The 57,341-nt window shown below is 65.4% G+C and carries 40 protein-coding genes and 1 pseudogene; 21 read left to right on the forward strand and 20 right to left on the reverse strand.

The annotated features are described in order from the left end of the window. Window positions 1-386 precede the first annotated feature (386 nt). The 3 genes from ABF821_RS03695 to ABF821_RS03705 form a co-directional block, all read right to left on the reverse strand. Window positions 387-2,993 carry a TonB-dependent siderophore receptor gene (locus ABF821_RS03695; protein ID WP_415529066.1) on the reverse strand — a complete coding sequence of 869 codons (2,607 nt, stop codon included), beginning with the start codon at window positions 2,991-2,993 and terminating at the stop codon, window positions 387-389. A gap of 227 nt (window positions 2,994-3,220) precedes the next feature. Then, a complete protein-coding gene (locus ABF821_RS03700; protein WP_415529067.1) occupies window positions 3,221-4,255 on the reverse strand; it encodes a FecR family protein in 1,035 nt (344 codons plus the stop codon). 99 nt (window positions 4,256-4,354) lie between these two features. Next, entirely contained in the window at window positions 4,355-4,873 is a 519-nt protein-coding gene (locus ABF821_RS03705; RefSeq protein WP_182974182.1) for a sigma-70 family RNA polymerase sigma factor, read from the reverse strand. A 394-nt stretch (window positions 4,874-5,267) separates the two neighbouring features. Between ABF821_RS03705 and ABF821_RS03710 the strand changes: the two genes are divergently transcribed. The 5 genes from ABF821_RS03710 (at window position 5,268) to wrbA (ending at window position 11,732) form a co-directional block, all read left to right on the forward strand. Beyond that, window positions 5,268-5,777 (forward strand): sigma-70 family RNA polymerase sigma factor, encoded by a 510-nt coding sequence (locus tag ABF821_RS03710; protein WP_415529096.1) that lies wholly within the window; start codon window positions 5,268-5,270, stop codon window positions 5,775-5,777. Between the two features lie 100 nt (window positions 5,778-5,877). Next, window positions 5,878-6,873 carry a FecR family protein gene (locus ABF821_RS03715; RefSeq protein WP_415529068.1) on the forward strand — a complete coding sequence of 332 codons (996 nt, stop codon included), beginning with the start codon at window positions 5,878-5,880 and terminating at the stop codon, window positions 6,871-6,873. 213 nt (window positions 6,874-7,086) lie between these two features. Beyond that, window positions 7,087-9,555, forward strand: coding sequence for a TonB-dependent siderophore receptor (locus ABF821_RS03720; RefSeq protein ID WP_415529069.1), 2,469 nt, complete (start codon window positions 7,087-7,089; stop codon window positions 9,553-9,555). A gap of 74 nt (window positions 9,556-9,629) precedes the next feature. Continuing rightward, a complete protein-coding gene (locus tag ABF821_RS03725) occupies window positions 9,630-10,985 on the forward strand; it encodes an NRAMP family divalent metal transporter (RefSeq protein ID WP_415529070.1) in 1,356 nt (451 codons plus the stop codon). A 150-nt stretch (window positions 10,986-11,135) separates the two neighbouring features. Further along, window positions 11,136-11,732: an NAD(P)H:quinone oxidoreductase gene (gene wrbA, locus ABF821_RS03730; RefSeq protein WP_415529071.1), complete on the forward strand. Its 597-nt coding sequence runs from the start codon at window positions 11,136-11,138 to the stop codon at window positions 11,730-11,732. Between the two features lie 116 nt (window positions 11,733-11,848). Here wrbA and ABF821_RS03735 read toward each other — a convergent pair whose 3' ends face one another. Next, window positions 11,849-14,344, reverse strand: a complete 2,496-nt coding sequence (locus tag ABF821_RS03735; RefSeq protein ID WP_415529072.1) for a phosphocholine-specific phospholipase C — start codon at window positions 14,342-14,344, stop codon at window positions 11,849-11,851. A gap of 255 nt (window positions 14,345-14,599) precedes the next feature. On the opposite strand from ABF821_RS03735, the gene ABF821_RS03740 reads away from it, so the two are divergent. Together ABF821_RS03740 and ABF821_RS03745 are read left to right on the forward strand one after the other, a co-directional pair. After that, the gene (locus ABF821_RS03740) at window positions 14,600-15,640 is read left to right on the forward strand and encodes a hypothetical protein (RefSeq protein WP_415529073.1); all 1,041 of its coding nucleotides are present in this window, start codon (window positions 14,600-14,602) and stop codon (window positions 15,638-15,640) included. Further along, complete coding sequence (locus ABF821_RS03745) at window positions 15,625-15,816, forward strand: hypothetical protein (RefSeq protein WP_415529074.1); 192 nt, start codon at window positions 15,625-15,627, stop codon at window positions 15,814-15,816. The genes ABF821_RS03740 and ABF821_RS03745 overlap by 16 nt, the downstream gene beginning before the upstream one ends. Before the next feature lie 176 nt (window positions 15,817-15,992). Here the strand turns inward: ABF821_RS03745 and ABF821_RS03750 are convergent, their stop codons facing one another. The 7 genes from ABF821_RS03750 to ABF821_RS03780 form a co-directional block, all read right to left on the reverse strand. Continuing rightward, complete coding sequence (locus tag ABF821_RS03750; RefSeq protein ID WP_182974189.1) at window positions 15,993-16,184, reverse strand: hypothetical protein; 192 nt, start codon at window positions 16,182-16,184, stop codon at window positions 15,993-15,995. Window positions 16,185-16,194: 10 nt separating this feature from the next. Then, window positions 16,195-17,331: a cytochrome d ubiquinol oxidase subunit II gene (gene cydB, locus ABF821_RS03755; RefSeq protein WP_415529075.1), complete on the reverse strand. Its 1,137-nt coding sequence runs from the start codon at window positions 17,329-17,331 to the stop codon at window positions 16,195-16,197. Window positions 17,332-17,345: 14 nt separating this feature from the next. After that, complete coding sequence (locus ABF821_RS03760; protein ID WP_415529076.1) at window positions 17,346-18,971, reverse strand: cytochrome ubiquinol oxidase subunit I; 1,626 nt, start codon at window positions 18,969-18,971, stop codon at window positions 17,346-17,348. A 113-nt stretch (window positions 18,972-19,084) separates the two neighbouring features. Beyond that, entirely contained in the window at window positions 19,085-20,782 is a 1,698-nt protein-coding gene (gene cydC / locus ABF821_RS03765) for a thiol reductant ABC exporter subunit CydC (RefSeq protein ID WP_415529077.1), read from the reverse strand. Continuing rightward, a complete protein-coding gene (cydD, locus tag ABF821_RS03770) occupies window positions 20,779-22,464 on the reverse strand; it encodes a thiol reductant ABC exporter subunit CydD (RefSeq protein WP_415529078.1) in 1,686 nt (561 codons plus the stop codon). The genes cydC and cydD overlap by 4 nt, the downstream gene beginning before the upstream one ends. A gap of 214 nt (window positions 22,465-22,678) precedes the next feature. Then, the gene (locus ABF821_RS03775) at window positions 22,679-23,080 is read right to left on the reverse strand and encodes an ArsR/SmtB family transcription factor (protein ID WP_415529079.1); all 402 of its coding nucleotides are present in this window, start codon (window positions 23,078-23,080) and stop codon (window positions 22,679-22,681) included. After that, window positions 23,077-23,733 carry a peroxiredoxin gene (locus ABF821_RS03780; RefSeq protein ID WP_415529080.1) on the reverse strand — a complete coding sequence of 219 codons (657 nt, stop codon included), beginning with the start codon at window positions 23,731-23,733 and terminating at the stop codon, window positions 23,077-23,079. Before ABF821_RS03780 ends, ABF821_RS03775 begins: the two co-directional genes overlap by 4 nt. Before the next feature lie 106 nt (window positions 23,734-23,839). Between ABF821_RS03780 and ABF821_RS03785 the strand changes: the two genes are divergently transcribed. The 7 genes from ABF821_RS03785 (at window position 23,840) to ABF821_RS03815 (ending at window position 35,971) form a co-directional block, all read left to right on the forward strand. Further along, entirely contained in the window at window positions 23,840-24,766 is a 927-nt protein-coding gene (locus tag ABF821_RS03785) for an MBL fold metallo-hydrolase (RefSeq protein ID WP_182974196.1), read from the forward strand. A 58-nt stretch (window positions 24,767-24,824) separates the two neighbouring features. Beyond that, on the forward strand, window positions 24,825-26,519 hold the full coding sequence (locus tag ABF821_RS03790) for a TIGR01244 family sulfur transferase (RefSeq protein ID WP_415529081.1): 1,695 nt from the start codon (window positions 24,825-24,827) through the stop codon (window positions 26,517-26,519). Window position 26,520: 1 nt separating this feature from the next. Further along, the gene (locus ABF821_RS03795) at window positions 26,521-27,294 is read left to right on the forward strand and encodes a sulfite exporter TauE/SafE family protein (protein WP_182974198.1); all 774 of its coding nucleotides are present in this window, start codon (window positions 26,521-26,523) and stop codon (window positions 27,292-27,294) included. 158 nt (window positions 27,295-27,452) lie between these two features. After that, complete coding sequence (locus tag ABF821_RS03800; protein WP_182974199.1) at window positions 27,453-28,331, forward strand: ABC transporter ATP-binding protein; 879 nt, start codon at window positions 27,453-27,455, stop codon at window positions 28,329-28,331. A 3-nt stretch (window positions 28,332-28,334) separates the two neighbouring features. Next, entirely contained in the window at window positions 28,335-31,943 is a 3,609-nt protein-coding gene (locus tag ABF821_RS03805) for an ABC transporter permease/M1 family aminopeptidase (protein ID WP_415529082.1), read from the forward strand. Window positions 31,944-32,563: 620 nt separating this feature from the next. Beyond that, a complete protein-coding gene (locus tag ABF821_RS03810) occupies window positions 32,564-34,267 on the forward strand; it encodes a putative bifunctional diguanylate cyclase/phosphodiesterase (protein WP_415529083.1) in 1,704 nt (567 codons plus the stop codon). 135 nt (window positions 34,268-34,402) lie between these two features. Next, window positions 34,403-35,971: a protoglobin domain-containing protein gene (locus tag ABF821_RS03815; RefSeq protein WP_415529084.1), complete on the forward strand. Its 1,569-nt coding sequence runs from the start codon at window positions 34,403-34,405 to the stop codon at window positions 35,969-35,971. Here ABF821_RS03815 and ABF821_RS03820 read toward each other — a convergent pair. Together ABF821_RS03820 and ABF821_RS03825 are read right to left on the reverse strand one after the other, a co-directional pair. Then, window positions 35,953-36,615, reverse strand: a complete 663-nt coding sequence (locus ABF821_RS03820; protein ID WP_415529085.1) for a response regulator transcription factor — start codon at window positions 36,613-36,615, stop codon at window positions 35,953-35,955. The genes ABF821_RS03815 and ABF821_RS03820 overlap by 19 nt on opposite strands. Next, the gene (locus ABF821_RS03825; RefSeq protein WP_415529086.1) at window positions 36,612-37,652 is read right to left on the reverse strand and encodes a sensor histidine kinase; all 1,041 of its coding nucleotides are present in this window, start codon (window positions 37,650-37,652) and stop codon (window positions 36,612-36,614) included. Before ABF821_RS03825 ends, ABF821_RS03820 begins: the two co-directional genes overlap by 4 nt. Window positions 37,653-37,905: 253 nt before the next feature. Here ABF821_RS03825 and ABF821_RS03830 point away from each other — a divergent pair, with 253 nt between their 5' ends. Then, window positions 37,906-40,368 (forward strand): TonB-dependent receptor, encoded by a 2,463-nt coding sequence (locus ABF821_RS03830; RefSeq protein WP_415529087.1) that lies wholly within the window; start codon window positions 37,906-37,908, stop codon window positions 40,366-40,368. 7 nt (window positions 40,369-40,375) lie between these two features. On the opposite strand, the gene ABF821_RS03835 is transcribed toward ABF821_RS03830, so the two are convergent. Genes ABF821_RS03835 through ABF821_RS03845 form a run of 3 tightly spaced genes read right to left on the reverse strand, consistent with a single transcriptional unit; the run spans window position 40,376 to window position 43,974 of the window. Continuing rightward, window positions 40,376-41,665, reverse strand: coding sequence for an aspartate aminotransferase family protein (locus tag ABF821_RS03835; protein ID WP_415529088.1), 1,290 nt, complete (start codon window positions 41,663-41,665; stop codon window positions 40,376-40,378). Continuing rightward, window positions 41,665-42,387 (reverse strand): isochorismatase family protein, encoded by a 723-nt coding sequence (locus ABF821_RS03840; protein ID WP_415529089.1) that lies wholly within the window; start codon window positions 42,385-42,387, stop codon window positions 41,665-41,667. Before ABF821_RS03840 ends, ABF821_RS03835 begins: the two co-directional genes overlap by 1 nt. Window positions 42,388-42,423: 36 nt before the next feature. Continuing rightward, a complete protein-coding gene (locus ABF821_RS03845) occupies window positions 42,424-43,974 on the reverse strand; it encodes an aldehyde dehydrogenase (RefSeq protein ID WP_183008515.1) in 1,551 nt (516 codons plus the stop codon). 144 nt (window positions 43,975-44,118) lie between these two features. On the opposite strand from ABF821_RS03845, the gene ABF821_RS03850 reads away from it, so the two are divergent. The 4 genes from ABF821_RS03850 to ABF821_RS03865 all read left to right on the forward strand — a co-directional run bounded on the left by ABF821_RS03850 (window position 44,119) and on the right by ABF821_RS03865 (window position 48,371). After that, on the forward strand, window positions 44,119-45,288 hold the full coding sequence (locus ABF821_RS03850) for an FAD-dependent oxidoreductase (RefSeq protein ID WP_415529090.1): 1,170 nt from the start codon (window positions 44,119-44,121) through the stop codon (window positions 45,286-45,288). Further along, window positions 45,278-46,033, forward strand: coding sequence for a hypothetical protein (locus tag ABF821_RS03855; RefSeq protein ID WP_415529091.1), 756 nt, complete (start codon window positions 45,278-45,280; stop codon window positions 46,031-46,033). The genes ABF821_RS03850 and ABF821_RS03855 overlap by 11 nt, the downstream gene beginning before the upstream one ends. Before the next feature lie 113 nt (window positions 46,034-46,146). Further along, window positions 46,147-46,989 carry a GntR family transcriptional regulator gene (locus ABF821_RS03860; RefSeq protein WP_182974212.1) on the forward strand — a complete coding sequence of 281 codons (843 nt, stop codon included), beginning with the start codon at window positions 46,147-46,149 and terminating at the stop codon, window positions 46,987-46,989. Beyond that, complete coding sequence (locus ABF821_RS03865; protein ID WP_415529092.1) at window positions 46,986-48,371, forward strand: APC family permease; 1,386 nt, start codon at window positions 46,986-46,988, stop codon at window positions 48,369-48,371. The genes ABF821_RS03860 and ABF821_RS03865 overlap by 4 nt, the downstream gene beginning before the upstream one ends. On the opposite strand, the gene ABF821_RS03870 is transcribed toward ABF821_RS03865, so the two are convergent. From ABF821_RS03870 to ABF821_RS03880, 3 genes are read right to left on the reverse strand one after another with little or no spacing between them, the layout of a single operon-like run. Continuing rightward, window positions 48,271-49,008, reverse strand: coding sequence for a GntR family transcriptional regulator (locus ABF821_RS03870; RefSeq protein WP_182974214.1), 738 nt, complete (start codon window positions 49,006-49,008; stop codon window positions 48,271-48,273). The genes ABF821_RS03865 and ABF821_RS03870 overlap by 101 nt on opposite strands. Before the next feature lie 22 nt (window positions 49,009-49,030). Further along, window positions 49,031-50,404, reverse strand: a complete 1,374-nt coding sequence (locus ABF821_RS03875; protein WP_415529093.1) for a dihydroorotase — start codon at window positions 50,402-50,404, stop codon at window positions 49,031-49,033. Then, window positions 50,394-53,051: an aconitate hydratase gene (locus tag ABF821_RS03880; protein WP_415529094.1), complete on the reverse strand. Its 2,658-nt coding sequence runs from the start codon at window positions 53,049-53,051 to the stop codon at window positions 50,394-50,396. Before ABF821_RS03880 ends, ABF821_RS03875 begins: the two co-directional genes overlap by 11 nt. 118 nt (window positions 53,052-53,169) lie before the next feature. Between ABF821_RS03880 and ABF821_RS03885 the strand changes: the two genes are divergently transcribed. After that, a complete protein-coding gene (locus ABF821_RS03885) occupies window positions 53,170-54,117 on the forward strand; it encodes an isocitrate lyase/PEP mutase family protein (RefSeq protein WP_114728077.1) in 948 nt (315 codons plus the stop codon). A gap of 213 nt (window positions 54,118-54,330) precedes the next feature. Further along, window positions 54,331-56,685: a TonB-dependent receptor gene (locus ABF821_RS03890; protein ID WP_415529095.1), complete on the forward strand. Its 2,355-nt coding sequence runs from the start codon at window positions 54,331-54,333 to the stop codon at window positions 56,683-56,685. 55 nt (window positions 56,686-56,740) lie between these two features. On the opposite strand, the pseudogene ABF821_RS03895 reads toward ABF821_RS03890, so the two are convergent. Further along, a pseudogene (locus ABF821_RS03895) lies at window positions 56,741-57,341 on the reverse strand (hypothetical protein); the annotation flags it as partial.

Genomic DNA, 57,341 nt, shown 5'->3' on the forward strand with positions numbered 1-57,341 from the left:
GGGGCGGGCTCGCCGGCGCACCCGGGGGGGGGGGGGCCGGTTCCGGCCGCGACCGTCTGCCGGGCTTCCTCGGGCGAGACGACCGCGCGGTAGCCGGCTGCCACCAGCAGCGCGGTGACGGCGGTGGTCGCGACGAGAAGTCTGATCTGGGAACGGGTCATGAGGGCGGCCTTGCATTCTGTGGCTCCGTGAACGGTAAGCGGAGCCGGTCGGAATGAAAAGCGCGGATCGCCAGGTGGTTGCGGAGGGATGGTCTGGATGGCGCCTGATGGCGTGCATCTTGCCTGTTCATCCCCCGGTTCGATATGTCTGGAATGGCCGCGTTTAATGTTGGCTGGGCATGAGGAGCCGGGGGGAGCCGGGTTTTTATTGAAAATCCGGAAATATCACCAGTTATAAGTCAGGTTTCCGTAAATTTTTCGCCCCTGGCCCAGATAGCAGGAATAGGTGCCGCCGCAGGACGTGATGTAATATTTGTTCGTGAGGTTCGATATTGCAACCTGGGCACGAAGACCTTTCAGCATGGGTATGCCCTGGCCGAAATCGTAATGGGCGCCGATATCAAACAGAACACGATCGGGTATCTTGAAGCTGTTTACGGCATCGGAATAGGTGGAGCCGACATATCTCAAACCGCCATTGATGCCGAAGCCTCTGAACACTTTGCCTGGTAGCGTGTAATCGGCGAAGGCTGAAACCATGTTTCTGGGCACGGATTCTATGTATTTTCCTTTCTGGGAGACCAGGGCGCCATTTGTGCCGTTGGCGAAATTCTGTTCGCTGGATTCGTTTGTGTCGAGATATGTGGCGTTGTCGTATGTATAGGACGCGACAAGCTTCAGGTCGTGGGTGACGTTGGCGTTGGCGGAGAGTTCGAATCCTTCCGATCGCACGCGGCCGGCATCGGCGGAGTAATTCGTGTGGACGGGGTCGGTGACCAGATAATGGTCCTCGTCGATGTGGAAGGCTGCGGCGGTGAGCATGACATTGTGGTCTGGTGTCTGGTATTTCAGCCCGGCTTCAAGCTGTTTGCCGGTCAGGGGATCGAACAGTTTTCCGTCCCATCCTCTGCCCGAACCACCGAGCGACTGGGGGACGAAGGATGTCGAATAGCTGAAATAGGGCGTCAGGCCGAAATCGAAGGTATAGGTCAGGCCCGCGCGCCATGTGAAGGCGTTCTGGGGGCGTGGGACGGCATTGCTTGAACTGGTGACGGTGCTTTGGTGGCTTGCGTTCTCGTTGTTCCAGTATTGTGTCGTGCCGTGATAATTGACCCAGTCCTGCCGGCCGCCCAGTGTGATGCTGAGGCGTTTGTATTTGATCTGGTCCTGGAAATAGACGCCTTCCTGAAAGAGGGTGGTGTTGCTGTGGTATCCGCCGTTGAGGCATTGCGGCGATCGTGGGTTCATGCAGGGGATATAATCGCTGACGGGGTTGTAGACATTGACGATGGTTTCTTCGTCGACGCCCGGATATCCATTGCTGCCAGGGGTATCATCCCAATGGTTCCCGCCGTTGCTTGTGTATTGCCGGAAGTCTGAGCCAACGATCCATGTGTTCTTTACGTTTATGATATCGAATTTTCCACCGATGCGGCTGTCCAGCCCGATCGTCGAATCGACAGATTGTGCGTTATAGGCGCCGCGTGACAGAAGTTCGGAATCGATCATTCCGCCGCCGCTCGACAGATATTTGTCGTTGGTTCGGGATTGTTCCCAACGCAGCGTCTGACTGAACTGGATGGAGCGGTTGAAATCATGCCGGAACTGGTATTCGAACATCGCGTCTTTCGCGCCTGATGTATTCCAGCCTGCATCGCCGAAAAAGCGACTGCGCGGAATGCGCCCGAGTCCCTGCGTGTTCAGCAGCACGGAAGGGGGGAGCTGTATGTTGTTTGTTCCTGTTCCGGGCGTATAGAGGTAGCTGCCGACAAGGGTGAGCGATGTCCTGGGGTCGATATCCCAGGCGATGGATGGCAGGACGCCCACGCGATGATAATCGATATGGTTTGTCTGCGTGCCCTGCGTGACGCCGATTGCGGCGATGCGATAGCGCACGTTGCCCGATCGGGTCACCTTGTCGCTGACATCGAGGGTTGCCTCGTATCGCCCCCAGTTGCCGAAGCCCACCGATACCTGACGCAGGGGGGTATCCGTGGGTTTTTTGAGACTCATGCCGATCATGCCGCCCGGTGTCGTCTGGCCGTACATGACGGATGCCGGGCCGTTGAACACTTCGACACGATCGAGAAAGGCGGTTTCGGCCGCGCTGTCGGAATATGAACGGATGCCGTCGACGAACTGGGATGTTGTGAAGCCGCGTTGGAGAATGCCGCCGTTATTATTGTCCGTTGCCGCGCCGTTGGTATAGCCGCCCAGAACTTCGGTCGAGATGCCCGGTGCGTAGCGCAGGGCTTCCATGACGTTCTGGGGTTGCTGGTCGATCATCTGCTGTTTGGTGATGACGTAGATGGAGTTGGGGATTTCGGTCAGAGGGGTGTCGGTTTTCGTTCCTGCCAGGGTGTTTTCGGCCACGTAGCCGATGCCAGGCCCGGTTGGGTTCTGATGGGTGGTGGCGCCGCCGACGCGGACGGGGCCGAGCGTGATGTTGGAGGACGAGGCGTTCTGGACGACGATCGTGTCGGTGCCTGCGTAGCGGAACGACAGACCTGACGACGAGAGAAGACGTTGCAGGGCGGCTTCGCGGCTCATGGTGCCGGAGAGCGCGGGGGCGGTTTTTCCCGCAATCAGCGCGGGTGCGTAGGTGACCTGGATGCCGGCCTGTCGGCCGAAGGCGGCGAGGGCCTGGCCGAGCGGCAGCGCCGGGATCGCGTAGGCGCGGCCGGTGGCCTTGGACGCAGTCTGGGAAGGGGATGTGCTGGCCGGGAGGGGGAGGCCGTCCGTACCGCGCGGGGTGGCCTGGGCGGTTGTGACGGCGAGGATCATGGCGGAAGAGGCGGCCAGCAAGGCGACGCGGTTTTGCCTCGGGGGCACGGGGTGAGTCGGCGAAGGAAGCGGGCGGACTGGCGGGTGGACTGGCGGGCGGTGGTCCATGGGGCGTCATGTCTCCAATATGCAAATGCATCGCATTTGAATGAAGGACGGGGACGCTGTTCGTTTTTTAAGGGCGACGGTGTGAAGATTTTTCCGGTTTGTGTTTCGGGGTTCTGTCTCCGGGCTTTGTTCCGGGTCCGGTCATCGGGGTTTTCGAGGTACGCGGGTTATCGGTCGGTGGGCGTGCGTGCCGTCGTGGCCAGGAGGATCCGGTGGCCGATTGCGCGCACATGGCCGCCTGCGGGGAGGATCGCGGCGCGGAGGGCGGCGGGGATATTGTGCAGGTCGTACACCCCGCCGACATGCCGGGAGCGGAGCGTGCCGCCCCATGTCACGATGAAGCCGGGGTAATAGCGCCGGAGCGTTTCGATGACGTTATCGGCCGTGTCGTCGGCCACGATCAGGGTGCCTGTGGTCCAGGAACCGATCGTGTCGGGGGCGACCTGGCCCTGCGTCAGAGTGCCGGTGGCGCGGTTCAGCCGGATTTCGTCCCCGCTGCCGAGGCGCGTTTCCGGGCTGTTCGGTGCGGTGGAGACGCCGACCGTGCCACCCTGGACGCCGACGCGGATTTCCGCGCGGTCCATGCGGATATCGAAGCGCGTACCGATGTCGCGCGCGCGCAGGGCGCCGGCATGGACCGTGAAGGGGCGGTGCGCGTCGTGCCGGACCTGGAAGAAAGCCTCGCCGGCCAGCAGGGTCACGTCCTGGCCCTGCGGGCGCTCATGCACCGCGATGGCCGATTTCGCGCCCAGCGTGATGAGGCTGCCGTCGGCGAGGGTGATGGTGCGGTCCTGCCCCGTGGGGGCGGTGTAATCGGCCCGCAGGGCGATTTGCATATCCGGGAGGACGAACAGGCCCGCGACACAGGCGGCCGCGGCCAGGGAAAGGGCTGCGCGACGGCGGCGCCGAATGGCGCGCGGGGATGGGTGCCGGCGCCTGCCGGGCGGCGTGACGGTGGGGGATCTGGTGGCCGGCGGCGCTTCGGCCACGGGAAGCGCGAGCAGGGCCGGGCTGAGGGCGCCGGTGAGTTGCCAGACGCGGAGCGCCCTGGCCCAGGCCTGGGCATGGGCGGGCGCATCGCCATGCCAAGCGGCGAATGCGCGGCGTGTGGCGGGGTCGTCCGGGTCTTCGGTCAGACGGATGACCCACATGTTGGCCTCCGTGGACGGCCCGTCGATCTGGTCGGAAGGGGTGTCTGTCATAGGGACCACGAGCGGTTCGCTATCCGATGGGTTTGCGGCGGGCGGGCTGCCGTCTTGTCAGGGAGACGGGGAGCGCGGGCGTTTTTCAAGGTGTGCGGTTCAGTTTTCGGCTGCGGTGTCATCGAGCGCCTGCTGGCATGCGGCCATCGCATCGTTGATCAACTGCGCGGCCCGGACGATCGAGATATCCAGGGTTTCGGCGATCTCGCGCAGTTTGCAGCCGCCGAGGCGCTTCATCTCGAAGGCCAGCCGGGTGCGGGCGGGAAGCGTGGCGAGGGCGCGCTCGACGATGGCCAGTGCCTCGCGGCTTTCGGCGTGGGATTCGGGGGAAAGGGGATCGGCGAGCAGGCCCTGGATGGCGCTGTTGCAGATATCCTCTTCGTTGCGGACGCGCCCGAAACGCAGGCGGTCGATGGCAAGGCGCCGGATGGCCTGCAACAGGTAGGGCAGGGGGTGCTGGATCGCGATGCCCTGCCTCTGCGCCGTGGTGACCTTGAGGAAGGCGTCCTGCACGATATCCTCGGCGCGGGCGCGGCAGCCGACGATGGCGGCGGCGACCTCGACGAACCGGGCGCGGTGGCTGAGATAGACATCCACGATCTGTTGTGACTCTTCCACCGCTCCATGCTTTCTGGCGTCTTGTGACCCGCTGGGGTTTCCCGATGATTCCGGGGGCCGGGGTGGATTTCGTGTATTGCGAGTTTTTCTTAACTGCAACTGCTATTCGGAGAGGGGTGGTCGGCGGGCCGCGATCGGGGGCCGATTCCGTTCGGGAGTGTGTCTGAACCAGGAAAATTCTTCGGGAGACCTTAAAAATAGGCGATGCTGGCCGTCTTGCATGGAATGGCCCTGTCGATTGGGAGACGGTCGGCGGGCCTGTTTTTTACCGTCCGGGATGATCATGGCGGATAGTGCCGTCATGGGTGTATCGGGACGGGTTTCCTGGTTGATAATTATTCTCATGATAGGGTAAGGGGGCTGAAACGCGCCGTAAGGGAAAACGCGGGCTGTGATGTCTTCCGATCCACTTCTGGAAACCTATCTGGCGAACCGGTCGCGTTTCGTCTCGTTGGCGACGGGCATGGTCGGGTGCCCGGCGCATGCGGAAGATATCGTTCAGGATGCCTTCGTCCATGTGGCGTCGGTGGCGAAACGCGGTGTCGTCGTGTTCAGCCCGATTGCGTATCTGACAACCATGGTGCGTCGGCTGGCGCTGGACCATCTGAAATCGTCGCGGCGGCAGGTTCCGATGGAGATCGACCATGCGCTGCTGGCGGAGGCCGGGGCGGCGTGTCCGACGCCCGATGTGCAGTTCCGGTTCAGCGAGGAACTGGGGGCTGTCGACCAGGCGCTGGCTGCCCTGCCGCCGCGCACCCGGCGCGCGTTCGAGATGTATCGGATCGGCGGTTATACGCTGCGCGAGATCGCGGCCGTGCTGGAGGTTTCGACCACGCGGGCACACAAGATGATCCAGATTGCGCTGGTTGCGTGTGCCACGGCGCTTGCTGACGCGGAATCGTGAAGAGTCCGCGCGTGGCGTTGAAAAAAGGCGGCCTGTTTCGTCCCTGTTTCAGGGTGGTCGTCCGGAACCTTGGTCGCGGGGCAGCGGGGAGCATGGTCATATGACGGCGACGCCGCTTCCGGGACGTGACGAGGCCATGCTGGAGGCTGCGTCATGGAAGATCCGGCTGAACGAGGCGCCGGATGACGAGGCCCTCGCCGCGGCGTGTGCGGCATGGCGCGCGCGCAGCGTTCTGCATGAGGCGGCGTGGCGGCGGGTGGAGAAGGCATGGGGGGTCGCCGGCGGGTTGGCCGGGGAGAGCATGCCGGCCGGGGAGGCTGTGTCTTCCGTGGGGCGGCATCGGCCGGGACGTGGTGGGCGGTGGTTGCGGCGCACCGCGCTGGGGGTGGCGGCCTCGGTGCTGGTGGGGGCTTTCGGGCTGCGGGCGCCTGACCTCGTGCTGCGTCTGCGCGCGGATTATGTGACCGGGGCGGGGGAGACGCGCACGCTCGCGCTGCCGGATGGATCGACGGTGATCCTGGGGCCGCGTTCGGCGATCGCGCTGCATTATGCCGGCCGGGAGCGGGCGGTTGCGCTGCTGGAAGGGGAAGCCTTCTTCACGGTGGTGCATGACGCGGCGCATGGATTTTCGGTGACGGCCGCGCGGGCGGTGGTTCGGGATATTGGCACCGCTTTTGACGTGCGGCTGGCGGGGGCCGGTGTGGCCGTGGCGGTGAAGGAGGGGATGGTCGGCATCTCGTGGCCGGGGCGGGGCGCTCTCGTGCGGCTGGCATCCGGGCAGCAATGGGCGGTCGATGGCGCGAGCGGGCGCGAACAGCGCGGGGAGGTCGATCCGGCAGGGGTCGGCGCGTGGACTTCGGGCCATCTGGTGCTGGATGGCATGACCCTGGCGGATGCCGTGCGGACGCTCGGCCGCTATTATGCGGGGACCGTGCTGACGCATGGGCTGGAGCGCGACAGGGTGCCGATGGGCGGGGTTTACGATCTTCATCGCCCGAAAGAGGCGCTGGAAGCGATCAGTGCGCTGCATGGGGGACGGGTGGTGTCTCTGCCCGCCGGGCTCCTGCTGGTGCTGCCGGGGCCGGGGGCCGGCTGACGGCGCCGTACCGGTTTTTTGGAAAAACTTTTCCGCGTCCCGTTGAAAACGGGCGTGCCCCGGCGGTCATGGGAATAAGCGAATGCATATCGTTCGCATCCATGATCCGTTCGACCGCCTGCGGGGCCAGTTGCCATGTCTGTTTGTTGTTCCTTTCGTCGTCACTCTGCTGCGTGCTTTCGGGGCGGGTTGCTTGCCGGTTCCTCGTTGCTGATGGTGGTTTTGGGTCTGCCCGGCGTGCCGCGTGCCCTGGCGGCCACCGCAACCGGAGCGGCGGCTTTCGCGGATGTGCGGCGGTTCGAGATTCCGCCCCAGCCGCTGACGCGTGCGCTGGCGGCCTATGGGGCGCAGACGGGCATCCAGATCGCGTTCGACAGCGCGACGGTCTCGGGGGCGAAATCGGGTGCCGTTTCCGGGCAGATGACGGACGAGCAGGCGCTTTCGCGGATATTGGCCGGTACGGGCGTGCGCTATCGGAAGACGGGAAGCCGTTCGGTCTCGCTCGTCAGGGGGGCGCCGACCAGTATCACGCTTGGTCCGGTCCGGGTTGGCGGTGTGGTGGCGCATCAGGACCCGACCGGGCCGGGTGTGGGGTATTTTGCGGGGAATACGATGGCGGGTACGAAGACCGACACCGCGCTGATCGATATTCCGAATTCGATTTACGTGGTCACGAAACAGCAGATGGTGGACCAGCAGGCGCAGAGTGTCGCGCAGGCGTTGCGGTATAGCGCGGGTGTCTATGCCGAACCGCAGGGGACGAACCTGACCGGCAGTGCCTATAGTGGGTTTGACGGCATCAAACAGCGTGGATTCGATTCCAGCCAGTATGTCGACGGGATTCTTTCCGACTCATTCGCTGCGGGAGAGACGGCGTTTCTGGACCGGATCGAGGTCGTCAACGGGCCGGCTTCCGTCATGTATGGGCAGACCACGCCTGGCGGCATGGTGGGCATGAGCCTGAAGAAGCCGACCGCGACGCCCCTGCATGAAGCCACGGTGGGGTTTGGCAACTGGGGGCGGTATGAGGCGACGTTCGATTACAGCGACAGGATCACCAGATCGGGAAACCTGCGCTATCGCGTGGCCGCGATCGGCGTTACGCAGGGCACTCAGATGGATTATGTGAATTATCAGCGGGTCGGCGTTCTGCCTTCCCTGACATGGGATATCGATTCGAAAACATCGCTTACCGTTCTGGGAAGTTATATGTACACGCCGCAGACCGGGGCGGCGGGGACGGCTTACCCCCTTGTGGGAACGTTGATTCCCGGTCCGGAAGGAAGGGTACCCCGATCGCGCTTTTTTGGCGATCCGGGTTGGAATACCAACTCTGCGCGGGACGCGATGTTCGAGTATCAGTTTCGTCATGTATTCAACAAATATGTTGAGTTCAGCCAGTCCTTTCGTTGGGAGAAATCGCGGAACAACCTGGAGTATCTTTATTTTAGCGGACGGGTGTCGCCTTCGGAGTTCCGGCGTACGGCATGGCATTCCCAGGGGAAGAACAGAACCGTCGGGTTGGATAGCAGGCTGACGGGCCATGTGGATACCGGTCCGCTGTCGCATACCTGGATCGTGGGGTCGGATTTCAGGCAGATCGGGACGGACACCGATATCATGTTCGGCGAGGGTGACGTGATCGACATCTATCGTCCGGCCTATGACCTGCATACCTGCCTGCGGACGCCGTGGAGTTGTGGAAAGGCCAGTTATCCCAGTTCGAATACATATTTTCAGGAAGGGGTTTATTTCCAGGACCAGATCAGATGGAAAAATCTGTCGGTTCTGCTGGGCGGCAGGCAGGATTGGGTGAGCCGGGAATATATCGGCGGTACAAGGAATTATTATGCCGATGGCAGTGCTGCGACGAAGAGAGGAAAGCCGTCCGATCAGAATCAGGCGGCCTTCACGTGGCGTGCCGGACTGGTTTACAAGTTCGATTTCGGTCTTGCACCGTATTTCAGCTACGCGACATCGTTCGTGCCCCAGACCAGCAGCGACTGGATGGGGCGGCCGTTTGCGCCGCTGGTCGGCAAGCAGCTTGAGGCGGGCCTGAAATACCAGATTCCGAAAACGGATGTTCTGCTGACGGCATCGGCATTTCATATCAATGAAAATCATTACCTGATCGGAGATCCCGACCATACGAATTACAATGCCGATGCCGGCATGGTCACGTCGAAAGGGGTGGAGCTTTCGGCGAGCGCGAATGTTACGAAGGACCTGCATGTGGTGGCATCATACACCTATACAGACATGCGTTATGCAAGGAGTAACCTGACGGCCACGGTGGTCGATGCGGCGACCGGTGACGAGGGCCGTACCGTGTCGGAGCAGGGGCGGTATGTTCAGGGCACGCCACGCAACATGATGTCGCTGTTCTTCGACTACACGCTTCCGTTCGAGAGGGTGAAAGGGTTCGGTTTCAACTGGGGTATCCGTTATGTCGGGTTCACTTATGCGGATGCTGCGAATTCTTTCAAGGTGCCCCCTTATGTATTGTTCGATATGGGCGCGCATTACGATTTCGGTTCGATGTTCAGGCGTCTGAAAGGATTGCGTGCGCAGGTTGCCGTTTCGAACCTTACCGACAGATATTATGTTACCTCGTGCGGTACGAACGACTGCTATATGGGACAGGGGCGCAGGGTGTACGGAAACCTCGCCTATAGCTGGTAGCTGGTGGAGAGAGATGGGCGTGACCGCTGGTTTGGGATAGGGTCGGGATTCCATTCGGCGAAGCGAGCGGTACGATGACAGCGCGGCAGGGTCCCCGGAACCGGGGTGAGGGTGCGAAGGCCGGGGCCGGGCCGCATGGTCATGACGACCCGGAAATGCCCAGCCCCGTCGTGGGGCCGAGCCGGCCGCGTCTGTTCCGGGTGCTGGGGCCGGGGCTGATTACCGGGGCGTCGGATGACGATCCGAGCGGGATCGCGACCTATTCCCAGGCGGGCGCGCAGTTTGCCTATGGGCTGTCATGGACGCTGCTGGTGACCTATCCGCTGATGGTGGCGGTGCAAATGATCAGTGCGCGGATCGGGCGGACGACCGGGCATGGACTGGCGGGGGTGATCCGCCTGCATTGTCCGTCCTGGCTGCTGAGCAGTGTCGTGTTGCTGCTGCTGGGCGCGAACATCATCAATCTGGGTGCCGATCTGGGGGCGATGGCCGATGCGCTGGGGCTGCTGCTGCCGGCGCCGCATGCGCTGTATGTGCTGCTGTTTTCGGCGATTTCGATCTCCATGCAGCTTTTTTTGCAATACACGCGCTATGTGGCGGCGCTGAAATGGCTGACGCTGGCGCTGTTTGCCTATTTCGCGGCGCTGGCCTGTGTGGATGTCGACTGGGGCGCGCTGGCGTTGCATCTGGTCTGGCCGCGTCCGGCGCTGACATCGGATTATCTGACCGCACTGGTGGCGATCCTGGGGACCACGATCAGCCCCTATCTGTTCTTCTGGCAGGCGTCGGAAGAGGCGGAGGATCTGCGGGTGTATCCCCGGCGCGTCGATCTGGTGGATGCGCCGTCGCAGGGGCGGCGGGCGTTGCGGCGTATCGAGATCGATACATTGGTGGGCATGGGATTTTCGAATCTGGTTGCGCTGGCCATTCTGGTGACCTCTGCGGCGACGCTGAATGTGCATGGTATGACGCATATCCAGACCTCGGCGCAGGCGGCCGAGGCGCTGCGGCCGATCGCGGGGGCGTTTGCGTCGCTGGTGTTTACGGTGGGCATCGTGGGCACGGGGTTGCTCGCGGTGCCGGTGCTGGCCGGCTCGGCCGCCTATGCGGTGGGGGAGGCGCGGCAGTGGCCGACCGGGCTGGAGCGCCGGCCCAAGGAGGCGCAGGCATTTTATGCGACGCTGGTGATCGCTACGCTGATCGGGATGATCATCAATTTCGCGCCGGTTGATCCGATCCGGGCCTTGTTCTGGAGTGCCGTGCTGAACGGGGTGGCGGCGGTGCCTGTGATGGTCGTGATGATGCGGGTGGCGGCGCGGCGCGACGTGATGGGGCAATTCGCCATTCGCGGGCCGCTGAAATGGCTGGGGTGGGTTGCGACCGTCCTGATGGGCGGTGTGGTGGTGGCGATGTTCGGTACCATGCTGTGAAGCCTTGTGGCGCAACGGCTGCCTGGGGGCAAAGGATGGAAACCGTGGGTTTCCGGTTTTGAGGGATGTGAGGGCGCGGGGTGGACCGTATGGTCCCGGATGTAATGTTTGCCCCGAGCACACGGCCCCGAGGCCGGGAAAGAGGTCAAGATGACGAATCTGCTGGTTCTCTATTATTCCACCTATGGGCATGTCGAGACGATGGCCCAGGCCGTTGCCGAGGGTGCCCGTGCGGCGGGGATCGAGGCCGATATCAAGCGCGTGCCGGAGACGGTGCCCGAGGAGATCGCGAAGGCGCATCACTTCAAGCTCGATCAGGCGGCGCCGGTGGCGACCCCGGACGATCTGGCGCATTATGACGCCATCATCATCGGTGCGCCGACCCGCTTCGGGCGGCTGCCGGCGCAGATGGCGGCGTTCTGGGACCAGACCGGCGGGTTGTGGCTGAAAGGGGCGCTGATCGGCAAGGTGGGCGCGGCCTTTACCTCGACCGCCAGCCAGCATGGCGGGCAGGAGACGACGCTGTATTCGCTGCTGTCGAACCTGATCCATCATGGCATGGTCATCAGCGGCCTGCCCTACAGCTTCCAGGGCCAGTTGACGCTGGATCAGGTTTCGGGCGGGGCACCGTATGGTGCGACCACGATCGCCGCCGGGGACGGGTCGCGCGCCGTCAGCGCCAACGAACTGGATGGCGCGCGCTTCCTCGGCCAGCATGTGGCCGGGCTGGCGAAGAAGCTCGCCTGATTGGGGGGGGGCGTCGCCCCCCCCGGTGATTGTGTGATTGTGTGATTGTTGCGGAGGCTGTTTGAACGATCGGCCTGCCGGGCGGGATCGCCGGCAGGGTGGTTTTGCGAACAGCCTCAGGCCATGGCGGGGTCGGTTTGTCCGGGGCGGCCGGTTTCGACGCGGCCGGCGAACTGGTAGGCCAGTTCGGGCTCGGCCGGGCTGGTGAGCGTAATGTCGTACCACATCGCGCTGCCTGACAGGTCGAACGGCGCCTCGGCGGCGTGGCCGGGGGCGATGCGCAGGGTGCGCTTCACGTTCCGGTCGGCCAGGGTGCAGGCGACCGTGACCGTCCGCGGGCCGTTATTGGTCACGCGCAGGGTGAGGTCCTTGCCCCGGCCGTGGAGATAGCCGCACTCCACCTGCAAACGCAGGCCGGCCTGCCGGCCCCGGAAATGGCGATAGAAGCCGTTGGGGGCGTGGACCGCGACATCGTAGAGACTGTCGGCGAAGTCTGTCATGTCGAAGGCCGCGTCCAGCGTGTCGCCGGCCGCGACGGCGTAGGTGCCGGCCTGCATCGTGTTCCTGGCACCGGTCTTGCCCGGTGCCAGGCCGTGGCAATAGACGTTGAAGGGCAGGCCCGCCGCGTGTGCGCCGTGCAGTTTCTGCCCGGCGTGCAGGCGCAGGGCGATCTGTTCGCCGTCCGGCGTCAGGCCGCCGTCGCAATGGGCTTCGTAGGGCAGGGCGCAGGAGGGGCGGGTGCCGGGCTCCTGCCGCACCAGGCTGCGCAGGCTCGCCGGTTCGGCGCGCAGGGTGGCGAGGTCGGCCGCGCTCAGGGCGCGGAAGCCGCCGGGCAGGGGGCGGTCCTTCGCGTCCTCGATGGTCTGGAGAAAGGCGTCGCGGTTGAGGAACGGCAGGGTGGGGACCGTGCCGTCATAGGGGCGGAAGCAGGAGGTCAGGTCGCCGCTGATCGCGCGGCGCCAGGGCGAGATGTTGGTTTCGGTGACCGTCTTGCCGAATTTCGTCTGGATGAAGGTCTCCAGGAACCGCAGGGTGGAGGTGTGCTCGAAAAGCTGGGAATTGACCCAGCCGCCGCGGCTCCACGGTGAGGCGACGATCATGGGCACGCGGAAGCCCAGCCCGATCGGGCCGGTGCGGGCCAGGTGGGGCGGGACGCCGCGCTCCACCTCGTCGCGCGCCGTGGTGTGTTCCAGCCCGTCGGGGCCGATCGTGGCCGAGGAGCGGCCGGTTTCCGGGCGGTAGGGGTCGGGCGCCGCGTAGGAACAGCCATGGTCGAAATAGCCGTCATTTTCATCGTACGTGATGATGAAGATGGTCTTTTTCCACACCTCCGGGTTTTCGGTCAGGATGTCCATGATTTCCGACACGTACCAGGCGCCGTACCACGGGGAGGTCGGGTGGTCGGAGAAATGTTCCGGCGCGGCCAGCCACGAAACGGTGGGCAGGGTGCCCGCGCGTACGTCCTGGCGGAACTGGTAGAGGATGTCGCCCTTGGGGGCGTCCATGTGCCGCGTCCTGTCGCCGTCGGAGAAGGACAGGGTTTCCAGCGTGCGGTATTGCGGGTCGCCGCTGTTGATGACGAACGCTCTCTCGAACAGGGCGCGTTCGGCGGGCGTGAGCGTCTGCATCGTGTGGCTGGCCGACGGGCGGCGGCGGGTCAGCACGTCGAGCAAGGCCCGGGCTTCGGCCAGTTGGTCCTCGTGCGTTTCGGAGACGAGCATTTCCTGCTTCGTCAGCCGTTCGATATGGTCCGTGCAGTCGTCGATGCGGGCTTCGAGCCAGTCGCTGAAGCCGGGATTGGCCGAGACGCAATACTGGTCGAAACATTCCAGGATGTTGCAGCCGAAATTGGAGAGCCATGCACGCTCCCGCGCGCTCATGCCGCCGGTCTGGGAGAGTTCGTTCTGGTAGAATTTCCACGAGATGCCGGCGCTCTGGAGCCGTTCGGGGAAGGTGGTCCAGGTCATGCCGCCTTCGAGGATCTCGCCATTGCGCATGTAGACCCTGGAATCGGTCGTCTGCGCGTCGCGGACCGTACCGGTCCAGAACAGCAGGCGGTTGGGCGTGGTGCTGGTCATGGCGCCGCAGTAATGCTGGTCGCAGACCGTGAAGGCATCGGCCAGCGCGTAATAGAATGGCAGGTCCTCGCGCGTGTAGTGGCCCATCGTCAGCGGGTAGCGGTCATAGCCCTTGTGGTGGGATTTCTTGGCGTCGATCCAGCGGTCGTGGCCGCCGTCGTTCCACGCATCGACCTGGCTGTCGCGGGAATGGGGGATCGAGCCCATCCAGGTGACGCGCGTGTCGCGGATGTTCAGGCGCCACGGCGCGTAGGTCTGGCCGTCCGCGCCCGTCTGGGCGAAGACCGGGTTGCCGTTTGCCTGGCGCATCGCCCTGGGATCGTTGAAGCCGCGTACGCCTTGCAGCGTGCCGAACACATGGTCGAACGACCGGTTCTCCTGCATCAGGATCACGACCTGCTCGGCATCCTGCCACGTCGTGCCGGGGTTGGGGGCGATGGCGAAGGCGCGCTGGATGGCGGCGGGAAGCGTGGTGGTGGCGCCCGCCGCGCCGGACAGGAGGGCGTATTTGAGGAAGTCCCGGCGTGTCGTCATGAGTCTGTTCGGCCTGTGTGTTCTTCCGCGGCGGACGGAAATCGTGTGGATGTGGCGTGACATACGGCATGGTTGCCGGTTTTCATTGTGACAATTTGATGAAGCGGAAAGGGGGAAATCGGCGCGCGCCGCCGGCCGTGACCGGACATTGCCAACTTGTCAGGAAAAATGGGCTGGACACGCGTTGGAAATCCGGGACCGGTGATCTAGAGCCTCTTATTGCCTTTCGGGCGCCATGAACGACATCTGGGGACCATGAACAGGACCATTTGCTTTCTTCTTCTGCTGCCGGGCCTGTCTGTTCTGCAAGGGTGCTACGAGATCGGGCCGACGCGGCTGGACCGGGACCAGAGTGACTATTCGCGCGCGCTGACCAGTTCGGCCAAGCAGCAGACGCTGCTGAACGTGGTGCGCCTGCGCTACGCCGACACGCCGGGCTTCCTGGACACGACGCAACTGATTTCGGGGTATCAGCTTCAGCGCAATATCTCCGTGGGGATCGGCAACTATTCGGCGACCCGGCCCTATGGCGGGGCGGGGATGCAGGTGCAGGAAAGCCCGACCTTCACCTTCCAGCCCGTGACGGGGGATGCCTATGCGCAGAGCTTCCTGCGGCCGCTGCCGCCGGGGAACCTGCTGCCGCTGGCCATGGGCGGGCTGCCGATCGACGTGCTGTTCCGTCTGGCCGTGCAGTCGATCAACCTGATCAACAATACCGGGTCGCTGGGCGGGGATGTGGGGCGGGCCTCGCCGGCCTTCTTCGACCTGATCTACGACCTGCGGTTGCTTCAGCTTGCGGGGTTGCTGGGTATCCAGCTCGAACGCAATCCGGCGGCCACGGACAAGGATGTGCTGGCCGACCGGGTCTTCCTGTCCATCGCCTCGACCGACAATCCGGACCTGACGAAGGTGGTGCACGATACGCGCCGCCTGCTGGGCATGGCGCAGGACGACGAGCGGGTAGAGGTCGTCTATGGCGGCGGGCGGCCGCGCCGGGGGCAGATCCAGTTGCTCACGCGCACCGTGCTGGGGGTGCTGGGGCAGATCGCCTACCAGATCGACGTGCCGGAGGAAGACATTACCTCGGGGCGGGCCCCCCCCCCCCCCCCCAAAAGGGGGGGGGGGGGGGGGGCGCCGGGGGGGGGGTGGGGGGGGGCAGCGGCCGGGCGGGGGGGGGGGGGGCCCCCACCCCCCCCCCCCCCCCGGGGGCCCCCCCCCCCCCCCCCCGACCCCCCCCCCCCCCCCCCGCGGGGGGGGGGGGGGGGGGGCGGCGGCCGATCGTGGTGGTGCATGTGACGAAGGAGCGGCCGGAGGCGGTGTTTTCCTGGACCAGCTACAATCACAAATTCTACTGGATCGCCGACGACGATTTCGACAGCAAGCTGGCTTTTACGATGTTGCAGATTCTGCTTGAGCTTTCCAAGACCAGCAAGGGGCCGAATACCATCGTCACCATTCCCGCCAACGGCTAGGGCGGGTCCTGTTTGAATGCGTGCATTCGAACGCGCATTCAAACAGGTGAAGAGGCCCTAGGGGTCGGAGGGGGGGCGTTGCCCGACGCGGCGGGCGATGGCGACCGCCCCCAGGTAGAGGACCAGATAGAGCGCGGGAATGAAGAAGATGATGCGTTCCAGATCGCCCATCATGGTCAGATTTCCTTTTCCGAAGTCTGTTCGTCCTGCGCATCAAGCAGGATGGCGCCGGCGCCGGCGATGAGGATGATCATCACCGTGCCCACGACCCACGCGAAATACCACGGCCCCTGATCGCCGACGAAGACGGCGAACAGAAGCGAGACGACCAGGGCGACGGCCAGCCCGGCCAGGCGCATGATGTTCATGACAGGGTCCTCAGTAGCTGTGGGTATCGTGGATGACGTCGGCTGTGCGGACCTTGCCGCGCATGACGTAGTAGCACCACGACGTGTAGGACAGGATGATCGGCACGAAGATCGCGGCCACCACCAGCATGCAGGCCAGGCCGTAGGCGCTGGCGGTGCTGTTCCAGATCGTCAGGCTCTGGTCCGGCATCGTGGCGGAGGGCATGAGGAAGGGAAACATCGCGGTGCCGACGGTGCCGATCGTGCAGGCCCATGAGCCCGCGCCGACCCACCAGGCGAGAACCGGACGGTCGGCGCGTACCATCAGGGTGCCGAGCAGCATGCAGGCGATGCCGAGCAGCGGAATCAGCCACAGGGCCGGATAGGCATGGAAGTTTTCCAGCCATCCGCCGACGCTGACGGTGACGTGCTGCCCCTGGATCGGGTTGGCGGGCATGCCGGGGTTGGGGTCGGTCAGGCGGAAGCCGTTCAGGCGGCTGATCCACACGCCGCCGATCGCGAACAGGGCTGCCGCGGCGACGCCGCCGCGCATCGCATAGCGCCGCGCGCGGCCGTGGATCGGCTCCTCCGAGCGCAGCATCAGCATGACGCCGCCCTGGTAGACGCTGAGGGCGACCGACATCAGGCCGCACAGGATCGCGAACGGATTGACCAGGTAGGACAGGAAGGATTCGTCCTGGTAATACTGGCCGGTCCAGCCGAAATGATAGCCCACGCCCTCCAGCACGTTGCCGAAGGCGGCGCCGTAGATGAACATCGGCAGCGTGCCCGAGACCAGGAACGCAACGTCCCAACTGGCGCGCCAGTGCCGGCTGTCGGCCTTGGAGCGGTATTCGAACGCCACCGGCCGCAGGATCATGCTGAACAGCAGCAGGATCATGACGACGTAGAAGACCGAGAACGAGGTGGCATAGAGCGTGGGGAAGGCGGCGAAGATCGCGCCGCCGCCCAGGATGAACCACACCTGGTTGCCGTCCCAGTGCGGGCCGACGATGTTCAGCGCCGTGCGGCGTTCGCCGTCGTTGCGGCCGACGAAGCGCAGCAGCGTGCCCACGCCCATGTCCATGCCGACCATCGTGCCCAGCCCGATGAACAGGATGCCGAGGATGGCGGCCCAGACCAGTTTCAGAATTGCGTACGAGTCCATTTTACGAAATCCCCTTACGAAGACAGGGAGGAGGCGATGGAAAACGCGTCCTTCCGATCGTGCGCGACCGTCAGGTGCGGCCCTTGCGCGCCATGCGCGCCGTGATCGGGGCCGAGGCGGGCATATTTGAACATCAGGAACAGTTCGGCGGCGATGAAGGTGGAGTAGAGCAGCGCGAAGCCGGCCAGCGAGAAGATCATGTAGCCGACGCCGTGGCTGGAGGCGGACAGGAAGGTGGGCAGGCGGTTGAACACCGTCCAGGGCTGGCGGCCGGCTTCGGCGGTGATCCAGCCGAACTCGGTGGCCAGGATGGGCAGCGGGATGGACCACATGCACAGCTTCAGCAGCAGGCGGTTGCGTTCCAGCCGGTTCGTGAGGCTGACATAGGCGGAAAGGGCGAAGACGGCGAAGAACCACAGCGACAGGAACACCATGATCCGGAACGACCAGAAGGTGACGAACACGTTCGGCAGGATGTCAGGCTCGGTCTGCCGCACCACCTCGTCCATCTGCGCGGCGGAAAGGGCGCTGACATCCTGTCCGGGGGCGTGGCGCATGGCCAGGAAGCCGAAGCCCATGTCGGCCTCATGCGCCCTGAACTGCGCCAGGTCCGCCGGGTCGTGCGCCTGGCCGTAGCGGCGCAGCGCCGCCAGGGCCTGGATGCCCGATGCGATGCGGGGGCCGGCCTGTTCCTCCAGTTCGGTCATGCCGGTGATCGGCGTGTCGAAACTGTGGGCGACCAGCGGCGTCAGCACGAAGGGGACGCCGATTTCCAGATGGTTTTCCTGTTTGGCGTCATCGGGCAGGGCGAAGGCCAGCCACGGTTCGTACGGCGGCTTGCTGGTGTGCCACAGCCCCTCGATCGCGGCGATCTTGGTGGGCTGGTGCTCGTAGTCCAGCCGGCCCAGCACGTCGCCCAGCGTGATGACGGCGACGGTGGAGATGATGCCGAACAGGGCCGCCATGCGGAACGAGCGCGCCGCGAACGCCTTGTGCTGGCCGCGCAGGATGTAGAACGCGCTGATGCCCATGACGAACATCGCCGCCGAGACGTAGCCCGCGACCGACGTATGGACGAACTTGGCCTGCGCGTCGGGGTTGAAGATCACCTTCACCACGCTGTCGAACTGCATCCGCATGGTGTCCGGGTCGAAATGCGCGCCGTCGGGCATGTTCATGCTGGCGTTGGCCACCAGAATCCACAGTGCCGACAGGTTGGAGCCCAGCGCGACCAGATAGGTGATGGCCAGGTGCGCCGGGCGGCTGAGGCGGTCCCAGCCGAAGAACATCAGCCCGACGAAGGTGGATTCCATGAAGAACGCCATCAGGCCCTCGATGGCCAGCGGCGTGCCGAACATGTCGCCGAAAAAGCGGGAATACATCGACCAGTTGGTGCCGAATTCGAATTCCATCGTGATGCCGGTCGCGACGCCGATGGCGAAATTGATGCCGAACAGCTTGCCCCAGAACTGGGCCATGTCCTTGTAGATCTGCCGGCCGGTGACGACGTACACCGTCTCCATCGCCGCCAGCATGAAGGTCAGCCCCAATGTGAGCGGCACGAACATGAAATGGTAAAGTGCCGTCAGCGCGAACTGGAATCGCGACAGGTCGACGACATCCGGATTGATAAGTTCCACGCTCGATTCTCCTGATTCTTGCAGTCTGGCCCGCGTGGCGTGGGCGCGGGCTTTGTCGTGTCAAGTGACACGCGGTCTTTCATCGTGTCGTGCGACACGCAGCCATCGTCATGTCATCGCGGCCTCCCGCGCGGTATCGCGACATCGTGAAAGCGGTGATCGGCGATCTCTACCGCTCGCTCCAGAAAGGGCAGGATGGCCGTGCGATGCGTGATGCACAGGAGCGTCGCATCATGCGGCAGGGAGGCCATGAGGGCGGTCATCACCGCTCGCTCGGTCGCCGCGTCCAGCCCTTCGGTCGGCTCGTCGAGGATCAGCCAGCGGGGACGGCGCAGCAGGACGCAGGCCAGCGCCAGCCGACGGCCCTGGCCGCCGGACAGGCGCAGCCCGGCCTCGCCGATCAGCGTATCCAGGCCGGCCGGCGCCTGGCGTACGAAGGCGGCCAGTTGGGCGGTTTCGAGCGCCGACCACATCGCGGCTTCATCCGCCGTGGGGCAGGCCATGGCCAGGTTGCGGCGGATGCTGCCCTGGAACAGGTGGGCGTCCTGCGCCATGACGCCCACCAGGCCGGACAGCGCGTCCGGGTCCAGCGCGCGCGCGTCCGTGCCGCCGAACCGGATCGTGCCTTCCTGATAATCGTGGAAGCCGAACAGCAGGCCGGCGACCGTGCTCTTGCCCGCGCCGGACGGCCCGACCAGGGCCACGCGCTCGCCCTGGCGGATGGTGAGGTCGGCGTGGCGCAGCACCCACGCCTCGTCCGGGGCGTAGCGCATGCCGACCGCGCGCATGTCGAGGTCCAGCGGCGCGGTCGGGGACAGCGACCCGCCGGTCGCCTGGGGCGGCAGGGCGCAGGCCGCGCGCATGCGCCGGGCGGCCAGCCGGGCATGGCGGGCCATCTGCCGCGCCGCCGGCAGCGGGGCCACGCTTTCGAATGCCGCCAATGCCCCCAGGCCGAGCATCGGCAGGCAGGCGGCGGACAGGAGGCCGGCATGCAGGGCCGTGGACGCGCAGGCCAGCACGCCCAGCGCGGTCAGCATGGCCATTGCGCCGGTCAGGGCCCGCGCGCCGCCCTCGATCGCCGCCAGATGCAGGCGGGCGTGGCGGATCGCCGCCTGCCGGGTGTCGAGGCGGTGGCGCATCGTGGCCTCCGCGCCCAGGAAGGCGATCTCGTCCGCGCCTTGCAGGATGTCCACCAGGTCGCCGTGCATCGCGTCCTGCTGGGTGGCGATGCGGGCGGTCGCGCGATCCGACAGCCATCCGGCCGCCAGCGGCAGGAGCACGCCGCAGGTCAGCAGGCCGGTTGCCAGCACGAGGCCGGCCGAGGGGACGAAGGCGCCGACGAGACCGACCGAGGCCAGCCCGCAGACCGCCGCCGTGACGAAGGGGACGCCGGCATCCAGATAGGCATGGCCGGCGCGTTCGGTGTCCGAGACGAAGCGGAAAAGCTGTTCGCCGCTGCGCTGGCGCGACAGGTGCGCGGGCGGTTGCCGGACCAGCCGGTCGAAGCTCCGGGCGCGGATCTGGCCGACCAGGCCCAGCGTTGCGTCATGGGTCACGACCCGTTCGCCGTAACGGGCCAGGATACGCAGCGTGGCCAGGAACCGGACGCCCGCCGCCGGCAGGGCCATGTTGAAGGCGTGGGCCGCCACCAGCCCCGCCAGCCCGGCGGTGGCCGCCGCCGCCAGCAGCCAGCCGGACAGGGCCAGCAGGCCGAAATTCGCCAGGGCCGCCAGGCAGGCCAGGACCAGCCCGGCCGCCATCCGCCGGCCGATCGGCCGTGTCGGCGCGAACAGGGGGGAGAGGTGACTCATGCCGCCGCCCTTTCGCTGGCGGACAGGGGACGGATCGTGCCGTCCGCGACCGCGAGCAGGTGATCGGCCTGTCCGATCATCGTCCGCTGGTGCGTCGTGACGATGACGATCCGCCCCGGTACGGCGCGCCGGATGGCGTCCGCGACCCGTCTTTCGCTGTCCGGGTCCAGGTCGGAGGTCGGTTCGTCCAGGATCAGGATGGCCGGATCGCGGATCAGGGCCCGTGTCAGGGCCAGGCGGCGCGCCTGCCCGCCCGACAGGCGGGCGCCGCGTTCGCCGATGGGCGTATCGAACCCCTGGGGCAGCGCCTCGATGAAGGCCAGTGCGTCGGCCTGTGTCGCCGCCGCGCGCAGTTGGGCCAGGTCGGCGTCCGGAGCGCCCAGGCGCAGGATGTCGGCAATGGTGCCGGATGGCAGGCAGGGGCGCTGCGGCACCCAGCCGATCCGGTCGCGCCAGGGGCCGGCGAGCGGCTGCCCCGCTTCATCCAGCGCGACGATGGTGCCCGCCGACGGGGCCAGAAGGCCCAGCAGGAGGCGCAGCAGGGTCGTCTTGCCGGCGCCGCTTTCGCCGACCACCACCGTCAGCGCGTCGCGGGGGAACTGGCAGGACGCATGTGCCAGAACCGGCGCGGAGTCGGTGCCGTAGGCGGCCGAGAGATTGGTGCAGGCGATGCCTGCGAGCGGCCCGGATGGCGGAGCGGGTGCGATCGTGGCCGCCATCGGTGCCTGGGGCAGGGCCAGCAGGGCGGCGATGCGCCGCATCGCCACGGTCGCGTTCTGCCGCGCGTGATAGCTGGCGGAAAAGGCGCGGAGCGGCATGAAATATTCGGGGGCCAGCAGCAGGACCAGAAAGGCGGTGCGGAAATCGGCATGGCCGGACAGCAGGCGCGCGCCGAACACTACCGCGACCAGGGCGATCGACAGGCTGGCGAAGAATTCCAGCGCCGCCGAGGTCAGGAACGCCACCCGCATGACCGACAGGGTGGTGCGGCGGTAATCGTCGGCCATGCGCCCGACGGTGCTTGCGGCGTGGTGCGCGTGGCCGAACAGCCGCAGGGTGGTCATGCCCTGAAGGAAATCGAGAAAACCGTTCCCCAGCAGCAGGAGCTGGGTCCATTGCCGGTCCATGATCGCCTGCGCGCGATAGCCGACCAGCGCCATGAACAGCGGGATCAGCGGCCCGGTGCAGGCCAGGATCGCGAAGCTCCAGCCGTCCAGGCCGGCCACGCAGCCCAGGATCATCAACGGCATGACGACCATCATCGCGGCGCGCGGCAGGTAGTGGGCGACATAGGGTTCGAGGGCGTCGATGCCTTCGGTCAGGGTGGTGACGGTCTCGCCGGTGCCCGCGCCGGCCATGCCCACGGAGCCGACCCGCAGCAGGTGGGCCAGCACGTCGGCGCGCAGGGCGGTCGTGACCTTCATGCCCGCCGTGGCGGCGGCCATGTCCGCCAGCCAGCCCAGGATCGCGCGGCCGGCCAGCAGGGCCGCCAGCCAGCCCGCGCGGCCGGTTTCCTGACCGAACGTGTGGGCGTGGAAGGCCAGATTGTCGACGATGCGGGCCAGGACGACCAGTTGCAGCACCAGCATGGCCGCCGCCGCGCCATTCAGGACCACCGCCACGCCCAGCCAAAGGCCGGCGCGCGATGCCAGGCCGGTCAGGCCCCTGTCCGCCGTCCGCATGGGTTGCGCACTTTCACCTGCCGAACGGCAGGATTGACTATACTTTCATGTATTATGAAAGTGTCATTTAATGTAACTATGAAATTATATGTGGTCAAGGGACCGTGATCGCGCGCCGTGCGGGTGCGCGACCTGTGTGTCGGGTGGGATCGGGTGGTGTGAGGGGTGTTGTGGACGGGGTGGCGTGCGCGCCTTACCCGTTGGGATGCCTGGGTTATTCCTGGCTGGTGGCCGCGCCGACGCGGGCGAAGACGGCCCCGGCTTCCTTGCGCGCGATGCGGGGGGTGTGGGCGATGTCGGGGTGGGCGTGGGTGTCCGTGCTGGATTGCGTTGGCCGCATGCCCAGCAGGAGGCGCATCCATTTCTCTTCTTCGGTGTCGGCGAAGCTGTAAAATATGGCGCGGGATTCGCGTTCGGTGCGCAGGATGCCGGCGCGGCGCAGGATGCCGAGCTGCTGGCTGAGGACTGGCTGGCCGATCCCCGTGCCGCTTTCCAGCGCGCTGACGGCGCGGGGGCCGTCGAGCAGTTGAGCCAGGATCAGCAGCCGTTGCGGCTGGGCGAACAGCTTGAGCCGTTCGGCCAGTTCACGGGCGTCGTCCGCTGCCAGGGGGGTCATGCGCGCGGGTCCGGCCGGGTGCGCATGAACCATGCCGGCCCTGCTTCCGCCGCGTCCTGCTGGGTCTGGACGGCCGGGAGGACCGTATCGTGGCCCGGTTGCCAGCCTTCGGGCGTCAGCACGTCTTCCGTCGAGACTTTCTGCAATGCGGCGACCAGACGCAGCATTTCCGCCACCGAGCGGCCGACCGACATCGGATACCATGTGATGGCGCGAATGGTGCCGTCGGGGTCGATGACGTGCACGGTCCGGACCGTGGCGCTGCTGTCCGCCGTCAGGTCGAGCATGCCGTAGGCGCGCGCGATCGCCATCGACGGGTCTTCGATGATCGGGAAGGGGATCGTGACCCCGAACTGGGCGCGGATGGCCTCGATCCACGCCAGGTGGGCGGGCAGGCTGTCCACCGACAGGCCGACCAGGGCGCAGTCGAGGGCCTGGAACTGGTCGAAGGCCGTCGCGAAGGCCAGAAATTCGCTGGTGCAGACCGGTGTGAAATCCGCCGGGTGGGAAAACAGCAGCACCCAGTGCCCCCGCAGGTCGCTCAGGCGCAGGCGTCCGTGCGTGGTCCGCGCGATGAAATCCGGGGCCTCGTCGCCGATTTTCGGCGGGGATGCGGGCGCGGCGGCGCAAATCGTCGAATCGGAGTCGGTCATGCTTCCTTTCATAAATCGACCGCCAGCCTTGACGCAAGGAGGTTTAATTGTTAAATAAACTGATATACATTAGTTAAGCATTTTACTTAACAAATGGGAGGCCGTCATGTCCGATTCCGCATTGGAAACCGCCATCGCCCAGGTTGAGAAGGTCGCGCGGGGACAGGCTCCTGCCCCCGTGGTTCGCTCGTTCTTCGATGAGGCGACCTTCACGGCTACGCATGTGGTGCATGACCCCGCCACCCGCCAGGCCGCCGTCATCGACAGCGTGCTGGATTACGAGGCGGCATCGGGCCGGACCAGCCATGCCACGGCGCAGAAGGTCGTCGATTATGTGCGGGCCGAGGGGCTGGAGGTGCAGTGGCAGCTCGAAACCCATGCCCATGCCGACCATCTGTCGGCGGCCCCCTGGTTGCAGGCGCAACTGGGCGGCAATCTGGCCATCGGGGCCGAGATCGTGCGGGTGCAGTCGGTCTTCGGCAAGATCTTCAATGCCGGTACCGAGTTCGCGCGTGACGGCTCGCAGTTCGACCGGCTGTTCCATGACGGCGACCGGTTCGCGGTCGGCGGCATCGAGGCGACCGTCCTGCATGTGCCCGGCCATACGCCCGCCGACATGGCGTTCGTCATCGGCGATGCCGCCTTTATCGGGGATACGCTGTTCATGCCCGATTACGGGACCGCGCGGGCCGACTTTCCCGGCGGGGAGGCGCGCCAGCTCTTCCGCTCGATCCGCCGCCTGATGGCGCTGCCGGACGCGACGCGCGTGTTCCTGTGCCACGACTACAAGGCGCCCGGCCGCGACCATTTCGCGTGGGAAACCACGATCGGCGCCGAACGCCAGGGCAATATCCATGTGCATGACGGCGTGAGCGAGGATGACTTCGTCGCGATGCGCACCGCGCGCGACGCCACGCTGTCGCTGCCGAACCTGATCATGCCTTCGGTGCAGGTCAACATGCGCGGCGGGCGCATGCCCGAACCGGAATCGAACGGCACCCGTTACATCAAGATTCCGATCGACACGCTCTGACGCCCGTTTTCCGCCCGTCCTTATTTCTCTCTCCTTTGTCGACCGGGAATTCAGATCCATGTCCTTTCGCGCGCTGACCCCCCAGTTTTCCGTTTCGCCGCAACTCTCCGTCGCCGATGTGAACGCGGCGGCGTCGGGCGGATTCAAGACCATCATCTGTGCCCGTCCCGATGGCGAGAGCGCGGACCAGACGCCTTCGATGGAGATCGAGCAGGCGGCGCGCTGCCGGGGGCTGGAGTTCCTCGCCATTCCCGTTCGCTCGGGCAGCCTGCCGAGCGACGAGGCGGTGGAGGCCATGCGGTCGGCGCTGGAGCGGGTGCCGGGGCCGGTCCTGACCTATTGCCAGGGCGGGAACCGGGCGGCGCGGCTCTGGGCGCTGGCACAGGCGGGCCACATGCCGGTGGAGGGCATTCTGGCGGCCGGCCGGGCGGCGGGGATCGACCTGTCCTCGCTGGGCGACCGGCTGGCCGCCGCGCCGCACGCGCCGCACGCGCCGCGCCCGGCGGCCGCAAAGGCGGTTGCGCGCCGGTTCAATGTCGTCATCGCCGGGGGTGGCGCGGCCGGTCTGGCCACGGCCGCGAGCATTCTGCGCCGCAGGCCCGGTATTTCGGTGGCCATCGTCGATCCTTCCGCCACGCATGACTACCAGCCGGGATGGACCATGGTGGGGGGCGGCATTTTCACGCCCGAACAGACGCGCCGCCCGGAAAAGGGGCTGATCCCGGCCGGTGCGACCTGGGTGCGCCAGCCGGTGGCGGGTTTCCTGCCGGAGGCGCGCGAGGTCGCGCTGGGCGACGGGACGGTGCTGTCCTACGACGTTCTGGTGGTGGCGACCGGGCTGACGCTGGACTGGGCGGCGATCCCTGGCCTGGAGGACGCGCTGGGCCGGAACGGCGTCACCTCCAACTACCGCTACGATCTGGCACCCTATACCTGGCAACTGGTGCAGGGCCTGTCGCGCGGCAGGGCGTTGTTCACCCAGCCGCCCATGCCGATCAAATGCGCCGGGGCGCCGCAGAAGGCTATGTACCTGTCCTGCGATGCCTGGCGGCGGCGCGGCGTGCTGAAGGATATCTCGGTGGGCTTCGACACCGCGACGCCGGCCCTGTTCGGCGTGGCGGCCTTCGTGCCCGCGCTGATGGCCTATATCGAGCGATATGGGGTCGACCTGCATCTGCGCTCGAAGCTGGTGGCCGTGGATGGCGCGCGGCGGGTGGCGACCTTCGAACGCGCGACGGAAGCCGGGTCGGAGCGGGTCGAGCAGACATTCGACATGCTGCATGTGGTGCCGCCCCAGGTGGCGCCGGCGGTGGTGAGGTCCAGTCCGCTGGCCGGAGCCGACGGGTTCGTGGCCGTCGATCCCGCGACGTTGCGCCATGCGTCCTTCTCCGAAATCTTCGCCCTGGGGGACGTTGCCGGCACGTCGAACGCCAAGACGGCCGCCGCCGCGCGCAAGCAGGCCCCCGTCGTGGCGGTGAATGTGCTGGCGGCGTTGGACGGCAAGGCGCCCGTCGCGGCCTATGACGGGTACGGCGCCTGTCCGCTGACGGTCGAGCGCGGGCGGATCGTGCTGGCCGAATTCGGTTATGGCGGCAAGCTGGAGCCGACCTTGCCGCTGTGGCTGCTGCGCGGCACGCAGCCGACGCGGCTGGCATGGTTCCTCAAGGAGAAGGTCATGCCCCAGCTCTACTGGCGGGGCATGTTGCGCGGGCACGAGTTGCTGGCCGCTCCCCGGAACGCTTCGGGAGCGTGACATGCCGCCCGACCTGACACATCTGGCGCTGGAGGTTCTCTCCGGCGCGCTGGTCGGCTTCACGCTGGGGTTGATCGGCGGCGGCGGGTCGATCCTGGCCGTTCCGCTGATGGTCTATGTGGTCGGGGTGAGCAACCCGCATGTGGCCATCGGCACCAGCGCCCTTGCCGTTGCGGTCAATGCGCTGGCCGGACTGGCGCAGCATGCGCGCGCGCGCACGGTCAAATGGCGCTGCGCCGCGATTTTCGCCACCTTCGGCGTGGTGGGGGCGTTCGGCGGGGCGACGCTGGGCAAGGCGATGGACGGCCGTCGGCTGCTGCTGTGCTTCGCGCTGCTGATGATCGTGGTCGGCGTGCTGATGCTGCTTGGACGGCGCAACCAGGGCTGCGAGGGGGCGGCGTGCAATCGTGAGAATATGAGCCGGGTCATGACCTATGGCCTGGGGACCGGGGCGCTGTCGGGCTTTTTCGGCATCGGCGGCGGTTTCCTGATCGTGCCGGCGCTGATCGCCTCCACCCGTATGCCGATCCTCAACGCCATCGGCACCTCGCTGGTTGCCGTGGCCGCGTTCGGCGCCAGCACCGCCCTCAGCTACATGGTATCCGGCCTGATCGACTGGAACCTGGCCGTGCTGTTCATCGTTGGCGGCGTCGTCGGCAGTTTCGGCGGGATGCGTGCGGCCCGAGCTTTGGCCGGGACCACCGGCGGCCTGACGATCTTCTTCTCCGGCGTCATCTTCTGCGTGGCGACCTACATGATCTGGCGCAGCTTCTGACAGGCTGTCGGGCGATCTGTCGGGCAGGTGGCGCGGTCGGCGAGCCGACGTGGCTTTCCGGCGGGGGGAAGGGGCGCGGCCGGTCTGGCGCGGGTGGCTGGTCGAAAGCACTGATCCTGGCGTAACATTCCGATACCATATCGGAAGGACCGTCGGCTATGCTGCGCATCTCGGATCTTGTGCAGGTCTATTCCAGCGGCACGCGCGCCCTGGATCATGTTTCGCTCGATATCCCGCGCGGGATGTTCGGGCTGCTCGGGCCGAACGGTGCGGGCAAATCCACCCTGATGCGCACCATCGCGACCTTGCAGGCTCCGACATCGGGCAGCGTGACGTTCGACGGGATCGACGTGCTGCGCGAGCCGGAGCGTCTGCGGGAGACGCTTGGGTATCTTCCCCAGGATTTCGGCGTCTATCCCCGTGTCTCGGCCTATGACCTGCTGGACCATCTGGCGGTGCTGAAAGGCATTACCGGCAGGGGAGAACGGCGCGAGACGGTCGAGACGCTGCTGCATCAGGTCAATCTGTGGTCCGTCCGCAAGAAGGCGGTTGCCGGTTTTTCGGGCGGGATGCGCCAGCGGTTCGGCATCGCGCAGGCGCTGATCGGGCAGCCTTCGCTCATCATCGTCGACGAGCCGACGGCGGGGCTGGACCCGGAGGAGCGCAATCGCTTTCTCAACCTGCTGGTGGAAGTGGGCGAGCAGGTGGTGATCATCCTCTCGACGCATATCGTCGAGGATGTCGCCGATCTGTGCCCCCGCATGGCCGTGCTGGCGGGTGGGCGCATTCTGCTGGAAGGCGCGCCGCTGGACCTGATCGAGAAGAGCCGGGGGCGCCTGTGGCGCAAGGTGATTCCGCGCGACGCGCTGGAGCAGTACCAGCGGGACTACCGTGTGATCGCCGTGCGTCTGTTTGCCGGCCGGACCGTCATCCATGTCGAGGCGGAGAGCGATCCGGGGGCCGGTTTCGCGCCGATGGAGGGGAGCCTCGAGGATGTCTATTTCCGGACGCTCGACAGTTCGCGCCGGGCGGCCTGATCCATGCTCGGACGGATTGCGCGGTTCGAGATCCGCTACCAGATGCGCGGCCCGGCTTTCTGGGTCTGCGCGCTGATCTTTCTGACGCTGACTTTTCTCTGCACCACCGTTTCGGTCATCCAGATCGGCAGCGGCGGCAATGTGCACAAGAACGCGCCCTATGCCGTTGCGCAGATGGAGCAGGTGTTCTCGGTCTTCTCGCTGTTCGTCTGCGCGGCGATCGCGGCCAATGCCGTGATCCGCGACGAGGAAACGGGTTTCGGCCAGATTCTCTACGCCACGCGGCTGCGGCGCCTGCCTTATATCTTCGGCCGTTTCCTCGGCGTCTTCGCGACCTGCTGCCTCGTGTTTCTCGCGGTGCCGCTGGGTGTGTTCCTGGGGTCGTTCATGCCGTGGGTGGACCCGGACACGCTCGGCCCGGTCCATGGGCTGGCCAATCTCAAGGCCTACGGGCTGCTCGCGATTCCGAACCTGTTCCTGATCAGCGCCATGATGTTCGCGGCCGCGACGCTGACGCGCTCCATGATGGGGTCGTATATCGTCGCGGTGTCGCTGATGGTCGTCTGGACCATTGCCGGCACCATGATCGGCAAGCTGCCGCGCCTTGAGGAAACGTTCGGTTATCTCGAACCGTTCGGCTTCGGGGCGGTCGATCTGGCGACGCGCTACTGGACGGCGGTGGAGCGCAACACGCTCGCGCCGCCCCTGACGCCGATGCTGCTATGGAATCGTGTGCTCTGGTGCGGCATCGCGGTCGGGCTTCTGGCCCTTGCGGGCAGTCTGTTCAGCTTCACGCGGCGGCAGGGACGGTTCGCGCGTCGGCGGGCGGAGGGGCCTGCCGAGGTGCCGCCGGTGTTCGACCCCCGCGCCTTGCCGCGCCCGCGCTTCGACGCGCGCGCGCGGCGCGTGCAGTATGTCATGCGCCTGCGCTTCGAGGTGCGGCAGGTGTTGCGCAGCCCGGCCTATATCGTGCTGCTGCTGCTGGGCATTATGAACACGGTGGGTGGGCTGGTCGATCTCGACGAGATGTATGGCACGCCCGTCTGGCCGGTGACGCGCGTCATGATCCAGCATCTGGCCGGCGCGTTCACGCTGATTCCGTTCATCATGGCTGCGTTCTATGCGGGCGAGGTGGTCTGGCGCGAGCAGGACCGCAGGATGCATGAACTGATCGGCGCCGCGCCGCTGCCCGGATGGATCTTTGTCCTGAGCAAGGTGCCGGCCATCGCCATCGTGCTGTTCACGACGCTGCTGGCGGGCGTGGCGGTTGGTGTGGTCTACCAGCTTGCGCATGGCTACACGCATCTGGAGCTTGGGCATTATCTGCTCTGGTTCGTGCTGCCCGGCACGGTTTCGGTGCTGTTGACCGCGATCCTGGCCGTGTTCCTCCAGGTTCTCGCGCCGCAGAAATTCGTCGGCTGGGGGCTGATGTTCCTCTATATGGTGCTGCGGCTGATCGGCGGCACGCTGGGGCTGGACGATATCCTCTATAATTACGGGCGCACGCCGGGCATGCCGCTTTCCGACATGAACGGGGTGGGCACGTTCTGGAAGGGGCTGGTGGTCAGCGACCTTTACTGGGCGTGCTGCGCGATCGTGCTTGTCGTGCTGTGCCATGGGCTGTGGCGGCGTGGCGCGGCCATGACGCTGCGGGCGCGGCTGGCGGCTCTGCCGTCGCGCATCCGGGGGGTGCCGGCGGCGATCGGCGGTGCGGCGCTGGTGTGTTTCGCGGGGCTGGGGGCCTTCATCTTCGTCAATACCCATATCTGGAACGAATATCGGACACCCAACCAGCGTGACCGCTACATGGCGGATTACGAGAAGGCGCTGCTGGCGTACGAGCATGTGCCGCAGCCCGACGTGACGGCGCTGCGCTTCGCTATCGACATTCATCCCGACGGTCCGGCGATGACGGTGAGCGGACATTATGTGCTGACCAACCATCAGGCGGTGCCGCTCGATCATGTGCATGTGCGGATGGAAACGCGCCAGACGAAGTTGATCGACCTGAAGATCGACGGCGCGACGCTGGAGCGCGATTATCCGAAATTCCATTACCGCATCTACCGACTGGATCGACCGCTTGCGCCGGGGGAGAGCATCGGACTGGATTTCCGCACCGAGCGCGGACAGCGCGGCTTTGCCAATTCGGCCGATACCGGTCTTGGCATCTTTCCGAACGGCACGTTCGTCAACAAGGACGATTTCGCGCCGTCCATCGGCATGACCCATGACGGGCTGCTTCAGGACCGCGTCAAGCGCCGCAAATACGGGCTGGTGCCGGAACTGCGCATGGCGAAGCTGGAGGACCGGTCGGCGCAGGCGCAGAACTATATTCATGCGGGTTGGACGACGGCGGACATTACGGTGACCACCGATGCCGACCAGACGCCGATCGCGCCCGGCGACCGCGTTTCCGACGTGACGCATGACGGGCGGCGTACGGCGCATTTCGTTACCTCCGCGCCGGTGCTCGACTTCTTTGCCGTGCAATCGGCGCGCTATGCCGAGCGGCATGCGCTCTATGACGGGCCGAACGGCAAGGTGGATCTGACGGTCTATTACGACCCGCATCATCCGTGGAACGTTGACCGGATGCTGAACGGCTTCAAGGCCGGGCTGAAATATTATGAGCCGAATTTCGGCCCGTATCAGTTCCATTATGCGCGTATTCTGGAATTTCCGGCCTATTCCGCCTTCGCGCAGGCTTTTGCCGGGACGATCCCGTATTCGGAAGGGATCGGGTTTATCGCCAACCTCTCGAACCCCGACAATATCGACTATGTGACCTATGTGACGGCGCATGAACTGGGCCACCAATGGTGGGCGCATCAGGTCGTGGGCGCGGACATGCAGGGGGCGACCATGCTCTCGGAGACGCTGGCGCAATATTCGGCGTTGATGACGATGCGCGAACTCTATGGGCCGGACAAGATTCGGCGCTTCCTGAAATACGAGCTGGACCGGTACCTGCGTGCGCGCGGCACGGAGCGGCTGGAGGAGGAGCCGCTTGAGCGGGTCGAGAACCAGCAATACATCCATTACCGCAAGGGGTCGGTCGTGATGTACCTGCTTCAGGATCGGCTCGGGGTGGACCGGGTGAATGCCGGGCTGCGCCAGCTTCTGGCCGATTACCGCTTCAAGGGGGCGCCATGGCCGCGCTCGCTGGATCTGGTCGGCGATTTCCGTGCGCAGGCCGGACAGAAGGAGGAGGGCGATGCCGCCGGGCAGCAACTGATTACCGACCTGTTCGAGAAGATCACGCTCTATGATCTGCGCACTGTCTCCAGCACCGCGACGAAGCGGGCCGATGGCCGGTTCGATGTGGAACTGAAGGTTTCGGCGAAGAAGCTTTATGCCGACGGCAAGGGCAACGAGACGGAAACGCCGATGAACGAGCCCGTCGATATCGGCCTGTTCACCGCCATGCCGGGTGAAGCGGCCTTCGACCGGAAGAACGTGGTGCTGATGCAGCGGGCGCCGATCAGGACCGGCGAGAACACGCTGCATTTCACGGTGGATCGCGCGCCCTCCTTCGCGGGTGTCGATCCTTATGTGGAAATGGTCGATCGCAATCCCGATGACAATGTCAGGGCGGTGACGGGGCCGTAAGGGCGGCCTCGCGCGTGGGTGCCGCCGAGCGGATGTTGCCCGTCGTCTGCGAGGCCGGTCATGTTTATGCCGTATGACGCCGGCGAACGGGCGGCAGATGCGGATGATGATCGATACCGGAGGAGGCACATTTGCCTCCGTCCGGGTTTCGAACATTGAAGCCGGCCGGCTTGGTTTGACGGGGGACGGGCGCCGCGTGGGGACGGGCAGGTTCCGGCTAGATTCGCGGATTGCGCGTAGTTTCCGGTGGGTTGCGGCCGGGCCTGAATGCTGGGTGAGGCCGACGTGGATATTTGGCGGAAGCAGGTCGTCAATGATATAGATCAAATGAATGCTTTGTTTTGTTATTTAAAACATCTTGCACATTTTGTAATGTAAAAGTAGGCATTCATGCGGCTTCATGAGGGGCCGTTGTACATGTGTCCTGATTGGTTCCCTTGGGGGGATAGCCGATCCGGTGAGCATGTCCCTATTTGTTTTCGGATAATGGTCGGACGTTTTGTGCCGATGGAGACGTCATGCGATCCGGGGGGCGCGCGTGACGGGTGATGGCAGACGAAGGGACGGGGGCGGGTCTTTCCTTCTCGGTTCCTGAAAGAAATCATCTGAATTATTCAATCATGGGGCGTGAGCCGTTGGTCGACGGGTTCAAGACGAAGGGACGCGAATTTCTTCTGCGCATGCTTGACGACATGCCGGTGGCAGTCATGACGGTGGAGCCGGAATCGCTGCTGATCGACTATGTCAACAACATGTCCGTTGCGCTGATCCGGCGGATCGAGCATCTGCTGCCGATCCGCGCCGATGAACTGATCGGCACGTCGATCGACGTGTTTCATCGCTCTCCCGCCTATCAGCGGCATCTATTGTCCGACCCGCGCAATCTGCCGCACAGTGCGCGCATCCGTCTGGGTACCGAGGTGTTGGACCTCAAGGTTTCGGCCATCAACGACCGGGAGGGCCGCTATATCGCACCCATGCTGACCTGGGCGCTGGTGACGAAGGAGGTCGAGGCGGAAAAGCGCATCGGCTATCTGGCGCATCACGACGCGCTGACCGGACTGCCCAACAGGCTCGTGTTCCGCAGGGCGCTGGAGGAACGGCTGGCGACGCCCGATGCGTGCTTCGGGCTGCTCTATGTCGATCTGGATGGTTTCAAGCTGGTCAACGACACGCGGGGGCACCAGGTGGGCGATGCGCTGCTGCGGCAGGTCGCCGACCGGCTCAGGATGTTATGCGATGATCCGGCGGTGACGCTGACGCGGCTGGGCGGCGATGAATTCGCGATCCTGTCGCCCCATGACGCGGAACGGCCGGTCGGGCTGCATGCCGACCGGATCGCGGCGGCGCTGGGCCGGCCCTTCGACCTGGAGCATGGCCACAGAATCCAGATCGGGGCTTCGGTCGGCATCGCACTGGTGCCGGAGCATGGTGTGGACCCCGAGATCCTGCTGGCGCGGGCCGATATGGCGCTTTATAAGGCCAAGGAAGATGGCAAGGGGATCGCCAGGCAGTTTTCACGCCATCTGGAGTTTCGTGCCCAGGAGCGGACGCGGTTGGAGGAAAGTCTGTACGCCGCGTTACAGGCCCGGCAGGATCTGTTCGTTTTCTATCAGCCGATCATCGATCTCTATTCGGGGTGCGTCACGGCGCGGGAGGCCCTGGTGCGTTGGTACCATCCTGAACGCGGCTGGGTCTCGCCCGCCGAGTTCGTGTCGGTGGCCGAGCAGTGCGGCCTGATCGACCCGTTGGGTGAATTCGTCCTGGATCGGGCCTGCCGCTGCGCCATGCAGTGGGAGGATGGAGCGCATGTCGCCGTCAACATCTCCGCCATCCAGTTGGGCAGGGAAACGCTGGTGCCGGCGGTTGCGGCCGCACTCGCGGCGTCCGGCCTGCCGGCGGAGCGGCTGGACATCGAAGTGACCGAGACGGCGCTGCTGGGCGACGAGCAGGGCGGTATCCAGGACCTGCTGGCCCTGCGTAAAATGGGGGTCTGCATTTCGCTGGACGATTTCGGTACCGGTTATTCGTCGCTGGCCCATCTGCGGGCTTTTCCGTTCGACAAGATCAAGATCGACGGGTCCTTCGTCCGGGATGCCCTGGCGCGCCCGGAATGTGCTGCTGTGGTCAGGGCTATTGCCGACCTGGGCCAGCGCCTGGGCGTACGGACCGTGGCCGAAGGGGTGGAGACCGAAGACCAGCTTGCCCTGGTGCGCCGGGAAGGGTGCGCCGAGGTGCAGGGCTATCTTCATGGTTGCCCCATGCCGGTGGGGGAAGATATCGAACGGGTGCGTCGTTGCGATCCGGAACTGGTTGTCCGGTGACGGGGCGAGGGGACGACATGCCGGATGGGGGCGTCATGCGATAGCGGGCTTCCTGGGCAGCAGGAATATTTCTCGTTTGGGAGGGAGAAGGCCGCGCGGGCGTGCTTTCCTTCAATAATTAGGATCGAAATTCACATGAGTGCCCATTCTGAAGCAAAGAAGCCGCTCCGGCAGAACGGAGCCGCTATCGAGAAGCTGCGGCGAACCCAGAACTTCATGGATATGACGGAGGCGAATTACCGCGCGATCCGCGGCGTCGGGGCCGTGATCGAACGTGAACTGCCTGAAGCCTTTGAGCAGCTTTATGCCCAGATTCGGAAAGTGCCAGAAATCCACAATCTTTTCTCGTCGGAAGAGGAGATGGAACGCGCGAAGCGGGCACAGCGGAACCACTGGAAGAGTATTTCGGCTGCCGATCTGGGCGCCGAATATGCTGCCCGCGTGCATGCGATCGGCACTGTCCATGCCCGCATCGGCCTGGAACCGACCTGGTATATCGGCGGCTATGCTATTATCGTCGATCATCTCGTCCATGCCATCGTCAACCATTTCCAGCAGGGGCGATCGCTGTTTCCGGGGCAATCCGCGCAGGTGACCGCGCAGATGGCGGATACGATCGCCAGCCTGTGCAAGGTGGTGTTCCTTGAAATGGACCTGACGATTTCCGTCTATCTGGAACAGGAGGAACTGGCCCGTGAGGCGGCTCGTGAAGAGGCCATCAGGAAGGAGCAGGACCTGGTCGCGGGCAGTTTCGGCGCCGTGATCGGCCGGATCGCCGAGCGCGACCTGTCGGGGCAGGTGCGTGACGACCTGCCGGCTGCCTATCTGACGCTGCGCGAGAACCTCAATAGTGCCATGGGCGCCCTGAACGGTACGCTGGGTGCGGTGCTGGACACGACCCAGGCGATCGACCGCGCCGCCGCCGAGATCAGCAGCGCCGCCCACGACATGGCCGGCCGCACCGAGCGCCAGGCTTCGTCGGTGGAGCGGACCGCCGCGACGGTCGAGCAGGTCAGCGCCACTGTGTCCGAGACGGCGACGCGGGTCGCTCATGCCGAGGATTTCGTCGTGCAGTGCGAGGCGGCGACCGGGCGGTTCGGCGAGATGATCGAGCGGGCGCAGAACACGATGGGCGATATCGCCGCCTCGTCGGACGCCATCGCCCGGATTACCGATGTGATGGACGGCATTGCCACCCGCACCAACCTGCTGGCCCTGAACACCGCCATCGAGGCCGCGCGCGCCGGCGAGGCGGGGAACAGCTTCAAGATCCTGGCGAAGGAGATCCGGGACCTGGCGACGCGGGCGGCCGAGGCGTCGAAGGAAGTCAGGGGGCTGGTGAATACCGCGCGGGAGCAGGTGGCGACCGGCGTGACCGCGATGGGTGAGGCGAGTGCGGCGATCGGCAGCATCATCGCCGGGGTCAACGAGATCGGTAGCCATCTGAAGGATATCGCCGTCGCGGCGCGGGAGCAGGCCTCGGCGTTGCGGGACATCAACGGCGCCGTGGCGACGATCGATCAGGGCACTCGCCAGAACGCGGCGATGGCGGAACAGACTTCAGCCGCGAGTTCGGCGATGGCGGAGCAGGCGGCTGCCCTGAAAGCCCAGCTTTCGGAGTTCCGGCTTGCCCGGCCGACCGGTGCGGCGAAGGCGCCTGTTCGGCTCGCCGGGCCCGGCGCCCGCTATGCGGGCGTGGCGTAACGGCTGACCGACTGATCGCGGACGGCGAGCATCTCGCCCAGGCGCACCAGGTCGGCCAGCGAGCGGGCGCCCATTTTCCGCATGACCTGGGCGCGGTGGAGCTTGATCGCCGGCAGGCTGAGGGACAGGTGGCCGGCGATCTGCTTGTTCATCAGCCCGGCCACGACCAGCGCCATGACCTGGCGCTCGCGATCGGACAGGGTGTCGTAGCGTTGGCGGATGTCCGCCGGGCAGGGCGTGTCGCCCTGTGTGTCGGACCAGTGATCGAACGCGCGGGAGACGGCGGCGAGCAGGGCTTCGTCGTCCAGCGGCTTGGCGAGGAAGTCGATCGCGCCCGCGCGCATGCCCCTGACGGCCATGGGAATATCGCCGTGGCCCGTCATGATGATGACGGGAATGCCAAGGCCGGCTTCGGTGAGTGTGGCCTGGAATGCCAGGCCGTCGACCGTGCCGAGCCTGACATCGAGGATCAGGCAGCAGGGGCCGGCCGGACGGGCGACGCGGAGAAATTCTTGCGGGTCGGCATGGGTGGTGACGGTGTGGCCGGCCGAGCGCAGCAGGCTGTCCAGCGAGGCGCGTATGCCGGCGTCATCGTCGATCACGATGACATGGCCGGCCGGTTGCGGTGGTGTGTCGTGCGTCATGAGGTGATCTCCAGCACCGGCAGCCGTACCGTGACGACGGCGCCGCGTGGGGTGGCGTTTCGGGCCTCGATCGTGCCGCCATGGGAAAGGGCGATGGTGCGGCAGATCGCCAGCCCCATGCCCATGCCCGATGCCCTGGTGGTGATGAAGGGCGCGAAGAGGTGATCGGGATCGAGATGCAGGAATCCCGGCCCTGAATCCTGAATTTGCAGGCGGATCGTCCGGTGCTTCGCCTCGTCTTCGGCCAGGGTCAAGGTGATGAGCCTCCGGTGATCGGTCGTCGTCTCAAGCGCCTGGATGGCGTTCAGCATCACGTTCATGACGATCTGCTGGATGGCGATCCGGTCGCCGATGATGGCCGGAAGATTCGGTGCGGCATGGCGGCGCACGTCGATGCCGCGTGTGGCCAGTTCGGAGCGCAGCAGCAGGAGCGTGTCTTCGATCAGGGCGGGAAGGTCCAGCCGGGCATGGGCGAGCGGGGCCTTGCGCGTGAGATCGCGGACGCGGCTGATGATGGCGGCGGCGCGGCGGCTGCTGGCCTTGATCTGGTCGAAGCAGGCGAGGGCCTCGGGGAGGTCGGGCCGGTCGCGGCGAAGCCATCGGCCGCCCGATTGCGCGAAGGTGGCGATGGCCGACAGGGGCTGGTTGACCTCGTGTGCGATCGAGGCCGTCAGGTGCCCCAGCGTGGCGATGCGGTCGGCATGGGCCAGCAGGCGGGCCTGTTCGGCCAGCGCGTCCCTGGCCTGCCGGTTGCGGGCGGCCAGAATCGTGACGACGATGGTGGCGATGAGGCTCAGTGCCAGGCGGGCATACTGGCCGTCGAAGGGGGCGCCGTAATGGCGGATCGCGAAGGATGTGCATTCCAGCGCGACGCACACGCCGCCCACGATGTGCAGCCTGCGCGGCGTGCAGCGGTCGGCGACCAGGACGACGACCAGCACATACAGGACGCCGAACGCATTATGGGAGGGAGACAGGGTAATCGCGAAGATGACGACCGACATGATGGCTGCGATGAGCCAGTACCAGCGCCCCATGGCTCAGGAGAGTCCTTCGGCTCGGCCGCTCTCGTTTTCAAACGCCTTTCCGGTCAGCCGGCGTCTGGTGCCGGGGGGCGTATCCATGCGGTTTTCTACGTGAAACGGAATGTCACGATGTATCATAACATTTCTGGAAGAAAGTGGAAACCTATACCTAAGTCTATGATTTTTATGGCACCTATGCAATTGTGAGTGATTCTCATTTGTGTTTTTAAGGCACCACCTAACCGTGGTTGCGAGAATGAGAGAAATGTCCAGTCCACTGATCCGCCGCCGTGTTCATCCTGCGCCGCTGATGGCGGGATTTGCGCTTCTCTGCTCCGGATTGCATGTCGGTTCGGCCGAAGCCGGTACCGATGGCGAGACGGCGGCGAATGCGAAGCATCATCGCCATGCCGGTCGCAAGGCGCATGCCGGTAACCCTCATGCCGCAGAGAAGACGCCGGTGGAGGGCCATCAGGCGACCGAGGCTGCGCCGCCGCGTGCCGACGGGGTGGTGCCGGCACGGCCGCTGAACGGCCAGCCGCTCGATCAGGTGGGGCGGAGCGCCACGGCGGAAGAGCATGTGACGGTCGTCGGCAGCCGTATGAACATCCTGCATGAGGATATCGGCCTGAGCCGCATGCCGCAGGATGTGATGCACACGGCCCAGACCGTCAACGTCGTGCCCAAACTGCTGATGGAACAGCAGAACGTGAAGTCGCTGGACGAGGCGCTGCGCAACGTGCCCGGCATTACCGCCTCGGTCGGCGAGGGGGAAGGCGGGATGAGCGGGGACCAGTTCCTGATCCGCGGCTTTCAGGCGCAGAACGATATCTATGAAGACGGGTTGCGGGATTTCGGCGTCTATAGCCGCGACAGTTTCGATTATGACCATGTGACCGTCATCAAGGGGCCGTCGTCGGAAGTGTTCGGCAACGGGACCACGGGCGGCGCCATCAACATGGTGACCAAGATGCCGCATCTGGGGAACAGCTATGGCGGGCAGTTCAGCGGCGGGTCGGCCGATTATTATCGGGGCACGCTGGATGTGAACCAGCAGGTCGGCGCATCCACCGCCGTGCGGATTGCCGCCATGGGCAACGAGAACGACGAGGTGGGGCGCGCCAGCGTCTATTCGCATCGCTGGGGCATCGCGCCGTCGGTCGCGTTCGGACTGGGCCGGCCGACGACGCTGACGTTGGAATATTTCCATCAGACCGACAACCGGATTCCCGATTACGGCGTGCCGCTGCTGAAGAAGCCGGGGACGAGTGTGTCGCGGCCCGCGACCGCGTTCGGCCTGAACCGGAACAACTGGTATGGCACGCAGTACGATCAGGATGCCACGAACGTGGACATGCTGTCGGCGCATCTGAAGCATGAGATGAACAGCCATATCTCGTTTTATGACGATCTGCGCGGGGGGATGTACGAACGCTATTATTCGGCGTCGCAGCCGGGGTGCGATGCGACCTGCAACGCGGCGTATTTTACCGATCCGTCGGCGGCGATGGTGAACCGTCGCGGCCATCTGGGCGGGCCGGAGCCCTATCAGCAGAATGACTGGTCGGTGCAGAACGTCTTTTCCACCATCGCGAAATTCAATACCGGCGTCCTGCGGCACCAGATCATCGCCGGGTGGGACGTGGCGCATATCTATGACCGGCGCATCAATTATGCCTTCAACTATAACGGGCAGAACGGCACGCGGAAGGACCTGACCAGCATGGTCAATCCGACGAACAATGTGCCGGATCTTCTGCTGGGCGGGCAGGGCCAGTACAGCTATGACCTGGTGAATATCGGCGGAGTGGGACGGGCGCTGTACAAGACCGGTTCCGCGACCGATGTGGGGGCGTTCTTCTCCGACCAGATCTGGTTCACGCCGAAATTCTCGGCACGGGCCGGGTTCCGCTGGGACCATTGGGACAGCCATTATGCGGCCAATGAGGGGCCGGCGGGCAACGGTGTCGCCTATGGGCAGAATCAGGACACCTACAACCCGACCGTCAACCTGATGTATACGCCCGACGACAATACGATGCTCTATTTCAACTGGGCGAAATCGACGACGCCGCTGGGGCTGTATGTGACCAACAGTTCGGAGCCGCTGAAGGCCTCGACCGAGGGGTTCAAGCCCGAGACCAGCAGCCTGTATGAAGTCGGTGCGAAATATAACGCCTTTCGCGGGCGGATGGGCTTTACCGTTTCGGCGTTCCGTCTGGAAAAGGGCAATTCGCTGCTGACGGACCCTTCGACGGGGAATGTGAGCGCGTCGAGCGACCGGCAGCGGAACCAGGGATTCGAACTCAGTGCGTCCGGCGAGATCCTGAAGAACTGGAACGTGATCGCGACCTATGCCTATTACGACGCGACGACCGTGGGGTCGCTGACGCCGGCGGATGTGGGCAAGCGTATCCAGTATGCGCCGAAGAACTCGGCGACCTTCTGGACCACCTATACCGCCGGAGCGAACACGCCGTGGAACGTGACCTTCGGCGGTGGCCTGACCTGGCGGCAGGGCGTGTGGCTGGATGCCGCCAATACGGCGCGCGCGCCATCGACCGTGGAATGGGATGCCATGATCTCGCACAGCTTCCTGAAACATTGGAAGGTGCAGATGAATGGCTACAATCTGGCCAATCGCCTGAACTATTCCAATCTGTTCAGCGACCGGATCACGCCCGCGACCGGCCGGGCGTTCCTGTTCGCCGTTTCGGCGACCTACTGACGACGGGTCACGGACCCTGCCGGGTGGGCGGGGTCCGCAGGGTTTCCAGGGCTTCCGACAGGGCTTGTCGGGTCGTGGCCATGTCGGCGTCGTCGTGCGGCGTGCCCAGATACATCAGGCCGCGCGGCAGGGTGTAGATGCCGCGTTGGAGCAGGGCGTCGGTCAGGCGGCCGGTTGCCGCCCGGTCCACCTGGGTCAGGTCGCCGATACAGGTCAGCCCCTTCGTTCCGACAAAGAGTTGCACGGCGGAGCCGACAGCCTGGGCGCAGGCTGGGATGCCCGTCCGTGCGGCCTGCGTGTTGACGTGGGCGCACAGATCGGCGGCCATGGCATCCAGCCGCGGATAGAGTGTTTCGGCGTGGATGCGAAGGTGGGACACGGCCGCGAAGCCCGCGGCCAGGGACAGCGGATTGCCGTTGAAGGTGCCGCGATGCAGCAGGCGCCCGCTTGCGACGTCGTGCATGATGTCGCGCCGTCCCGCCACCGCGCCGATCGGCAGTCCGCCGCCCAGCACCTTGCCCAGCACCGTCAGGTCCGGCAGGACGCCGTAGCGTTGCTGCGCGCCGCCGAGTCCGAGGCGGAAACCGGTGATCACCTCGTCGAAGATCAGGACGATGCCGTGTTCGCGCGTGGCGATCCGCACGGCTTCGAGAAAGCCCGGCGGCGGGGCGAAGCAGCCGGGATTGATGGCCGCCGGTTCCAGGATCACGGCGGCGAAACTGCTGTCGAGCGACGCCATCTGTGCGGCGTCGCCCCAATCGAACAGCACCACGTCCGCCGAGGCCGCCGGGTCCTGGCCGATGGTGCTGGGGCCGTCATTGTCCGGTGCGCCGGCGATGTGCAGGTTGTCGATCCAGCCGTGATAGTTGGCGCGGAATTTCGCGATCTTGAGCCGACCGGTGGCGGCACGGGCGATGCGCAGGGCGAGTTGTACGGCCTCGGTGCCCGTCGTGACGAAGGCCGTCTGTTCGGCCGTGGGCACGCAGTCCGCCAGCAGGTCCGCCAGCGCGGCCTCGCCCCGATGGACGGTGGCCGTGCGCAGACCACGGGCCATTTCCCGCGAGACCGCCGCCAGCACGCAATCGGGGGTATGACCCAGCAGGAGCGGGCCGTAGCCGAGGGTGAAGTCGATATAACGGTTGCCGTCCAGGTCGGTCAGGTGAACGCCCTGTGCGTCCTCGATGACGACCGGTACCGGGGTCTGCCGTCCGCGCGGGGTCGAGGAGACGCCGAAGGGCAGGTGCGTGCATGCGGCCGCGCGATAGGCGCGCGAACGGGTGTAGTCGGGGGCGGGCATCAGGGGGTCTCCGCCCGCGCGGGGCAGGCGCTGAGGTAAGCGGCGACGTCATCGGTGGGGATGACGTCGGCATATTTGCAGTTGAGGTCGAACAGGTTGATCGCGTGGCTGGCCTCGAACCGGTCGAAGGCGGTTTCTTCGGGGATGATGGTCTTGAAATTGTAGGAATAGGCATCGACAGCCGTGGCGCGCAGGCATCCCGATGTCGTGCAGCCGGTCAGGATCAGCGTATCGACGTCGAGGAAATTGAGCTGGCTCATGAACAGCGTGCCGAAGAAGCAGGACGGCTTGCGCTTGCCGATCAGATAATCCTGGGGGCGGGGAGCCAGCGGGGCGACGACGCGCGTGGCATGGGTGCCCTCGATGACCGTTTTTTCGTGCCCGCGATGATTCTTGCCGACCTGGACCCCGGAATCGCGCAGGTCGGCGCGGCGCGCGCTTTCGGTATAGAAGATCGGCAGGTTCTTCTCGCGCGCCAGCAGCAGGAGGCGTTCGATGTGCGCCACCGCCGCCCACGCTTCCGGCCCGCAATGGGTGCGATAGGTCCTGAGTCCGTCCAGGATGTCCTCCGGCCCATCGCCGCAGAAATTATACTGCACGTCGATGATGAACAGGGCTGGGCGGGAACCGAAGCCCCCGCGTTTGCCGTAACCCGAGGCGGCATAGACCTGGCGGTCCCGTTCCGTCAGGAACCGGTCCCAGAGGCGTGGTCTTTCATCCATGGCGGGTACTCCGTGATCGTTGCGATGCGTGCCGCGTCAGCGCCGCACGAAAGGATTGGGGATTTCGGCGGTGGTGGAGATCCACACGCTCTTGGTTTCGAGATATTCCATCATGCCTGCGATGCCGCCCTCGCGTCCGACGCCGCTCATGCCGAAGCCGCCGAAGGGCGAGGTGGTGCTGGTGGAACGGTAATTGTTCACCCACACCGTTCCCGCCCGCAATCGTTCGGACATCAGGAGGCCGCGTCGCAGGGATTCGGTCCACACACCGGCCGCCAGGCCGAATTCGGTATCGTTCGCGATTCGAATTGCATCTTCCTCGTCGCGAAAGCGCAGAACGCTGAGGACGGGGCCGAAGACTTCCTCACGCGCGATGCGCATGTCGTTGGTTACGTCGGCAAAGATCGTGGGTTCGAAGAACAGTCCGTTGGGGAAGTCGGGAACCGCGCGGGGTTTGCCGCCGGCGACCAGGCGCGCGCCGTCCTGCTGCGCGATGGCGACATAGGAACGGATTTTCTCGAACTGCGGCCGGGTGGAGATGGGCGCGATCTGGGTCGCCGGGTCGGCGGGGGAGCCGAAACGGACATCGCGGATGAAATCGACCAGGCGTGCCAGAAACGCATCGTGGATACTGTCCTGCAGCAGCAGGCGCGAGCCTGCCACGCAGGTCTGGCCGGAGGCGGCGAAAATGCCCGCAACCGCCCCCTTGACCGCCTGGTCCATATCCGCGTCGGCGAAGACGATATTGGGAGATTTGCCGCCCAGTTCGAGCGTCACGCGCTTCATGTGCCGTGCCGCCTTCTCGGCGATGATGCGGCCGGCTTCCGGACCGCCGGTGACGGCGATGCGCTGGATGCCGGGATGGCAGACCAGGGCGTCGCCCGTCACGGCGCCGCGACCGGTGACCACATTGACCACGCCCGGCGGAAAGCCCGCCAGTTCCACAAGCTTGACGAATTCCAGCAGCGAGGCCGACGTGAATTCGGACGGCTTGAGGACCACCGTCGCGCCCGCCGCCAGGGCCGGCGCCAGCTTGAGGCTGGTCAGCGGCAGGGGCGAATTCCATGGCATGATGCAGGCGACCACGCCGCAGGGTGCGTATGTCGTGAAATTGAAGATGCCGGGCTTGTCTGATGGAATCACGGAGCCGCCGACCTTGTCCGCCAGTCCGCCGTAATAATAGTAATATTGCGCCATGTAGCGCATCTGCATGGAGAGTTCGGCAATCAGCTTGCCGTTGTCCTGGAGTTCGACCCTGGCCAGCCAGTCGGCGTTCTGTTCGATCAGGTCGCCCAGCCGGCGCAGCAGGGCGCCGCGCGCGGTCGGCCGCATGGTGGCCCAGGGGCCGGTGGTGAAGGCGGCCGTGGCCGCGCGGACCGCGCGGTCGACATCCGATGCGGTGCCGTCGGGCACGCGTGCCCAGACGGTGCCCGTGACCGGATTGTCGGAATCGATCCAGCCCTCGCCGTCGGAATCGACGAACGCGCCGTCGATATACTGGCGGTAGACGAAGCACCCATCCTCGGCGCGAGGGGTGGGCGCCAGACGGGAATCGGTCGGAGTGACATCGACAAGCAGCGCGCTCATGCTGGTTTTTCCTGCTCCGTTCGGGGTGTTTGACTTCATATGTATTATGTGTATGACATTAAGTCATGAACCGCAAGCGACATCGTTTCGGTTGCGGCACCCATGGAGCATGAAAAGAGACGCCATGACAGGAAACACCGCTCGATGAACGGTAAGGTCATCATCTGCGGCGCGGGACCGGTGGGTCTCGTCACGGCGCTGCGTCTGGCCCGCGCGGGCGTTTCGGTCTGCGTTCTCGAAAAGCGGGAGACGATCAATGTCGCGTCCAAGGCGTCGACATTCCATCCGCCGACCCTTGATATCCTTGACCGGCTGGGGTTGCTCGAACCGGTGCGCGGGCGGACGCGCGTGGTGCGGGCCGCCCAGTACCGTACGGTCGCGGGGCCGTTCGCGCGCTTTCCGTTCGAGATGCTTGCCGACCTGACCGAGCATCCGTATCGCGTGCATGTCGAACAGGCTGAAATCGCGCGGGCGGCGCTGGATGCGCTGGAGAGGCTGCCCCATGTGCGCCTGCTGTTCGGTGCCGACGTGCTGTCGGTCGAGAGCGCGGATGGCGCCGCTTGCGTGCGGTTCTGGCATGATGGCCGCGAGCAGGCGCTGGAGGCGGATTTCGTGCTGGTGGCCAACGGGGCGGGCAGCGCCCTGCGCGAGCAGATGGGCATCGGTTTCGATGGCAAGGTCTATCCCGGCGAAGTGCTGCGTGTGATCACCCGTGCGCCGATGGCCGATTTCATTCCTGGTCTGGACGGCGTGACCTATCTGTTCGACGGCAATCGTTCGATCAGCCTGCTTGAAATGCATGATTGCTGGCGCGTCATCCTGCGTCCGTCGGACGCGGCGCTGGATGAGACGCGGCGTGATCGGGCCTGGGTCGAAGCCGTGCTGCGCGATGTGCTGCCGGCGGCCATCGCGGCGCCGCCGGTCGATGGCTGGGACCTGTATCGCGCATCGCGGCGCATTGCCTCGCGCTATGCGGTGGGTCGTGCCGTCCTGATCGGGGATGCGGCCCATGTGACGAATACCCGCGGCGGGATGAACATGAATTGCGGCATGCATGACGGGTGCGTGATTGCCAATGCGGTCCTGCGTGCGCTGGAGAGCGGCGACGTGGCGCCGGTTCTGGCGGCAGCCGAACGGCGGCACAGGGTAGGCAGCACGCTGCTGGCGGAACGGACCGACCGCAGCGTGGGGGACCTGTCGCACTGGGCCGAGCGCGTGCGCGCGATCGCGGCCGACCCGCGGGAGGCGCGGGCATTCCTCGTCGAGACCTCGATGCTCGACATGATCGACCGGGAGGATATCGATGCGATCTGAGACACTGGCTGCCGCGCAGCGCGCGGGGCTGACCGATCTGGAGGGGATGCCGCGGCTGGGTGTTCTCGTGCCGCCGTCCAATCCGACGGTCGAGCCCGAACTGGCGCGCCTTCTGCTGCCGGCCGGCAAGCTGTACGCCGCGCGCTTTCCGGTGATGCCGGATACCACGCTGGACGAGCGTAACGCGCGCTATATCGACTTGTATGGCCCGACCCTGGGACAGATGGCGGGGCTGTCGCTGAATGCGGCGGTGGTGGGGCTGACCGGGCCGAGCTATCGCCTGCTGCCGGACGGGGACCGGGCATTGTCGGAGCGTCTGGGGACGGAGGCGATGAAGGTGGCGACGGCCAGTCACGCCATCGGTTGCCTGCTGGGGGCGCTGGGCGTGCGGCGGCTGGCCCTGGTCTCGCCTTACCAGAAGGCATTGACGGCGCAGGCCGTGGCCTATTGGGAGGCGGCCGGCCATGACGTGGTGCAGGTGGTGAGCCTGTCGGAAACGTTCCGTGCCTACGAGATGGGTACGGCGGACGTTCAGCGCGGGCTGGATGGCATTTCGGACGAGGCGCAGGCGGTCGTCATCAGCGGGACCGGCCTGCTGACGTTGCCGGCGATTCTGGCGGCGCGGCAGGCGGGGAGCGTGCCGGTCCTGTCGTCGAACATCGCCTGCGCGTGGTGGCTGCGCCGGGCGGCCGGCGTGCGCGTGTCCGCGCCGGTGCTGGAGGCCGTTCTGCCGGAGGTGGCGTGACCGCGGCCGCCATCCTGCCCCCGGAGGGGCGGTGGGCGTGGAGGATGGATGGATCACGCGTGTCGTTCCGTGCTTCATTGCGGGGCAAACCGACGCGAGTTCCCAGAATTTTCATGGCTGCCAAGAAACCGACCATCCAGACCGCCCTGCGCGATATCGAGCCCCTGTCGCAACAATCGCTGATTCCCCTGCATCATCGTGTCTACGTCGTGCTGTATCGCAAGCTCATGGAGGGCAGTTTCCAGCCGGATGAGCCCATGCCGACGGAGGCGGAACTGTCCGAGGTCTTCGGCGTGTCGCGCATTACGCTGCGCACGGCGATGAAGCGGCTGGAAAGCGAGGGGCTGATCCGCCGCCTGCGTGGGCGCGGGACCTTTCCGCTGGCGGCCCCTATCCGGGCGGCCATGCAGTCGACTGCCGTACGGCGCAATCAGGTGTCGCTGGCCTTCAAGACCCAGGTGCGGATCGTCGGTTATGAAACCGTCGATGCGTCGCCGGTCATGGCTGAACAACTGGGCGTGCCGGTCGATGCGCCGTTGCTGCGGATCGAGCGCGTGCGCTCGGACACGCGCTCCGCGATATCGCATTCCGTCTGTCTGCTGCCCGCGGAGTTCGCCCGGTTCCTGCCGCGCCGGCAATTGGGGACGCTGCCGGTTTCCGCCGCGCTGGAAGCCGCGGGCGTGGAACTGCACGATTTCGACGAGCACCTCAACGCCTGCGCGGCCGATGAAACGGCGGCCGAGGCGCTGGGGGTGGATATCGGCACGCCGCTGCTGTCCATGCTGCGAATCGCGCGGGATGCCGCCGGGCGTGTCGTGGAGCGGCTGATGGTGGTGTACCGCCCGGATCGGTACGAATATTTCCTTTCCTATTCGGCGGAAAGCCTGCGGCAGGGCGAGCATGCCCTGCATCTGAGCGTGCGCGACCTGGCCCCGCCCGCGGCGGGAACGGAATGACCGCCGCGCCTTCCGGCCGCCTGCGCGGCGAACTCGGCCTGGCCGACGTGGTGGCCCAGGCTGCCTCGGGCGTCGGGCCGATCTATTCGGCGATCGTCTTCGTGCCGCTGGTGACGGTGGGGGCTTCGGGCTTCGGCGCGGGCGGGGCGGTGCCGCTGTGCATTCTGATCGCCGCGTTTCTGCTGATGGCCGTTGCCCGTGTCTTTGCGGGGTTCGCGCGGCAGGTCCGCACGCCGGGATCGTTGTACGATTACCTCAAGCTTTCTCTCGGGCGTCGGGCGGGCACCGTGTTCGGGCTGCTGTTCTATGCCTGTGCGATTGCGGCCTTCGTCAACGGTACGCTGACGTTCGGGGGGCTGGCGGCCACGATGGCCGACCATCTGACCGGCCATGTGCTGCCATGGTGGCTGGGGGCGCTGGGTGGGCTGGCACTGGTGGCGCTGTCGGTTTCCCGCGGCATCACGATGGCGGTGCATCTGCAGCTTGCCATCAGCGTCGTGTCGATCGGTGCCGTCGGGCTGTTCTCCGCCTGGGTTCTGGTGCAGTCGCCGCATCTTCCGGCGGTGGCGCAGGCGGGGCTGCTGCCGTCGGCGCAGGGGCACGGGCTGGCCGGTGTCATGATGGGGTTGAGCTTCGCCTTTTTCATGTATGGCGGTTTCGAGGGGGCGGCGAGTCTGGCCGAGGAATGTCGCAACCCGACGCGGGCCATTCCGCGCGCCATGATCCTGACGATCTGGGTCAATGCGGCCTTCTACCTGCTGACGGCCTTTGCGGCCCTGGCCGGATTCGGTGCCGACGCGGGGCGCCTGGGCGGACAGGAGATGCCGCTGCTGGCCCTGGCGGCGGACCCGCGATACGGCGGGCCGGCGATCGAGGGCATTCTGATGACGATGACCCTTGCCGACGTACTGGCGATGATTACAGCCGGCAGCATCGCCATCGCGCGCGGCTTGCTGTGCCTGGCGCGCGACGGGGTGCTGCCGGCCGCCTTTGCCCGCACCAGCAACGGGCGCGGGGTGCCGGTGATGCCCAATCTGGCCCTGCTGGGTGGAACGGCGGCGCTGGTGGCCGTGATCCGCATTGTGACGGGGCCGGTACCGGGACAGGAATCCTATATGGGGTGGTTCATCTGGATCGGCACATTCGCCAGTCTGAACCTGCTGATCGCCTGGTGTGCGACCTGCATCGGCGGATTCGTGATGGGGCGGCGACCGGGGGGAGGCGGCGAGATGCGTTTCTGCGCGGCGATCGGCACGGTCGCGACCCTGGCGGTGATCGGGGTTACGCTTGGTCTGCAGGAAGGATCGGAGCGGTTGGTACCGCTGGCGAGTGTGCTGCTGGCGCTGGTCGGATGGTGGGCGATGCGTCCAGCGCGGTCATGAGGTTGGCGCGCGCCTTTTCGATATGCTGCTCCATCAGCGAGCGGGCCAGGTCGGCGTCGCGCGAGCGGATGGCGCGCAGGATCTGCCAATGCTCCTGGTATGCGACGCTCTTGCGTTCCGGCCGGGCGCCGGACCAGCGGCGATAGAGCCGGAGCAGCGGATAGAGATCGCCGCCCAGGACCGCCGAGATGCGCGGGCTGCGCGCATGCTCGATCAACTGGAGGTGAAAGTCGAAATCGTCGGGGGGGATGTCGGGATCGCCCAGGTCGCGGCGGCGCGCCTGTTCGAGCGCGGCCAGCAGGCTGGTGATTGCGGACTCGTCCATGCGGGTGGCGGCCAGGGCGCAGGCGCGGCCTTCCAGTGCGACGCGCATATCGAACAGGTCGTCTACCGCTGCCCTGTCCAGCAACGCCACGCGTGCGCGGGCGAAAGGCTCGCGGGTGACCAGGCCGATGCCCTGCAGGCGGCGTATCGCCTCGCGCACCGGGCCGCGGCTGACGCCGAACTGACGGGCCAGGGTCGCTTCGCCCAGCGTGGCGCCGGGGGCGATCCCGCCCGAATGGATCAGGGCCAGGATGTCACGAAACAGCGCTTCGCCCAGCGAGCGGGCGCTGTCGTCTTCCTCCTGACCGTCCATGGCATTCTCCTTGATCCTGTTGTCACCCCGCGCCGGACGTACGGTGGAGATAGCGGCCGCGACGTGTCTCCGCTTCGTCCGTCAGGGTGCCGTTTTCCATCATGACGCGGCCTCCGGCAACTGTCAGGGACGGCCAGCCACGCAATGTCATCCCCTCGTACGGCGAATAGTCGGAATGCGATTCCAGCGTCGCCGCCTGCACCACCCTTTCGCAATCGGGATCGACGACCACCAGGTCGGCGTCGTCGCCGACCCGCATGGAGCCTTTGCCGGGAATGCGATACAGGGCCGCGACGTTTGCCGATGTGACGGCCGCCAGGCGTTCGGGCGGGATGCCGCGCCGGTGCCATCCTTCGGTGATCAGCACCGGCAGCAGGGTCGCGATGCCGGGAAAGCCCGCCGATGCCTGCCATATGTCGGGGCCTTTGGTCGCGCGCTTGCGTGGGACGTGATCGGAACCGACGGTGAGAATCTGCCTTTTTGCAATGCCGTTCCACAAGGCGTCGACATCGCGCCGGCCGCGCAGCGGGGGATTGACCTTGCCCAGCAGGCCGGCGGTGCTGTCGGTCGACAGGGACAGGTAGTGGGCGCAGGTCTCGACCTCGATCGGGGCGGGATGCCTGCGACCGCGCAGCATCTGGACGATATCGAGCCCCTCGCCGGCCGACAGGTGTACGATGTTGACCCGGCAGCGTGTCTTTTCGCTGAAATAGCCGACGCGGAACACGTTCTCGGCTTCGAGGAAATCGGGGCTCTGTTCGTCCCAGGCCGCCAGATCGTCGCGGCCGGCTTCGCGCAGCGGGGTGCGCAGGCCGGGAATGACCTCGACATTCTCGCAATGCACACCCAGCACCGAGCCGGGCAGGGATGCCAGTTGGCGCATTGCCGCGAACAGCAGTCCGTCGTCGATTTCGGTAAAGCCTTTCGCGGCGCCGGAAGCGCCTTTGTACATCAGGTAGAGTTTCGCTGAATTGACGCCGAAACGCTCCATGACCTCGGGCAACTGGGCGACGTGGCGCAGGCTGGTCAGGCCGAAATGGCAGCCGAAATCGAGACAGGAAAGCCGTTCGCCGGCAGCGATCCAGCGGGGGGTGGAATCCGCGAGGTCGGCTGAGCGGTGGAAACTGAGATAGGACGTGACGCCACCCAGCGCCGCCGAGCGGGATTCCGTGCGGAAATCGTCGTCGCCTGCTCCAAAGCCGAAATGGGTGTGCGGGTCGATCAGTCCCGGCATGATCCAGGCGCCGTGGCAGGGAATCACCCGGTGGGCGGGAAGGTCTTCGCCCTGGGCGAGGATGGCGGCGATCTTTCCGTCGCGGACCGCGACGGAGCCCCGGCCCGTTCCGAGGTCGGGCCAGACGATCAGCCCGTCCTTGAGCAAGAGGTCAGCCTTCATGGTCATCTGCTCCGTGTTGCGGCCGCAGGTCCGGGGCAACCGCCGCCAGCAGGGCCTCGTGTATGCCGCCCTGCCGCAGGAGGGCGCGTTCGCTGTTCGTCAGCAATGCCGCATGGGTGACGAAACGGCGGATGCCGGTGTCTCCCGCGGCTTCGACGGTGATTGGGGCGCCATCGGCGATGCCGGCCCGCAACCCGTGAAAGGAGAAGGTCTCGCGGCCGCTCAGCCCGAGTTCCGGCCAGCTTTCGCCGTCCGCGAACAGCAGGGGAAGGACGCCCATCCCGACCAGGTTGGCGCGGTGAATCCGCTCGAAATCGCGGGCGATCACGATTCGTACGCCCAGCATGGCCGTGCCGCGGGCCGCCCAGTCGCGGCTGCTGCCGGTGCCGTAACGATGGCCGCCCAGCACGATCAGGGGCACGTCGCGGGCGCGCCATGCCATGGCAGCGTCATGGATGGTCTGGCGCGTGCCGTCGGGGCCGGGTGTTTCCCACCCCCTGCCGTCGCCGGCCAGCGCATTGCGGATACGGATATTGGCGAAGGTCGCGCGTGTCATCACCTCCGGGTTGCCGCGGCGGGCGACGTAGGTGTTGAACGCTGGACGTGCGATGCCCAGGCCGGAGAGGTAGCGTCCGGCCGGACTGTCTGGCGGAATTTCGCCACTGGGCGAGATGTGGTCGGTTGTCAGGGAATCGCCGAATGCCGCCAGCACCCTTGCGCCGTCGATATCGTCCAGCGACCAGTCTGCGCCATTCTGGGCGCCGAGGCGGGGGCGGCAGAGATAGGCGGAGTCCGGCCGCCAGGGATAGGTATCGCCGCCCGGTGCCGCGAGGGTGCGCCAGAGGCGTCGGCTTTCCTCGGGCGCTTCACCAGGGCCGCCTCGGCCCGCATTGTCGCCGAGGGCCGCGGACAATTCCTCTGACGTGGGCCAGAGGTCGCGCAGATGGATAGGCGCGCCGGTGGAATCGTGGCCGACAGGGTCCGATTCCAGATCGAGATTCACGCGTCCCGCCAGGGCGAAGAGGACCACCAGGGGAGGCGAGGCGAGGTAGTTTGCCGGCAGCAGGCGGTGGATGCGGCCCTCGAAATTCCGGTTGCCCGACAGCACGGCGACGGCCCGTACGCCATGCCGTTCGATCGCCTGTTCCATCACTGGCAGCAATGGCCCCGATTTGCCACCGCAGGTGGTGCAGCCGTAGCCGGCAATCGCGAAACCCAGTGCCTCCAGCGAAGCGAGCAGGCCGGTGCGTTCCAGCAGTGTTTTCACCGAGGGCGAACCGGGGGTCATGGACGTCTTGACCCACGGGGGCACGCGCATGCCGCGTGCGACGGCTTTGGCGGCGACCAGACCGGCTGCCAGCATGACAGAGGGATTGGCGGTATTGGTGCAGGAGGCGATGGCCGCGATGGCGACTGCGCCGTCGGCGATGCCGTCCGCCTGGCGAAGGGTGCCGTCTTCCTCGTTCTGCAGCGTGCGGAAGGAGCGTGCGGCGTCTGCGAGGGGCAGGCGCTGTTCCGGCCGGCGTGGACCTGCGACGGACAGGCCCAGTGTCGACAGGTCGATCCGGATGACCCGATCATAGATGGGATCGGGAGGGGGGAGAGCCAGAGGCCGGAAGAGGCCGCCGCGCCGGGTCCATGTTTCCAGATCCGTTGCTGCGCCGCGTGTTGCGGCCATGTAGCGGCAGGTTTCCTCGTCGACGGCGAAGAAGCCGCAGGTTGCGCCGTATTCGGGTGCCATGTTGGCGAGGGTGGCGCGTTCTTCCAGCCGCAGGTGGCGTATGGCGGGGCCGAAGAACTCGACGAAGGCGCCGGTGACGTTGGCGCGGCGCAGCGTCTCGGTCACCAGGAATGCGAGGTCGGTCGTCATCACGCCGGGGGGCGGGATGCCGTCGAGCAACGCGCCCACGATTTCGGGGACCGGCACGACATAGGGCTGGCCGAGCAGGGCGGCTTCGATATCCAGTCCGCCTACGCCCCAGCCCAGTACACCCAGTGCGTTGACCATCGGGGTATGGGAATCGCCGCCCAGGACGAACTCCGGATGGACGATCGTACCGCGTGGCGTGGGGGAGGCCACCATGATCCGGGCAAGGCGTTCCAGATTGATCTGATGAATGATGCCGCTGCCCGGCGGGTGAAGCGTCAGCCCCGGCATGGCCTGCTGCGCCCATTTGAGAAAGGCGTAGCGTTCGGTATTGCGCTCGTATTCGCGGGCAAGGTTACGGATCAGCGCATCGGGTGTACCGCTGACATCGACCTGCAGGGAATGATCGACGATCAGATCGAGCGGGACGCATGGCGAGACCGCCCGTGCGTCGCCGCCACGCGCAGCCGCGATGTCGCGCATGCCGGCCAGATTCTGCAGGACCGGCACGCCGCTGGAATCGGGAAGGATCACGCGGGAGACGGCGAGCGCCACGCCGCGGCCGCGATCGGCGGGGGTGCGGCGGACGATCGCCTGGAGATCGGCCAGGGTCGTGTCCGACAGGTGGTCGCCTTCGACCCGCAGGGCCTGGCGGGCGACATTTTCCAGCAGGATGCGGGCACAGAATGGAAGCGCATTGGGCGTCGTGCCGAGCCGGGCGGTGATGACCGCCAGGTCGACCTGGCTGGGTGGGGTGTCGGTCCAATATGAGCGCTGCATGTGTCGACACTATTTTAAGATATCATCCTGAATCAAGTCATTCATTTGGTATAAGTGTTGACAGTTTGGCGGGGTGCTGACTTATTCCGGCTACGGACATTTGACATGAAGGACTCCGATGACCCGTTCCACGGCTCTTCCCTCTGCCGCCGCGCGCCTGCGGGAGTTGATCTCGTCCGGTGCGTTCCTTGTCGCGCCCGGGGTCTATGATGGTTACAGCGTGCGGCTGGCTGAGGCGGCGGGGTTTTCCTGCGCCGCGACCAGTGGCGCGGCGATCGCGAATGCTGTGCTGGGCATCGAGGACGTCGGCCTGATGGGGTTGGCGGAAAACGTCGCGCAATGCCGCACCATCGCGCGTGCCGTGTCGATTCCCGTGACGGCCGACGCGGATAATGGCTATGGCAATCCGATGAATGTCTGGCACACGACCCGCATGTTCGAGGAGGCCGGCCTGGCGGGCATGAATATCGAGGACCAGGCGAGCCCGAAGCGGTGCGGCCACATGCCGGGCAAGGCGCTGGTCGGCCGGGCGGAGATGGTCAAGAAGATCGAGGCTGCGTGCATGGCTCGTCGCGATGACGATTTCGTCGTTATCGCCCGTACCGATGCGCTGGCCGTCGAAGGGCTGGAAGCCACGCTTGAGCGGGTGCGGGCCTATGTCGCGGCTGGTGCGGACATGATCTTTCCCGATGCCGTAGGCTCTGAGGAGGTGATTGCGCGCATTGTCGAGGCGGCCGGGGTGCCGGTATCGATCAACATGGGTTTCGGTATCCGTGCGCGGCCCACGACGCCGCTGATTTCGCCGCGACGACTGAAGGAACTGGGGGTGCGCCGGATCAGCCTGCCGCGCATGTTGCCCGCGGCGGCGATCATGGGTATGCGCTCGGCGCTTGCCGCCATGAAAGCGTCTATCGAAACGGGCGAGACGGTCGAACGGCCGGATCTGCTGGTCGGGATAGACGAGATCTGGTCGCTGATGGGGTTTCCTGCGATGCAGGCGCTGGAACGTTCGCTGCTGACGACGGATGCCCTTGAAGAACGGTATGGAGCGGAAAACGAATCGTAATTTCATTTTTTTCCGATCCAGGATCAAAAATTTATATTCCGGAATCGGATTGGTGCGTTGACGCAAGGATATCCGGCGCTAAAGTATTATAGGTATGACAATATACAGAAGATAGCGTTGTCCGTTGAAGGTTGGTGCCCCATGACCTCTTTGCATTCGCAGGCCTCACGTCTAACCCGGTTTCTCATGCTTTCGGCATCGGGCATCGCCTTGATGGCGTCTGCCCAGGCCCGGGCCCAGTCGCAGATAGCGCCCCATGCGGCCCCGCCAGCCCTCCCGCACAAGGCCGCACGTCCGTCGGTGGTTTCTGCTGCGAAGGCCAGCGCGACGCCGGCGGGCCGTGTCGCAAGGGCTGCGGTGGTGCCCGAGACGCTCAACGTCGTCGCCAACGGGCGTGGTTCCACCCGCCAGCTTCAGGCGGCGACGCGCACGATGATCGCGAATTATGTGCCGGGCACCAGTCCGCTTAAGATCCTCGGCCAATTGCCGGGGGTCGTCTTTACCTCCGCCGATCCGATGGGGGCTTATGAATGGTCGGCCAGGATCTATTCCCGCGGGTTCAGTGAAAACCAACTGGGTTTCACGCTCGACGGCATACCGCTCGGCGAACAGGGCTATAATACCTATAACGGATTGAGTTCGACCCGCGCCGTCCTGACCGAAAACCTGCATGACGCTTCGATCTCGCAGGGTGCGGGGTCGGTCGACGTGGCGTCGACCAGCGGGCTGGGGGCTGCGATCAGCTTTCATACGCTCGATCCATCGGACAAGGCGGGCGGGCTTGTCGAGCAGACATTCGGCAGCAATTCGGCTTTTCGAACCTTCGCCCGCGTGGACAGCGGTGTTCTCAATGCGACCGGTACCAAATTTTCCGCATCGTTCGCCGATTCCACGATCGACAAATGGAAAGGCTACGGGGCGAACAAATATCAGCAGGTCAATTTCAAGCTCGTCCAGCCGATCGGGACGCGCAGTTCGCTGACGGCTTATTTCAACTGGGCCAATCGTCAGGAAGTGGACAATCAGGACCTGTCGCTGAACTATATCCATACGCTGGGCACGCGGGTCGATAATTACTATCCGAATTACAAGGCGGCCTATCTCGCGGCGCAGGGGACATATACCCATGGCGAAAATCTGACCAATGACCCGAAGGATGTCAGCTATTACGAATCATCGGGGATACGAAAGGATTATTTCGGCTATCTGACCTTCAGGTCGGATATTACCAGCCGGTTGAGCGTTCAGGCTTCGGTCTATGGCGATTACGATCCGGGGCTGAGTACGTTTACGTCGCCCTACGGTTCATCACCGAACGGTGCGCCGCTTCAGCTTCAGGGATATTCGCTGGATGTACAGCGTGTCGGTTTTCTGACCTCGGCGAAATACCACATCGCCCATAATCACCTGAGTGCGGGCATCTGGTATGAGAACAATCAGTTCAGAAACGACCTGCATCTGTATCAGGACCCTCTGCTGGGGCAGGGATTGCCGCCCGACCCGACCACATGGCTCAACCCGCGTGATTCCTTTGACCATGCCTATGGGTATGTGTTCAACACCAATACGTTCCAGACCTATTTCCAGGATACGTACGACATCACGTCGAACCTGCATGTGAATGCGGGGTTCAAGTCGATGCTTGTCACCACCCATGACGGGATCACGGGCAACGATCCGTCCTATACCGGATACGACACGCTGCCTTCGGGAACCAAGACGGCATATAGCCCGTTCCTGCCCCAGGTGAGCGCGAACTGGCGCTTTACCCATAACGACGAGCTGTTTTTCGATTTTGCGCGCAACATGCGTGCATTCAATCAGTTCGGATTGAGCGGGGGGGCTTCGGCATCGGCCTGGTCGGTCGGCGATCCGGCAGTCTTTCAGCAATCGATGAAGCTGAAGCCCGAAGAGTCGAATGTTTATGAAATCGGCTATCGTCATGACGACCGGTATCTGTCGGCATTGTTGACCGGCTATCGCGTCAATTTCCAGAACCGGCAGCAGGTTGTCAGTTCCGGACCGATCATCCAGCTGGTCGGCGCCCTCAACAATGTTGGTGGTGTGACCACTGATGGTGTCGAGGCCAGCGTGACACTGCATCCGTTCGTCAATAATCGGTTTCTGCAGGGGTTGTCGTGGTATAACAGCGTCAGTTGGAACCGCTCGACCTTCGACAATAATTTCACGGATTCGAACGGGCTGCAGCGGATCAAGGGCAAGCAGGTTCCGAACTATCCGTCCTTCATGTGGAAATCGTCGCTCGTCTATCGCTACGGCAATGCCAGTGCCAATCTGGATGCGACCTATATGTCGCGCCGTTACCTCAGCTACATGAACGATGCCTGGGCGCCGTCGAATTTTATCATGAATCTCGGTGCGCGCTATCGGTTCGGCGGCTATGGCATCCTTCAGCACATCACGCTGGAGTTCAATGTCTACAACCTGTTGAACAAGAGCTACATCGCGACTGTGGGTGAGCAGGGCAACCCCATCAGCGGCGATTACCAGTCGATGCTGATCGGTGCTCCGCGCCAGTTTTTCGGAACCGTGCGCGCGGAGTTCTGATACCCTGCGGGGCGCGACTCCCGCCCCGGAGACCCCGGGGCGGGCATTCATGTCGTCAGGATGCGTCCAGCGTCATCAGCGACGCGTTGCCGCCTGCGGCGGTGGTGTTGGTGCTGACCAGCCGTTCTTCCAGCAGCCATTCAGGTAGCGGGCCCTGCGGCGTGAGGATATGGCAGGTCACCACCGGGCCGTCATCGAGAACCCGCAGAGCCGCGGACAGGCCGGGGGCGTCGGGTTCGGCGAGGATGGTGGCCGGTGCCGGGTCGACCAGTGCGATCAGCGAAGCGATGTCTGGCACCGTGCGGATGTGCGGGCGCAGGGCGGCGGGCAGGTCGGCGGTCCAGGCTGTGGCGGGGCCTGCCAGCAGCACCACGCTGTTGCCGGTAGCCAGCGCCATGCCGGTGGCGCGGCGGGCGGCGGCTTCCGAGCCTGTCAGGCACAATACGCTGCCGCGCGGTTCCAGCGACCATAGATTGGTTTCACCCACGGGGCCGGGCATGGGCACGCGCAGCCCGTGCAGAGGCTGGCCGATGATGCCGTCCGGGTGGCCGGAGCCGGCCGAGAAGGCCTGCCAGTCGCGGGCGGCCTGGGGCAGATGGCCGGGGTGGCTGTCCGGCAGGTCGGCGGCGGCTGGCTCGGGAGGCGTGCAGGCGGGG

The organism is Gluconacetobacter sp., from assembly GCF_047721585.1.
In the GTDB taxonomy this organism is placed as follows: domain Bacteria; phylum Pseudomonadota; class Alphaproteobacteria; order Acetobacterales; family Acetobacteraceae; genus Gluconacetobacter; species Gluconacetobacter dulcium.

Excerpts from the sequence above, each read along its gene's own strand:
- ABF821_RS03850 (WP_415529090.1), top strand. The coding sequence starts at position 44,119 with ATGAACGGTAAGGTCATCATCTGCGGCGCGGGACCGGTGGGTCTCGTC.
- cydD (WP_415529078.1), bottom strand. The coding sequence starts at position 22,464 with ATGCGGACGGCGGACAGGGGCCTGACCGGCCTGGCATCGCGCGCCGGC.
- ABF821_RS03825 (WP_415529086.1), bottom strand. The coding sequence starts at position 37,652 with ATGGGGCGCTGGTACTGGCTCATCGCAGCCATCATGTCGGTCGTCATC.
- ABF821_RS03785 (WP_182974196.1), top strand. The coding sequence starts at position 23,840 with ATGTCCGATTCCGCATTGGAAACCGCCATCGCCCAGGTTGAGAAGGTC.
- ABF821_RS03810 (WP_415529083.1), top strand. The coding sequence starts at position 32,564 with ATGGGGCGTGAGCCGTTGGTCGACGGGTTCAAGACGAAGGGACGCGAA.
- ABF821_RS03740 (WP_415529073.1), top strand. The coding sequence starts at position 14,600 with ATGAACAGGACCATTTGCTTTCTTCTTCTGCTGCCGGGCCTGTCTGTT.
- ABF821_RS03775 (WP_415529079.1), bottom strand. The coding sequence starts at position 23,080 with ATGACCCCCCTGGCAGCGGACGACGCCCGTGAACTGGCCGAACGGCTC.
- ABF821_RS03875 (WP_415529093.1), bottom strand. The coding sequence starts at position 50,404 with ATGAAGGCTGACCTCTTGCTCAAGGACGGGCTGATCGTCTGGCCCGAC.
- ABF821_RS03880 (WP_415529094.1), bottom strand. The coding sequence starts at position 53,051 with ATGCAGCGCTCATATTGGACCGACACCCCACCCAGCCAGGTCGACCTG.
- cydB (WP_415529075.1), bottom strand. The coding sequence starts at position 17,331 with ATGGACTCGTACGCAATTCTGAAACTGGTCTGGGCCGCCATCCTCGGC.
- ABF821_RS03885 (WP_114728077.1), top strand. The coding sequence starts at position 53,170 with ATGACCCGTTCCACGGCTCTTCCCTCTGCCGCCGCGCGCCTGCGGGAG.
- ABF821_RS03840 (WP_415529089.1), bottom strand. The coding sequence starts at position 42,387 with ATGGATGAAAGACCACGCCTCTGGGACCGGTTCCTGACGGAACGGGAC.
- ABF821_RS03870 (WP_182974214.1), bottom strand. The coding sequence starts at position 49,008 with ATGGACGGTCAGGAGGAAGACGACAGCGCCCGCTCGCTGGGCGAAGCG.
- cydC (WP_415529077.1), bottom strand. The coding sequence starts at position 20,782 with ATGAGTCACCTCTCCCCCCTGTTCGCGCCGACACGGCCGATCGGCCGG.
- ABF821_RS03845 (WP_183008515.1), bottom strand. The coding sequence starts at position 43,974 with ATGAGCGCGCTGCTTGTCGATGTCACTCCGACCGATTCCCGTCTGGCG.
- ABF821_RS03855 (WP_415529091.1), top strand. The coding sequence starts at position 45,278 with ATGCGATCTGAGACACTGGCTGCCGCGCAGCGCGCGGGGCTGACCGAT.
- wrbA (WP_415529071.1), top strand. The coding sequence starts at position 11,136 with ATGACGAATCTGCTGGTTCTCTATTATTCCACCTATGGGCATGTCGAG.
- ABF821_RS03830 (WP_415529087.1), top strand. The coding sequence starts at position 37,906 with ATGTCCAGTCCACTGATCCGCCGCCGTGTTCATCCTGCGCCGCTGATG.
- ABF821_RS03710 (WP_415529096.1), top strand. The coding sequence starts at position 5,268 with ATGTCTTCCGATCCACTTCTGGAAACCTATCTGGCGAACCGGTCGCGT.
- ABF821_RS03715 (WP_415529068.1), top strand. The coding sequence starts at position 5,878 with ATGACGGCGACGCCGCTTCCGGGACGTGACGAGGCCATGCTGGAGGCT.
- ABF821_RS03815 (WP_415529084.1), top strand. The coding sequence starts at position 34,403 with ATGAGTGCCCATTCTGAAGCAAAGAAGCCGCTCCGGCAGAACGGAGCC.
- ABF821_RS03780 (WP_415529080.1), bottom strand. The coding sequence starts at position 23,733 with ATGACCGACTCCGATTCGACGATTTGCGCCGCCGCGCCCGCATCCCCG.
- ABF821_RS03795 (WP_182974198.1), top strand. The coding sequence starts at position 26,521 with ATGCCGCCCGACCTGACACATCTGGCGCTGGAGGTTCTCTCCGGCGCG.
- ABF821_RS03835 (WP_415529088.1), bottom strand. The coding sequence starts at position 41,665 with ATGCCCGCCCCCGACTACACCCGTTCGCGCGCCTATCGCGCGGCCGCA.
- ABF821_RS03890 (WP_415529095.1), top strand. The coding sequence starts at position 54,331 with ATGGCGTCTGCCCAGGCCCGGGCCCAGTCGCAGATAGCGCCCCATGCG.
- ABF821_RS03865 (WP_415529092.1), top strand. The coding sequence starts at position 46,986 with ATGACCGCCGCGCCTTCCGGCCGCCTGCGCGGCGAACTCGGCCTGGCC.
- ABF821_RS03800 (WP_182974199.1), top strand. The coding sequence starts at position 27,453 with ATGCTGCGCATCTCGGATCTTGTGCAGGTCTATTCCAGCGGCACGCGC.
- ABF821_RS03750 (WP_182974189.1), bottom strand. The coding sequence starts at position 16,184 with ATGAACATCATGCGCCTGGCCGGGCTGGCCGTCGCCCTGGTCGTCTCG.
- ABF821_RS03860 (WP_182974212.1), top strand. The coding sequence starts at position 46,147 with ATGGCTGCCAAGAAACCGACCATCCAGACCGCCCTGCGCGATATCGAG.
- ABF821_RS03725 (WP_415529070.1), top strand. The coding sequence starts at position 9,630 with ATGACAGCGCGGCAGGGTCCCCGGAACCGGGGTGAGGGTGCGAAGGCC.
- ABF821_RS03820 (WP_415529085.1), bottom strand. The coding sequence starts at position 36,615 with ATGACGCACGACACACCACCGCAACCGGCCGGCCATGTCATCGTGATC.
- ABF821_RS03700 (WP_415529067.1), bottom strand. The coding sequence starts at position 4,255 with ATGACAGACACCCCTTCCGACCAGATCGACGGGCCGTCCACGGAGGCC.
- ABF821_RS03720 (WP_415529069.1), top strand. The coding sequence starts at position 7,087 with ATGGTGGTTTTGGGTCTGCCCGGCGTGCCGCGTGCCCTGGCGGCCACC.
- ABF821_RS03790 (WP_415529081.1), top strand. The coding sequence starts at position 24,825 with ATGTCCTTTCGCGCGCTGACCCCCCAGTTTTCCGTTTCGCCGCAACTC.
- ABF821_RS03805 (WP_415529082.1), top strand. The coding sequence starts at position 28,335 with ATGCTCGGACGGATTGCGCGGTTCGAGATCCGCTACCAGATGCGCGGC.
- ABF821_RS03735 (WP_415529072.1), bottom strand. The coding sequence starts at position 14,344 with ATGACGACACGCCGGGACTTCCTCAAATACGCCCTCCTGTCCGGCGCG.